54 protein-coding genes, 2 tRNA genes and 1 pseudogene (2 of these 57 only partly in view) are annotated in these 57,094 nt (G+C 70.5%); 47 read left to right on the top strand and 10 right to left on the bottom strand.

Annotated features, from left to right (window positions below; genetic code table 11):
* The 4 genes from leuS to holA form a co-directional block, all read left to right on the top strand.
* Positions 1-283, top strand: partial view of a leucine--tRNA ligase gene (gene leuS, locus GQQ92_RS05150; RefSeq protein WP_197738074.1) — the 3' end only. Its footprint begins 2,285 nt before the window's first position; 283 of the gene's 2,568 nt are visible here — the last part of the coding sequence; its start codon lies beyond the left edge, outside the window; its stop codon occupies positions 281-283.
* Positions 284-374: 91 nt separating this feature from the next.
* Positions 375-1,133, top strand: coding sequence for a ComEA family DNA-binding protein (locus GQQ92_RS05145; RefSeq protein ID WP_232057497.1), 759 nt, complete (start codon positions 375-377; stop codon positions 1,131-1,133).
* Positions 1,134-3,482 carry a ComEC/Rec2 family competence protein gene (locus tag GQQ92_RS05140; RefSeq protein WP_156998084.1) on the top strand — a complete coding sequence of 783 codons (2,349 nt, stop codon included), beginning with the start codon at positions 1,134-1,136 and terminating at the stop codon, positions 3,480-3,482. It abuts the gene before it with no gap.
* Between the two features lie 23 nt (positions 3,483-3,505).
* A complete protein-coding gene (holA, locus tag GQQ92_RS05135) occupies positions 3,506-4,543 on the top strand; it encodes a DNA polymerase III subunit delta (protein ID WP_156998083.1) in 1,038 nt (345 codons plus the stop codon).
* A 381-nt stretch (positions 4,544-4,924) separates the two neighbouring features.
* Here the strand turns inward: holA and rpsT are convergent, their stop codons facing one another.
* From rpsT to GQQ92_RS05120, 3 genes are all read right to left on the bottom strand, one after another.
* Positions 4,925-5,185: a 30S ribosomal protein S20 gene (gene rpsT, locus GQQ92_RS05130; RefSeq protein ID WP_156998082.1), complete on the bottom strand. Its 261-nt coding sequence runs from the start codon at positions 5,183-5,185 to the stop codon at positions 4,925-4,927.
* Positions 5,186-5,558: 373 nt separating this feature from the next.
* Entirely contained in the window at positions 5,559-6,254 is a 696-nt protein-coding gene (locus tag GQQ92_RS05125) for a response regulator transcription factor (protein ID WP_156998081.1), read from the bottom strand.
* Positions 6,251-7,492, bottom strand: coding sequence for a sensor histidine kinase (locus tag GQQ92_RS05120; protein WP_156998080.1), 1,242 nt, complete (start codon positions 7,490-7,492; stop codon positions 6,251-6,253). Before GQQ92_RS05120 ends, GQQ92_RS05125 begins: the two co-directional genes overlap by 4 nt.
* Positions 7,493-7,573: 81 nt before the next feature.
* On the opposite strand from GQQ92_RS05120, the gene lepA reads away from it, so the two are divergent.
* Genes lepA through hemW form a run of 3 tightly spaced genes read left to right on the top strand, consistent with a single transcriptional unit; the run spans position 7,574 to position 11,317 of the window.
* On the top strand, positions 7,574-9,430 hold the full coding sequence (lepA, locus tag GQQ92_RS05115; RefSeq protein ID WP_156998079.1) for a translation elongation factor 4: 1,857 nt from the start codon (positions 7,574-7,576) through the stop codon (positions 9,428-9,430).
* A 7-nt stretch (positions 9,431-9,437) separates the two neighbouring features.
* The gene (locus GQQ92_RS05110; RefSeq protein ID WP_156998078.1) at positions 9,438-10,088 is read left to right on the top strand and encodes a DUF1990 family protein; all 651 of its coding nucleotides are present in this window, start codon (positions 9,438-9,440) and stop codon (positions 10,086-10,088) included.
* A 2-nt stretch (positions 10,089-10,090) separates the two neighbouring features.
* Entirely contained in the window at positions 10,091-11,317 is a 1,227-nt protein-coding gene (hemW, locus tag GQQ92_RS05105; RefSeq protein WP_156998077.1) for a radical SAM family heme chaperone HemW, read from the top strand.
* Positions 11,318-11,323: 6 nt separating this feature from the next.
* Here hemW and GQQ92_RS05100 read toward each other — a convergent pair whose 3' ends face one another.
* Together GQQ92_RS05100 and GQQ92_RS05095 are read right to left on the bottom strand one after the other, a co-directional pair.
* On the bottom strand, positions 11,324-11,704 hold the full coding sequence (locus GQQ92_RS05100; RefSeq protein WP_156998076.1) for a DUF4870 domain-containing protein: 381 nt from the start codon (positions 11,702-11,704) through the stop codon (positions 11,324-11,326).
* A 118-nt stretch (positions 11,705-11,822) separates the two neighbouring features.
* On the bottom strand, positions 11,823-12,296 hold the full coding sequence (locus tag GQQ92_RS05095) for a DUF4870 domain-containing protein (protein ID WP_156998075.1): 474 nt from the start codon (positions 12,294-12,296) through the stop codon (positions 11,823-11,825).
* Positions 12,297-12,487: 191 nt separating this feature from the next.
* On the opposite strand from GQQ92_RS05095, the gene hrcA reads away from it, so the two are divergent.
* The 13 genes from hrcA to leuA all read left to right on the top strand — a co-directional run bounded on the left by hrcA (position 12,488) and on the right by leuA (position 25,767).
* The gene (hrcA, locus tag GQQ92_RS05090; protein WP_156998074.1) at positions 12,488-13,510 is read left to right on the top strand and encodes a heat-inducible transcriptional repressor HrcA; all 1,023 of its coding nucleotides are present in this window, start codon (positions 12,488-12,490) and stop codon (positions 13,508-13,510) included.
* Between the two features lie 49 nt (positions 13,511-13,559).
* On the top strand, positions 13,560-14,660 hold the full coding sequence (gene dnaJ / locus GQQ92_RS05085) for a molecular chaperone DnaJ (RefSeq protein ID WP_156998073.1): 1,101 nt from the start codon (positions 13,560-13,562) through the stop codon (positions 14,658-14,660).
* A 16-nt stretch (positions 14,661-14,676) separates the two neighbouring features.
* Positions 14,677-15,411: a 16S rRNA (uracil(1498)-N(3))-methyltransferase gene (locus GQQ92_RS05080; protein ID WP_156998072.1), complete on the top strand. Its 735-nt coding sequence runs from the start codon at positions 14,677-14,679 to the stop codon at positions 15,409-15,411.
* A gap of 24 nt (positions 15,412-15,435) precedes the next feature.
* A complete protein-coding gene (locus GQQ92_RS05075) occupies positions 15,436-15,795 on the top strand; it encodes an HIT domain-containing protein (RefSeq protein ID WP_156998071.1) in 360 nt (119 codons plus the stop codon).
* A complete protein-coding gene (locus GQQ92_RS05070; RefSeq protein ID WP_372493400.1) occupies positions 15,785-16,888 on the top strand; it encodes a PhoH family protein in 1,104 nt (367 codons plus the stop codon). Before GQQ92_RS05075 ends, GQQ92_RS05070 begins: the two co-directional genes overlap by 11 nt.
* Entirely contained in the window at positions 16,885-17,346 is a 462-nt protein-coding gene (ybeY, locus tag GQQ92_RS05065) for an rRNA maturation RNase YbeY (protein WP_156998070.1), read from the top strand. The genes GQQ92_RS05070 and ybeY overlap by 4 nt, the downstream gene beginning before the upstream one ends.
* 1 nt (position 17,347) lies before the next feature.
* Positions 17,348-18,664, top strand: a complete 1,317-nt coding sequence (locus GQQ92_RS05060) for a hemolysin family protein (protein WP_156998069.1) — start codon at positions 17,348-17,350, stop codon at positions 18,662-18,664.
* Entirely contained in the window at positions 18,642-19,550 is a 909-nt protein-coding gene (gene era / locus GQQ92_RS05055) for a GTPase Era (protein WP_156998068.1), read from the top strand. The genes GQQ92_RS05060 and era overlap by 23 nt, the downstream gene beginning before the upstream one ends.
* Before the next feature lie 106 nt (positions 19,551-19,656).
* The gene (locus GQQ92_RS05050) at positions 19,657-20,886 is read left to right on the top strand and encodes a sensor histidine kinase (protein WP_232057495.1); all 1,230 of its coding nucleotides are present in this window, start codon (positions 19,657-19,659) and stop codon (positions 20,884-20,886) included.
* Complete coding sequence (locus tag GQQ92_RS05045; protein ID WP_156998067.1) at positions 20,883-21,554, top strand: response regulator; 672 nt, start codon at positions 20,883-20,885, stop codon at positions 21,552-21,554. Before GQQ92_RS05050 ends, GQQ92_RS05045 begins: the two co-directional genes overlap by 4 nt.
* A 125-nt stretch (positions 21,555-21,679) precedes the next feature.
* Positions 21,680-22,441, top strand: a complete 762-nt coding sequence (locus GQQ92_RS05040; RefSeq protein ID WP_156998066.1) for an ABC transporter ATP-binding protein — start codon at positions 21,680-21,682, stop codon at positions 22,439-22,441.
* Positions 22,438-23,841 carry an ABC transporter permease gene (locus GQQ92_RS05035; RefSeq protein ID WP_156998065.1) on the top strand — a complete coding sequence of 468 codons (1,404 nt, stop codon included), beginning with the start codon at positions 22,438-22,440 and terminating at the stop codon, positions 23,839-23,841. The genes GQQ92_RS05040 and GQQ92_RS05035 overlap by 4 nt, the downstream gene beginning before the upstream one ends.
* Positions 23,842-23,994: 153 nt before the next feature.
* Positions 23,995-25,767, top strand: coding sequence for a 2-isopropylmalate synthase (gene leuA, locus GQQ92_RS05030; protein WP_156998064.1), 1,773 nt, complete (start codon positions 23,995-23,997; stop codon positions 25,765-25,767).
* A 114-nt stretch (positions 25,768-25,881) separates the two neighbouring features.
* Here leuA and GQQ92_RS05025 read toward each other — a convergent pair whose 3' ends face one another.
* Complete coding sequence (locus GQQ92_RS05025) at positions 25,882-26,586, bottom strand: trimeric intracellular cation channel family protein (RefSeq protein WP_232057494.1); 705 nt, start codon at positions 26,584-26,586, stop codon at positions 25,882-25,884.
* Positions 26,587-26,675: 89 nt separating this feature from the next.
* Here GQQ92_RS05025 and recO point away from each other — a divergent pair, with 89 nt between their 5' ends.
* Positions 26,676-27,416 (top strand): DNA repair protein RecO, encoded by a 741-nt coding sequence (recO, locus tag GQQ92_RS05020; RefSeq protein WP_156998062.1) that lies wholly within the window; start codon positions 26,676-26,678, stop codon positions 27,414-27,416.
* On the top strand, positions 27,413-28,216 hold the full coding sequence (locus tag GQQ92_RS05015) for an isoprenyl transferase (protein ID WP_156998061.1): 804 nt from the start codon (positions 27,413-27,415) through the stop codon (positions 28,214-28,216). Before recO ends, GQQ92_RS05015 begins: the two co-directional genes overlap by 4 nt.
* Before the next feature lie 158 nt (positions 28,217-28,374).
* Here the strand turns inward: GQQ92_RS05015 and GQQ92_RS05010 are convergent, their stop codons facing one another.
* Entirely contained in the window at positions 28,375-29,340 is a 966-nt protein-coding gene (locus GQQ92_RS05010; RefSeq protein WP_197738073.1) for a LysR family transcriptional regulator, read from the bottom strand.
* A 121-nt stretch (positions 29,341-29,461) separates the two neighbouring features.
* Here GQQ92_RS05010 and GQQ92_RS05005 point away from each other — a divergent pair, with 121 nt between their 5' ends.
* Positions 29,462-30,118, top strand: a complete 657-nt coding sequence (locus GQQ92_RS05005; protein ID WP_156998059.1) for a DsbA family oxidoreductase — start codon at positions 29,462-29,464, stop codon at positions 30,116-30,118.
* Positions 30,115-30,249, top strand: coding sequence for a hypothetical protein (locus GQQ92_RS16915; RefSeq protein WP_269149151.1), 135 nt, complete (start codon positions 30,115-30,117; stop codon positions 30,247-30,249). Before GQQ92_RS05005 ends, GQQ92_RS16915 begins: the two co-directional genes overlap by 4 nt.
* A gap of 138 nt (positions 30,250-30,387) precedes the next feature.
* On the opposite strand, the gene GQQ92_RS05000 is transcribed toward GQQ92_RS16915, so the two are convergent.
* Positions 30,388-30,867 carry an aminoacyl-tRNA deacylase gene (locus GQQ92_RS05000; RefSeq protein WP_156998058.1) on the bottom strand — a complete coding sequence of 160 codons (480 nt, stop codon included), beginning with the start codon at positions 30,865-30,867 and terminating at the stop codon, positions 30,388-30,390.
* A gap of 91 nt (positions 30,868-30,958) precedes the next feature.
* Between GQQ92_RS05000 and dusB the strand changes: the two genes are divergently transcribed.
* From dusB to GQQ92_RS04940, 12 genes are all read left to right on the top strand, one after another.
* On the top strand, positions 30,959-32,116 hold the full coding sequence (gene dusB, locus GQQ92_RS04995; protein ID WP_156998057.1) for a tRNA dihydrouridine synthase DusB: 1,158 nt from the start codon (positions 30,959-30,961) through the stop codon (positions 32,114-32,116).
* A 1-nt stretch (position 32,117) separates the two neighbouring features.
* On the top strand, positions 32,118-33,377 hold the full coding sequence (locus tag GQQ92_RS04990) for a deoxyguanosinetriphosphate triphosphohydrolase (protein WP_197738072.1): 1,260 nt from the start codon (positions 32,118-32,120) through the stop codon (positions 33,375-33,377).
* 87 nt (positions 33,378-33,464) lie between these two features.
* Complete coding sequence (gene dnaG, locus GQQ92_RS04985) at positions 33,465-35,366, top strand: DNA primase (RefSeq protein ID WP_156998056.1); 1,902 nt, start codon at positions 33,465-33,467, stop codon at positions 35,364-35,366.
* Between the two features lie 214 nt (positions 35,367-35,580).
* Positions 35,581-37,209: an ABC transporter substrate-binding protein gene (locus tag GQQ92_RS04980; RefSeq protein WP_156998055.1), complete on the top strand. Its 1,629-nt coding sequence runs from the start codon at positions 35,581-35,583 to the stop codon at positions 37,207-37,209.
* Positions 37,210-37,300: 91 nt separating this feature from the next.
* The gene (locus GQQ92_RS04975; RefSeq protein WP_156998054.1) at positions 37,301-38,389 is read left to right on the top strand and encodes an ABC transporter permease; all 1,089 of its coding nucleotides are present in this window, start codon (positions 37,301-37,303) and stop codon (positions 38,387-38,389) included.
* Position 38,390: 1 nt separating this feature from the next.
* Entirely contained in the window at positions 38,391-39,467 is a 1,077-nt protein-coding gene (locus tag GQQ92_RS04970) for an ABC transporter permease (RefSeq protein WP_156998053.1), read from the top strand.
* The gene (locus GQQ92_RS04965; protein ID WP_156998052.1) at positions 39,464-41,152 is read left to right on the top strand and encodes a dipeptide ABC transporter ATP-binding protein; all 1,689 of its coding nucleotides are present in this window, start codon (positions 39,464-39,466) and stop codon (positions 41,150-41,152) included. Before GQQ92_RS04970 ends, GQQ92_RS04965 begins: the two co-directional genes overlap by 4 nt.
* Positions 41,152-42,009: an ATP-binding cassette domain-containing protein gene (locus GQQ92_RS04960; RefSeq protein WP_156998051.1), complete on the top strand. Its 858-nt coding sequence runs from the start codon at positions 41,152-41,154 to the stop codon at positions 42,007-42,009. Before GQQ92_RS04965 ends, GQQ92_RS04960 begins: the two co-directional genes overlap by 1 nt.
* Positions 42,006-42,956, top strand: a complete 951-nt coding sequence (locus GQQ92_RS04955; RefSeq protein ID WP_232057493.1) for an NAD(P)-dependent oxidoreductase — start codon at positions 42,006-42,008, stop codon at positions 42,954-42,956. The genes GQQ92_RS04960 and GQQ92_RS04955 overlap by 4 nt, the downstream gene beginning before the upstream one ends.
* Before the next feature lie 89 nt (positions 42,957-43,045).
* Positions 43,046-43,121: transfer RNA gene (locus GQQ92_RS04950), tRNA-Asn, on the top strand.
* Between the two features lie 105 nt (positions 43,122-43,226).
* Positions 43,227-43,934, top strand: coding sequence for an AzlC family ABC transporter permease (locus GQQ92_RS04945; RefSeq protein WP_156998050.1), 708 nt, complete (start codon positions 43,227-43,229; stop codon positions 43,932-43,934).
* A complete protein-coding gene (locus tag GQQ92_RS04940) occupies positions 43,931-44,236 on the top strand; it encodes an AzlD domain-containing protein (RefSeq protein WP_156998049.1) in 306 nt (101 codons plus the stop codon). The genes GQQ92_RS04945 and GQQ92_RS04940 overlap by 4 nt, the downstream gene beginning before the upstream one ends.
* 42 nt (positions 44,237-44,278) lie before the next feature.
* On the opposite strand, the gene def is transcribed toward GQQ92_RS04940, so the two are convergent.
* On the bottom strand, positions 44,279-44,845 hold the full coding sequence (gene def, locus GQQ92_RS04935; protein ID WP_156998048.1) for a peptide deformylase: 567 nt from the start codon (positions 44,843-44,845) through the stop codon (positions 44,279-44,281).
* Positions 44,846-44,884: 39 nt separating this feature from the next.
* On the opposite strand from def, the gene GQQ92_RS04930 reads away from it, so the two are divergent.
* From GQQ92_RS04930 to GQQ92_RS04890, 8 genes and pseudogenes are all read left to right on the top strand, one after another.
* A complete protein-coding gene (locus tag GQQ92_RS04930; RefSeq protein WP_156998047.1) occupies positions 44,885-45,802 on the top strand; it encodes a DMT family transporter in 918 nt (305 codons plus the stop codon).
* A gap of 138 nt (positions 45,803-45,940) precedes the next feature.
* Positions 45,941-47,197: a glycosyltransferase gene (locus GQQ92_RS04925; protein WP_232057492.1), complete on the top strand. Its 1,257-nt coding sequence runs from the start codon at positions 45,941-45,943 to the stop codon at positions 47,195-47,197.
* Positions 47,198-47,207: 10 nt separating this feature from the next.
* Positions 47,208-47,284, top strand: a tRNA-Ile gene (locus GQQ92_RS04920).
* Positions 47,285-47,372: 88 nt separating this feature from the next.
* Positions 47,373-48,197: a hypothetical protein gene (locus GQQ92_RS04915; RefSeq protein ID WP_232057491.1), complete on the top strand. Its 825-nt coding sequence runs from the start codon at positions 47,373-47,375 to the stop codon at positions 48,195-48,197.
* Between the two features lie 308 nt (positions 48,198-48,505).
* Positions 48,506-48,775 (top strand): hypothetical protein, encoded by a 270-nt coding sequence (locus GQQ92_RS04910; protein ID WP_156998045.1) that lies wholly within the window; start codon positions 48,506-48,508, stop codon positions 48,773-48,775.
* 99 nt (positions 48,776-48,874) lie between these two features.
* Positions 48,875-49,736, top strand: a pseudogene (locus GQQ92_RS04905) (IS5 family transposase).
* 25 nt (positions 49,737-49,761) lie between these two features.
* A complete protein-coding gene (locus GQQ92_RS04900; RefSeq protein ID WP_156998044.1) occupies positions 49,762-50,136 on the top strand; it encodes a hypothetical protein in 375 nt (124 codons plus the stop codon).
* Between the two features lie 622 nt (positions 50,137-50,758).
* A complete protein-coding gene (locus GQQ92_RS04890; RefSeq protein WP_156998043.1) occupies positions 50,759-51,385 on the top strand; it encodes a Fic family protein in 627 nt (208 codons plus the stop codon).
* Positions 51,386-51,957: 572 nt separating this feature from the next.
* On the opposite strand, the gene GQQ92_RS04885 is transcribed toward GQQ92_RS04890, so the two are convergent.
* Entirely contained in the window at positions 51,958-52,641 is a 684-nt protein-coding gene (locus GQQ92_RS04885; protein WP_156998042.1) for a TetR/AcrR family transcriptional regulator, read from the bottom strand.
* A 178-nt stretch (positions 52,642-52,819) separates the two neighbouring features.
* Here GQQ92_RS04885 and GQQ92_RS04880 point away from each other — a divergent pair, with 178 nt between their 5' ends.
* The 3 genes in view from GQQ92_RS04880 to GQQ92_RS04870 are tightly spaced (at most 52 nt apart) and all read left to right on the top strand, a layout consistent with a single transcriptional unit that may run on beyond the window.
* A complete protein-coding gene (locus GQQ92_RS04880) occupies positions 52,820-54,163 on the top strand; it encodes an MFS transporter (protein WP_156998180.1) in 1,344 nt (447 codons plus the stop codon).
* 52 nt (positions 54,164-54,215) lie between these two features.
* Positions 54,216-56,915: a family 78 glycoside hydrolase catalytic domain gene (locus tag GQQ92_RS04875; protein ID WP_156998041.1), complete on the top strand. Its 2,700-nt coding sequence runs from the start codon at positions 54,216-54,218 to the stop codon at positions 56,913-56,915.
* On the top strand, positions 56,912-57,094 hold the 5' portion of the coding sequence (locus GQQ92_RS04870) for a glycoside hydrolase family 1 protein (RefSeq protein ID WP_156998040.1). 1,056 nt of this gene lie beyond the right edge of the window; only the first 183 of its 1,239 coding nucleotides appear in the window; it begins with the start codon at positions 56,912-56,914; its stop codon lies beyond the right edge, outside the window. The genes GQQ92_RS04875 and GQQ92_RS04870 overlap by 4 nt, the downstream gene beginning before the upstream one ends.

The following is a 57,094-nucleotide window of genomic DNA, read 5'->3' as shown; positions in this document are numbered from 1 at the left end:
CGCCGAGGACATGTGGGAGCGTCTCGGCTACGAGCCCACCGTCGCCCTCGTGCCGTGGCGCAAGGCCGACCCGGCGCTGCTCGTCGAAGAATCCGTGACCGCCGTGGTGCAGGTCGACGGCAAGGTCCGCGACCGGCTCGAGGTGTCCCCGAAGATCTCCGGCGAAGAGCTCGAGTCGATGGCGCGCGCCTCGGCCGCGGTCGCGCGCTCGATCGGCGACCGCGAGATCGTGAACGTCATCGTGCGCGCACCGCGCCTCGTGAACATCGCCACGAGGGGCTGAGCGCTCCTCCACAGCGCTGCCTTCGCAACGGCCGTCCGGGGCTCGCACCCGGGCGGCCGTCGTGCGTTCCCGGCGGTCGTAGCGTGCGGGCATGCCCGCACGTGCCGAAGCCGATCCTCCGTCGCGAACCCCTGACGTCCCGACCGACCCCTTCGACGCGCTCGATCCCTCGGCCCGGCGCTCCGGTCCGCGCGTGCGCATCGCCGTCGGGGCGGCGGTCGTGCTGTTCGTCGGGGCCGTCGCGGTCGCCGCGGTCATGTCCTTCTTCGCGGGCGGCGGCGGCGAGCAGGCGGCGATCGCGCCGTCCTCCTCCGAGCACGGTGCCGCGGGCGGAACCGGTGCGGCCGAGGACGCCCGTGCGGGTCGGGGGCCCGGAGAGGCCGGCGAGCCCGGTGCCGACGTCGGCACGACCCCGCTCCTCGTGCACGTGCTCGGCGCCGTCGCCCGGCCGGGGCTCGTCGAGCTCGCCCCGGGCGCCAGAGTGGTCGACGCCGTCGCCTCCGCCGGAGGGTTCACGGCCGAGGCCGATCCGGCGGGCGTCAACCTCGCGCGTCCGGTGGTCGACGGCGAGCAGCTCGTGGTGTTCGCGGTCGGCGAGGTTCCGCCTGCGGCGGCCTCCGGCGGCGGCGCCGCGGCATCGCCGGGCGCGGCATCCGACGGCCTCGTGCACCTGAACACGGCAGGGCTCGCCGAACTCGACACGCTCCCGCGCATCGGCCCCGCGCTCGCGCAGCGCATCCTCGACTACCGGGAGGCGAACGGGCCCTTCACGAGCATCGACCAACTGCTCGACGTCGCGGGCATCGGCGACGCCGTCTTCGCCGGACTCGCCGAACTCGTGGCGCTCTGAGTGCGCGATCTCAGGCTGCTGGCGCCCGCGTGCGCCGCATGGGCCGCCGCGTGGATCGCGGTGGCCGGGCCCGACCTCGGGGCCGGCCCGGCGCTCGTGCCCGGGGTGATCTGGGGCGCGGCATCCGTCATCCTCGTCATCCTCGGGGTGCTCGTGCTGCGTTCGGGGCGCCGGCGATCCCTCGTCGCGATCGCGGCGACGCTGCTCGTCGTGCTCGCGGCCGCGGCGCTCGTCTCGACCGCGGCGGCGGTCGCGCTCGCGAACCGAACCGCCTCGCCGCTCGCCGCGATCGCGTCGGACCGCGGCGCGGCCGAGGTCGTGCTCGAGGTGACGAGTCCGCCGCGGCCGATGCAGGCCGCCGTCTGGGAGGACGAGACGCCGCGCATCCGGGTCGACGGCACGGTCGTCGCCGTCGACGGCCGCACCTCGAGCCCCGTTCCGGTGACGGTCGGGCTCGCCGCCTCCGAGGGCGTCGAGTGGGGTGCGCGCATCGCATTCAGGGCCCGGGCGCAGCCGCTGCCCGCGGCCGAGCCGAACGCCTTCCGCCTCACCGGCCCCGCGGAGGTTGAGATCCTCGCCGCACCGCCGCTCTGGCTCAGCTGGGCCGGCGACCTCCGCCGAGGATTCAACGTCGCCGCAGCCCGGCTCGGCGGCGACGGCGGCGCGCTCGTGCCCGGGCTCGCGATCGGCGACACCTCCGCGGTCGGGCCGGCGCTCGACGCCGCGATGAAGACGAGCTCGCTCAGCCATCTGACCGCGGTCTCCGGCGCCAACTGCGCCATCGTCACCGCCGCCGCCTTCGGCCTCGCCGCCCTCTGCGGGCTCGGGCGGGGCGCGCGTGTGGCGCTCGCCCTGACGGCGCTCGCGGGCTTCGTCGTGCTCGTGACGCCCCAGGCGAGCGTGATCCGGGCAGCGGTGATGGCCGTCGTGATCCTGATCGGCCTCGCGCTGGCGCGGGGCGGAGGCGGCGTCTCAGCACTCTCGCTCGCCGTCGTGGTCCTCCTCGCGCAGAACCCCTGGCTCGCACGGGACTACGGCTTCGCGCTCTCCGCTGCGGCCACGGCCGGTCTGCTGCTGCTCGCGGCCCCGCTGGCGCGCAGGCTCTCCGACGTCATGCCGACGTCCCTCGCGGTCGTGCTCGCGGTCCCGATCGCGGCACAGCTCGCGTGCCAGCCGGTGCTCGTGCTGCTCGACCCGTCGATCGCCCTCTACGGAGTGCCCGCGAACCTGCTCGCCGCACCGGCCGCACCCGTCGGCACGGTCGTCGGCATGATCGGATGCCTCGTGCTGCCGGTCCTGCCCTCGGTCGGGTACGCGCTCATGCAGGTCGCGTGGGTGCCCGCGACATGGATCGCGCTCCTCGCGCACGGCGCGTCCGCCCTGCCCGCAGCTCGTCTTGCGTGGCCGGCCGACGCGGTCGGCGCGCTCCTGCTCGTGGTCGCGACGGCCGCCGGGCTCTGGCTCGCGCTCGCCCGTGCGGGGCCCGGCCCCGCACGTCGTCTCGTCGCGGGGCTGCTCGTGCTGCTCGTCGCGGTTCCCCTCGGCGTCGCCGTCGGGCCGGGCCTCGTCGCGAGGGCGCAGCATCCGCCCGACTGGGATGTCGCCGACTGCGACGTCGGGCAGGGCGACGCCGTGCTCGTGCGGTCCGAGGGCGCGACCGCGCTCATCGACACCGGGCCCGATCCGGAGGCCCTCACGCGATGCCTCACGCTGCTCGGCGTCGAGCGCATCGACCTGCTCGTGCTCACGCACTGGGACGCGGACCACGTCGGCGGCAGCGACGCGGTGCTCGGCCTCGTCGACACCGTGATCCACGGACCGCCCGACGGGCACCGCTCGGCGAAAGTGCTCGACGCCCTCGACGCGTCCGGAGTCGATTCCGTCGAGGTGACGTCCGGCATGCGCGGCACGCTCGGCGAGTCCCGCTGGCGGGTGCTCTGGCCGCCCACTGGGGCGCAGCCCGGCAACGACGCGAGCGTCGTCCTCCAGCTCGACGGCGCTTCCGGCCGGGCGATCTTCCTCGGCGACCTCGGCGAGCAGGCGCAGGCCCGCATGTCGGCCTCGGCCGAGCCCGGCCCGGTCGACCTCGTGAAGGTCGCCCACCACGGCTCCGCGGATCAGAGCGCACGGCTCTACGAGCGGCTGCACGCCACGGTGGGCATCATCGGCGTGGGTGCCGACAACGGCTACGGGCATCCCGCCGGCGACCTGCTCGACCTGCTGGACCGCGTCGGCACGGCCGTCGTCAGGAGCGACCGCACGGGCACCTCGCTCCTGACGGCGGACGGCAGCGGCGGGTACCGGCTGTGGGTCGAGCGCGGCTCCGGTGATGTCGCACCCCGACCGTAGACTGGACGCGAAGAGGAGGTGCCGTGGCGGCTCGAACCGGTGCACGTGGCGCGTCGCGTGCGAGCGCGGCGGCGATTCCGCAGCTCCCATGGAACCAGGTGCGCCCCGCGCCCGTGGTGCTCATCTCGGGCCCCGAAGACGTCCTCGCCGATCGAGCGTCGAGCCTGCTGCGCGATCTCCTCCGCAGCGAAGATCCCGACCTCGAGGTCAGCGAGATCTCGGGCGACGCCTATCAGCGCGGCGAGCTCATCACCCTCGCGAGCCCGTCGCTCTTCGGCGAGGCGCGGCTCATCCGCGTCGACGGCGCCGAGAAGGCCACCGACGACCTCATCCTCGACGTGCTCGATTACCTTCCGCAGACCGCCGAGGCGACGACCGTGGTCATCCGCCACCGCAGCGGGGTCCGCGGCAAGAAGATGCTCGACGCGATCCGATCCGGCCAGGGCGGCGCGATCGAGATCGTGTGCGCCGAGCTCAAGCGAGAGTCCGACAAGCAGGAGTTCGTGCAGGCCGAGATCCGCGCCGCGGGGCGCAAGATCGCCCCCAAGGCCCTCCGCTCGCTCGTCGCCGCCTTCAGCGACGACCTCGGTGAGCTCTCCGCCGCCTGTCGGCAGCTGCTCGCCGACACCCCCGGAGACATCACCGAGGCGGTCGTCGCGAAGTACTACGGCGGTCGGGTCGAGACGAACGCGTTCGAGGTGGCCGACGCGGCCATCGCCGGTCGCCACGGCGACGCGCTCGTGGCGCTTCGACACGCCCTCGACAGCGGCGCCGATCCGGTGCCCATGGTCGCGGCGTTCGCGATGAAGATCCGAACCATGGCCAAGGTGTCGGGCGTCCGCGGGGGCGGTCAGGCCGCCTCGTCGCTCGGGCTCGCACCCTGGCAGGTCGATCGCGCGCGACGCGATCTCGCCGGATGGAGCGACGAGGGACTGCAGCGCGCGATCGTCGCGCTCGCGCGCACCGACGCCGCGGTGAAGGGCGCCGAACGCGACCCGGTCTTCGCGCTCGAGCGGCTCATCGGCGTCATCTCCGCACGCGGCCGCGACCTCGCCTCCTAGGCGCTCTCGGCCGCGTCGCTACGCGACGTGTCCGTGTCGCGTCGCGTCGCGTCGAGACGCGACGTCGCGAGTGCCCGACGGTGCGCCCGCGCGCATGTGCCCGACGGTGCGCCCGCGCGCATGTGCCCGACGGTGCGCCCGCGCGCATGTGCCCGACGGTGCGCCCGCGCGCGCGTGATGCGCGGCACCTGCCCTCTGCGCTCTCGCGTGGTGACGGGATGCAGGAGAACGGGACCCATCCCCGCTGTGGGCGGGGGATCGGGCCGAGTCTCCTGTACGACGAGGAGCGGAGGTCGATCGCGTGGGCGTCGCGCTGGTGATGCGCCCCTGAAACGACGAACGCCCCGCACGAGTGCGGGGCGTTCGGTCGAGCGGCGTGCGTCAGAGCGCAGCAGCCTGCTTCGCGATGGCCGACTTGCGGTTCGCGGCCTGGTTCTTGTGGATGACGCCCTTGCTGGCGGCCTTGTCGAGCTTGCGGCCGGCGACCTGGACGGCCGAGGCGGCCTTGTCCTTGTCACCGGTGGCGATGGCCTCGCGAGCGGCGCGGACGGCGCTCTTGACCTCGCTCTTGACGGCCTTGTTGCGCTCCTGCGCCTTGAGGTTGGTCTTGATGCGCTTCATCTGCGACTTGATGTTTGCCACGTGGTTCGTCTTTCGTTCTTGTGCGGGTACCGGATGTGCCGAGCGAAGGTAGAGGGGCCTCGCGCGGCGAATCGTGCGGGGTGGGACCCACACGCAAGCCAACAGGCAACGATACCAGCATCGCGCGCGCGGCACCAATGCGTGGGTCTCGGGGCGGTGTGCTCCGGCGCGCTCTGCCACTGATGCCAGGGTGGCATCAGTGGCAGAGCGATGAGAAGGGTCCGCCCTCGTCGATCGGACGACGGGGTGTCCGCGACCGGCTTCGCCGGGCGGGTCTCGGCGGGTGGTCCGTGCGGGTGGGGCGTCGTTCGGGGGCGCGCGGATGGGCGCGCGGGCGGCCGCGGGCGTCGCAGCGTCCGTCAGCTCGAGCGCGTCAGGTCGAGCGGATCAGCCCGAGCGTGCGTGCGCGCGCCACCGCGGCCGTGCGCGAGCCGACCTCGAGCTTGGCGAAGATGTGCACGAGGTGCGACTTCACGGTCGCCTCGCTGAGGAAGAGCGTCTTGCCGATGTCGCGGTTGGAGTTTCCGCCGGCGACGAGCTGGAGCACCTCGACCTCGCGACCCGTGAGGCGTTCGACGCCGGAGTTCGCCTCGAGGCGGGAGGACACGCCCGGCGCGAAGGCCGGTTCGCCGCCGGCGGCGGTGCGGATCGCCTCGACGAGCTCGGCGGGCGGGGCGTCCTTCAGGAGGTAGCCGCTCGCGCCGGCCTCGATCGCGCCGAGGATGTCGGCGTCGGTGTCGTAGTTCGTGAGCACGAGCACGCGGGGTGCGCCTGGCGCCGACCGGATGTGCCGGGTGGCCTCAGCGCCCTGCATGCGCGTGGGGAACTGCAGGTCCATGAGCACGACGTCCACGTCGCCGTGGCTCGCGCGCTGCACCGCGGCATCCGCCGTGTCGACGTCGGCGACGACCACGAGGTCGGACTCGGACTCGAGCATGGCCCGTACGCCGGCCCGCACGACCGGGTGGTCGTCGGCCAGCACGAGCCGGATGTGGCTGCCCGCGCTGCCCGCGGCGCCCGCGCCGGGCGTTCCGCCGGTGCCGGCCGCGGAGCCCGCTGCGCCGCTCATTCCGCCGCCACCGGGATGCGCACCGAGATCGCGGTGCCGTCGCCCGGACCCGACTCGAGCTCGATGGTGCCGCCCTCGCGTTCGGCGCGTTCGCGCATGGCCCGCAGGCCGAAGCGGATGCCGGCGTCGGCGGCGGCGACCTCGGCGGGGTCGAATCCGATGCCGTCGTCGACGATGTCGAGCGCCACCTCGTCGCCCAGGTAGCTGAGCGTGAGCTCGGCGCGGGTCGCACGCGCGTGGCGCAGCACGTTCGCCAGGGCGCCCTGCGCGATGCGGAGGAGCGTCGCGTCGATCGCCATCGGCAGCGTGACGGGCGTGCCGCTCGTGGAGTACGAGACCCGCGTGGCCGAACCGGCCTGCGACGCCTGCTCGTCGACCGTCGCCGCGAGTCGTCGGAGCGCGGCGGGCAGCGTCTGCTCGTCGAGCGACGGCGGGCTGAGCTCGCGGATGAAGCGCCGGGTCTCGGCGAGGTTGTCGGACGCGGTGGCCCGTGCGAGTTCGAGCTTCTCGCGCGTGGCCCGGTCGTCGATGTCGCGCTCGGCGGCGTGCAGCAGCATCTGGATGCTCGACAGGCCCTGTGCGACGGTGTCGTGGATCTCGCGCGCGATGCGCTGCCGCTCGGCGAGGGTTCCGGCCTCGCGGCTCGCGGCGGCGAGCTCCTCTCGCGTGGCGATGAGGTCGAGGATGAGCGCCTGGCGGTCCTTCGTCTCCTGCGCCATCGCGCGGTAGCCGAGGCCGATGACGATCGCGACGCCCGCGCTGATGAGCGGCCCGAGCACGGTGCCGACGGCGAAGCCGAGATGCGTGGCGGTGCCCCAGACCGAGAGGCCGAAGGTGAGCACCACGAGCGGCACGGCGAGCGGTGCGGCGAGCACGTGCAGCTCGAGGAAGAAGAGCGGGAACGCGAGGAACGCCGCGTCGGGGGTGATGGCCGACATGCCCACCCAGAGGGCGAGCAGCGCCGTGAGCCAGACGACGCGCGCCCACTGCGGGAGGTTGCGGTGCGCGGCGGCGACGCCGGCGCCGTAGCAGGCGAGGAACGCGACGGTGAGCACCGTGACCGGCACCTCGGAGGCCTCGTCGGCGAGCAGGGCGCGGATCATCACGAACAGGGCGAGCCCGACGACGAGCACGTGCAGGCCGAACCGCAGCGTCACGAAGACGGGTCGGAGGGCGAACGGCGCCACGCGCCCGAGCTCGAATGCGGGCGCTGGCGATGGGGCTGCGGACACGGTCATGGTGCGAGCCAGCGTAGCCGCACGCCCCTCGGCGAGGCATCCGTCGAAAGTGCGAACCCAAGTCATGGGAGAATCGACGGGATGTCTCCGAGAGCCCAGACCCCGCCGGTGCCCGCCGCCACCGACCCCGCGCTGATCCGCAACTTCTGCATCATCGCGCACATCGACCACGGCAAGTCGACGCTCGCCGACCGCATGCTCGGCATCACGGGGGTGGTGAGCGACCGCGACATGCGCGCGCAGTACCTCGACCGCATGGACATCGAGCGCGAGCGCGGCATCACGATCAAGAGCCAGGCCGTGCGCATGCCGTGGCAGGTCGGCGACACGTCGTACGCGCTGAACATGATCGACACCCCCGGGCACGTCGACTTCAGCTACGAGGTCTCGCGCTCGCTCGCGGCCTGCGAGGGCGCGATCCTGCTCGTCGACGCGGCGCAGGGCATCGAGGCGCAGACCCTCGCCAACCTCTACCTCGCGCTCGAGAACGACCTCGAGATCATCCCGGTGCTGAACAAGATCGACCTGCCGGCGGCCGAGCCCGAGAAGTACGCACGCGAGCTCGCCGAGCTCATCGGCGGCGACCCCGACGATGTGCTGAAGGTGTCGGGCAAGACGGGCCTCGGCGTGGAGGACCTGCTCGATCGCGTGGTCGAGCGCATCCCGGCACCGGTCGGCGACGCGGATGCCCCGCCGCGGGCCATGATCTTCGACTCCGTCTACGACAGCTACCGCGGCGTGGTGACGTACGTGCGCATGGTCGACGGCAAGCTGAACCCGCGCGAGCGCATCCAGATGATGTCGACGAGGGCGACGCACGAGATCCTCGAGATCGGCGTGAGCGCGCCCGAGCCGACCCCGACGAAGGGCCTCGGCGTCGGCGAGGTGGGTTACCTCATCACCGGCGTGAAGGACGTGCGCCAGTCGAAGGTCGGCGACACGGTCACGACGGCGGCGAAGTCGGCGACCGAGGCGCTCGCGGGCTACACCGAGCCGCTGCCGATGGTGTTCTCGGGTCTCTACCCGATCGACGGCAGCGACTACCCCGAGCTCCGCGAGGCACTCGACAAGCTCAAGCTGTCGGATGCCGCGCTCGTGTACGAGCCCGAGACCTCGGTCGCGCTCGGCTTCGGGTTCCGCGCGGGGTTCCTCGGCCTGCTGCACCTCGAGATCATCACCGAGCGCCTCCAGCGCGAGTTCGGCCTCGACATCATCGCGACGGCCCCGAGCGTCGTCTACGAGGTCACCACCGAGGACCGCAAGACCGTGACGGTGACGAACCCGAGCGAGTTCCCCACGGGGGCGAAGATCTCGGAGGTGCGCGAGCCGATGGTGCGTGCGGCTATCCTCGCGCCGAAGGACTACGTGGGCACCATCATGGAGCTCTGCCAGTCGCGCCGCGGCGCCCTGCTCGGCATGGACTACCTCGGCGAGGACCGCGTCGAGATCCGCTACACGATCCCGCTCGGCGAGATCGTGTTCGACTTCTTCGACCAGTTGAAGTCGAAGACCGCGGGGTACGCCTCGCTCGACTACGAGCCCGTGGGCGACCAGGCCGCCGACCTCGTGAAGGTCGACATCCTCCTCCAGGGCGAGCAGGTCGACGCCTTCAGCGCGATCGTGCACCGCGACAAGGCCTACGCCTACGGCGTGCTCATGACGGGGCGCCTGCGCAAGCTCATCCCGCGCCAGCAGTTCGAGGTGCCGATCCAGGCCGCCATCGGCGCGCGCATCATCGCGCGCGAGTCGATCCGCGCGATGCGCAAGGACGTGCTCGCCAAGTGCTACGGAGGTGACATCAGCCGCAAGCGCAAGCTTCTCGAGAAGCAGAAGGAGGGCAAGAAGCGCATGAAGATGGTGGGCCGGGTCGAGGTTCCCCAAGAGGCGTTCATCGCCGCCCTGAGCGGGGACGTCGAGACGAAGGACGCGAAGAAGTAGGCCGAACATGACCCGTCGAAGCACGTTCACCGACCAGTCCGTGACCTACGGGTCCATCGGCGCGACGCTCGACCCCGATCTGCTGCGCTATCCGCCGCAGGGCTACCTGCCGGCCGAGGACTCGGTGCGCATCGGCAGCGGGGCCGAGCGCTTCGAGCGCACGGTCGAGGCGCTCATGACCTGGGGCGTCCAGCGCGGCGCCGGGTACGAGGTGACGGATGTCTCCGCCGGGACCGGCGCGCAGTATCCCGGCATCGTCTACGACGTCGAGGGTTCGCCGCTCGCCGAGCAGCCGGGGCCGCGCACCGAGGACCGCTTCGGGGCCGACGGCACGCCCTACATCGCCCCCGGCATGCAGGCCACCCTCGTGCGCCACGATCGTCTCGGTTCGAAGCGCACGCCGGTGCTCGTCGTCTACGTGATCGACGAGCCGGGCCGGGTGGGCTACGCCTACGGCACGACGGGCGACGGGCTCGAGGGCGGCGAGGAGTCGTTCGTGCTCGAGCACCGCGACGACGACACGGTGTGGCTGACGATCCGTTCGTTCCGCGAGATCCCGACGGGTGTGAAGCGTTCGATCGCGCCCGTGATCCGTCGCCGTCGGCGCGAGCTGACGCGTCGGCAGTTGCGCGCGCTGCATCCCGCCGGCGGCGTGTAGGCGTGGGTTCGGCGCTCCCGCTCGGCGAGCCCGCACCGCTCGACGGCCTGCTCCCGGGCTCGGCGTCCGTCGGTTCCGACGCGCGCGCGTTCGGCGTCTACATCCACGTGCCGTTCTGCCGGGTGCGGTGCGGCTACTGCGACTTCAACACGTACACGGCGAGCGAGCTGCGCGGTGCCCGTCAGGCCGACTACGCCGACCATGCGATCGACGAGGTGCGGATGTCGCGGCGCGTGCTCGCGGCATCCGGAGTCCCCGCGCGGGAGGCGTCGACCGTGTTCTTCGGCGGTGGCACGCCCACGCTGCTGCCGGCCGACGACCTGGTGCGCATGCTCGGCGCGGTGCGCGACGAGTTCGGGCTGGCCGCCGGCGCCGAGGTCACGACCGAGGCGAATCCCGACTCGGTCGGCCCCGAAGACCTGCTGCGGCTCGCCGAGGGCGGGTTCACGCGCGTCTCGTTCGGCATGCAGTCGGCGGTGCCGCACGTGCTCGCCGCGCTCGATCGCACGCACGATCCGGCGCGCGTGCCGCTCGTGGTGCGGTGGGCGCGCGACGCCGGGCTCGACGTGAGCCTCGACCTCATCTACGGGACGCCGGGGGAGTCGCTCGACGACTGGCGTCGCAGCGTCGACGCGGTGGTCGCCGAGCGGCCCGATCACGTGAGCGCGTACGCCCTCATCGTCGAGGAGGGCACGAAGCTCGCCAGGCAGATCCGCCGCGGTGAGCTCGCGCGGCCCGACGACGATCTCGAGGCCGACATGTACGAACTCGCCGACGACGCCTTCGGCTCGGCGGGGTTCGAGTGGTACGAGGTGAGCAACTGGGCGAGCGATGCCGCCCATCGCTCGCGCCACAACCTCGGGTACTGGCGGGGCGACGACTGGTGGGGCGTCGGGCCCGGGGCCCACAGCCACGTCGGCGGCGTGCGCTGGTGGAATGCGAAGCATCCGGCCGCCTATGCCGAGCGGCTCTCGGCGGGGCACTCGCCCGCGGTGGGCCGGGAGGTGCTCGACGCGCCGACGCGAGAGGCCGAGCGCGTGCTGCTGCTGACCCGCATCCGCGAGGGCATCGAGATCGCCTCGCTGCATGTTGCGGGGCGGCACGCCGTCGCGGGCCTCATCGCCGACGGGCTGGTGGACGCGAAAGCCGCCCTCGCCGGTGTGCTGACGCTCACCAGGCGAGGACGGCTGCTCGCCGACGCCGTGGTGCGGCGCCTGCTCGAGGAGTGACCCCGATCAGCTCACGAACTTGATCGAGAGCGGGTAGGTGTACGGCTGGCCCTGGTTGGCCTTGACCGCGGCGATGATGCTGAACACGACCACGATGACCGCGACGGCGATGACGATGACGATGCCGATGAGCACGAAGATCAGGATGGTGCCGACGATCATCGCGATCGTCATGGTGATCTGGAAGTTCAGGGCGGTCGCGGTGTGGGCGCGCACGAACGGGCCGCGGTCCTTCAGGACCAGGTAGCCGATGAGGGCCGGGATGAAGCCGAAGAAGATGCCGCCGATGTGCACCAGGGTCGCCCAGAGCTTCTCGTCGCTCGGGCTGAGCTGGGGGCTCGGCTGGTAGGGGCTCTGCGGCGGGGGAGGAGGGGGCAGGTCGGACATTCGTGAACTCCTGTTCGGGGCGCTGTGCCGCGGGACTGCGGACGCCACCATGCTGGCACAGCGACGCCCGCCGCGGGAGGGGACGCTCCCGCGGCGGACGAATCGCGAGTCGGATCCGCTACTTGATCAGGCGAATGGCGAAGGGGTAGCGGTAGTGGTTGCCGTCCTTCGCCTGGAGGAAGGCGATGATCGAGAAGACCACGCCGACGATCCAGACGGCCCAGGAGAGCAGGCCGAGCACGCTGCCGAGGCCGAACGTCACGAAGGTGATGATCGTGGTCAGGATGAAGAGGGCGATCTGGGCGAAGACCAGGGTGATCTGGAAGTTCAGCGCCTCCTTCGCCTCGGTGTTCGTGAACTGGCCGCGGTCCTTGAAGACGAGCCAGATGATGAGCGACGGGAGGAACCCGAGGATACCGCCGAGGTGGGCGAACGAGCCCCACTGCACGTCCTGCTCGCGCGAGAGCGGGGCGGCGGGCGCGACCGGCTGGGCGGCGGCGGGCTGACCGGCGGCGGGCTGGCCGGCGGCCGGCTGCTGCGGCGGCGTCGGCGGCACGTTCGGATCGGACGGGCCTGCGGTGGGATCTGACATGATGCGTGCCTTTCGGGGTTCGGGGAGTGAGCCGCTGCTGCGAGGAACGGGCGATCGCAGCCTTGATGACTCGCGGATCACGCCAACGGTAGCGCCGGGGCGGAGTGTCGGCAATGGGGATTACCCTGAGATTGCCGGTATGATTGGCACTCGCACCGAACGAGTGCTAAAGGTCGGCGAAAGCGAGGAACATGGTCTCCGAACGCAGCCTCGCCGTCCTCCGCGCGATCGTGCAGGACTACGTCGCCTCCCGGGAGCCCGTGGGGTCGAAGGCGATCGTCGAGCGCCACGCGTTCGGGGTCTCCGCCGCGACGATCCGCAACGACATGGCCCTCCTCGAAGAGGAGGAGCTCATCGCGGCCCCGCACACCTCCTCGGGTCGCATCCCCACCGACAAGGGCTATCGGGTCTTCGTCGACCAACTCACCGAGGTGCGCCCCATGACGCGCGCGCAGCGGCACGCGATCGAGACGTTCCTCGGCGAGTCGAGCGACCTCGACGAGCTCCTCGCCCGCACGGTGCGACTCGTCGCCCAGCTGACCAGGCAGCTCGCGGTCGTGCAGTACCCGAGCTTCGGCAGCGCCCGCGTGCGCCACATCGAGCTCGTCTCGCTCGCGCCCGACCGCGTCCTCTGCATCCTCATCACCGACTCCGGCCAGGTCGAGCAGCGGGTCGCCGAGCTCGCCCGGCGCATCGACGACGAGACGCTGGCCGCGTTGCGCGCGCGCCTGAACGAGGTCGTCGGCGGCAAGGCGATGGCGGATGCCGCGGACGCGCTGTCCGGTCCGTTCGACGACGTCGCCCCGGTCGACGCCGAGGCGCTGCGCACGCTCGCGACCACGCTCGCCGAGCAGGCGCGGGCGCAGCGGCAGGACCGCCTCGTCGTCGCGGGCGCCGCGAACCTCGTGCGCACCGAACAGGACTTCGCGGGGTCGATCCTCGGCGTCATCGAGGCCATCGAGGAGCAGGTCGTGCTGTTGCGCCTCTTCGGCGAGATGGCCGGCGACGAGCACCCGGTGGCCGTGCGCATCGGGCGCGAGAACGCGTCGTTCGGGCTCGGCGAGGCGTCGGTGCTCTCGAGCGCGTTCGAGATCCCCGGGCGCGACGTCTCGCGGCTCGGGGTGGTCGGCCCGACCCGCATGGACTACTCGCACAGCATCGCCGCGGTTCGCGCGGTCGCCAGATACCTCTCCCGCACGCTCGGCGAGAACTGAGCCGGCCGTCCCCCCTCGGCCCTCCCGCAATCGAAAGGACACGCCCTCCGTGGCAGATCACTACGAAGTCCTCGGCGTCTCCCGCGAGGCCACGCCCGACGAGATCAAGAAGGCCTATCGGCGCCTCGCCAGAGAGCTGCACCCCGACGTCAACCCGGGCGCGGAGGCATCCGAGCGCTTCAAGTCGGTCACGCACGCGTACGACGTGCTCTCCGATCCCAAGCAGCGCCAGCAGTACGACCTCGGCGACCAGGGCGGATTCGGGGGAGCGCAGGGCTTCGGCGGATTCGGCGACATCTTCGAGACGTTCTTCGGAGCCGGTCAGCAGACCCGCGGGCCGCGGTCTCGTCGCGAGCGGGGCCAGGACGCCCTGATCCGCGTCGAGGTCGGCCTCGACGAGGTCGTCTTCGGCACGCACCGCGAGATCGAGGTCGACACGGCCGTCGTCTGCCAGACCTGCAACGGGTCGTGCTGCCAGCCGGGCACCTCGCCGGTCACGTGCGACATGTGCCACGGCACCGGCTCGATCCAGCGCGCCGTGCGCTCGCTCCTCGGCAACGTCATGACCTCGAGCCCGTGCGGCACGTGCCGCGGCTACGGCACGGTCATCGCGACCCCGTGCGTGACCTGCCAGGGGCAGGGTCGCGTGCGCGCACGCCGCACGGTCCCGGTCGACATCCCGGCCGGCGTCGACACGGGCGTCCGCCTGCAGATGCCCGGCTCGGGCGAGGCCGGCCCCGCGGGCGGGCCGAACGGCGACCTGTACCTCGAGATCAAGGTCAAGAACCACGACGTCTTCAGCCGCAACGGCGACGACCTGCTCGCGACGCTCGAGATCTCGATGACCGACGCGATCCTCGGCACGACGGCGAAGATCGAGGCCCTCGACGGCGACGTCGACGTCGAGATCAAGGCGGGTCTGCAGAGCGGCGAGATCCTGACCGTCAAGGACCGCGGCGTGACCAAGCTCCGCGGCAACGGCCGGGGCGACCTCAAGGTCGGCGTGCAGGTGGTCACCCCGACGAAGCTGTCGTCGAAGGAGCGCGATCTCATGCAGCAGTTCGCCGCGTCGAAGAAGGCGCCCGCACCGGCGCTCAGCCACTTCCAGCAGGGCCTCTTCGCGCGCCTGCGCGACCGGTTCCTCGGCTGAGAGCCGAGATCGCGCGATGAGCCACCTCTACCTCGACGAATCCCTCGACCTCGCCGGCGCGTCGGCGGGCGACGAGGCGCGGCTCACCGGCGACGAGGCGCGCCACGCCGTGACCGTGTCGAGGCTGAGACCGGGCGAGCAGGTGGCGATCGGCGACGCCCGCGGCACGCTCGCGCAGTGCGCCGTCGTCGCGACCGCGCCGCGCGAGCTCGTCGTCGAGGTCGTCTCGGTCGAGACGGTGCCGGCTCCGAGTCCCCGCATCACCCTCGTGCAGGCGCTCGCGAAGGGCGACCGCGACGAGCTCGCGGTGCAGGCCGCCACCGAACTGGGCGTCGACGCGATCGTGCCGTGGTCGGCGAGCCGGTCGGTCTCGCGCTGGGAGGGCGCGAAGGCCGAGAAGGGCCGCGCGCGCTGGGCGAGCATCGTGCGCGAGGCGACCAAGCAGTCCATGCGGGCGTGGATGCCCGAGGTCGCCGCCCTCACCGCGACCGCGGGCGTCGCCGCCCTGTGCGGCGGGGCGCGGGTACTGCTGCTCGAGCCCACGGCCGAGGCGCGCATCACCGACCTCCGCGACGACGGCCGCGACCTCGTGCTCGTGGTCGGGCCGGAGGGCGGCATCGCGCCCGGCGAGCTCGAACGGCTCGTGGCCGCGGGCGCCGAGACCGTGCGGCTCGGCTCCTCGGTCCTGCGCACCTCGACGGCGGGCCCCGCGGCGATCGCCGTGCTGAGCGCCGAACTCGGGCGGTGGTGAGGCATCCGTCGGTACGATGGGGGGATGACCGCAGCCGAGGCCGAGCCCACCGTCTTCGAGCGCATCGCCGCGCGTGAGATCCCCGCGACCATCGTCGCCGAGACCCCGCGCGTCATCGCGTTCCACGACATCGCGCCCAAGGCGCCGGTGCACGTGGTCGTCACGACGAAGACCGGCGCGTACCGCGACGTCGTCGAGCTCGCGGCCGGCGACCCCGGCCTGCTCGCCGAACTCGTGGAGGTCGCACGGGGCGTCGCGTCAGACCTCGCCGACGGCGAGTTCCGGCTCGTCTTCAACACGGGCGCCGGCGCCGGCCAGACCGTGTTCCACGTGCACGCCCACGTGCTCGCCGGCGGCCTCGAGGAGGCCTCGCTTGGCGGATGACCCGCAGCACGAGCCCGTGACCGACCCGGCGCACGACGACGAGGAGCGGCTGCGCATCGACGGCATCGCGATGGTGCGCCTCCTCGGCCCGCAGGACCGCCTGCTCTCCACGGTGCAGCGCGAGTACCCGGGCGTCGAGGTGCATGTTCGCGGCAACGAGATCGGCATCCGCGGCGAAGCCGAAGACCGACGCAGGGTCCGCCGCCTCATCGAGGAGCTCCTCGAGCTCGTCCGAGGCGGGCAGGACCCGACACCCACCGAAGTGAGGAGCTCGGCCCGCATGATCGACGCCGATCCCGATTCCCGTCCGTCCGAGCTGCTCGCGCAGGTCATCGTCTCGTCCAGGGGCAAGACCATCCGCCCGAAGACCGAGGGGCAGCGCGCCTACGTCGACGCCATCGACGAGCACACCATCGTCTTCGGCATCGGCCCTGCGGGCACGGGCAAGACCTACCTCGCCATGGCGAAGGCCGTGCAGGCGCTGCAGCGCAAAGAGGTCAGCCGCATCATCCTCACGCGTCCGGCCGTCGAGGCCGGCGAGCGGCTCGGGTTCCTGCCCGGCACGCTGACCGACAAGATCGACCCGTACCTCCGGCCGCTCTACGACGCGCTGAACGAGATGATGGACCCCGAGATGGTGCCGAAGCTGCTCGCCTCGGGCACGGTCGAGGTCGCCCCGCTCGCCTACATGCGCGGCCGCACCCTCAACGACTCCTTCGTCGTGCTCGACGAGGCGCAGAACACCACGCCCGAGCAGATGAAGATGTTCCTCACCCGGCTCGGCTTCGGGTCGAAGATGGTGGTCACCGGCGACATCACCCAGATCGACCTGCCGGGCGGCGCGAGCGGCCTGCGCACCGTGACGCGCATCCTCGACCACGTCGACGACATCCACTTCTCACGGCTCACGAGCGAAGACGTCGTGCGCCACACGCTCGTCGGCCGCATCGTCGACGCCTACACCGAGTACGACCAGCGCGCGCAGGCGCAGCGGTTCGAACGCGACCAGGCGCGCGAGTTCGCGAACCGTGCCGAACGACGCGGGCACGCCGCCCCGCGCGACCACCTCCCTCGAAGGGGCAGCAACTCGTGAGCATCGAGGTCAACAACGAATCAGCGGTCGAGATCGACGAGACCGTGCTGCAGCGGCTCGCCGTCTACGTGCTCGACGCGCTGCACGTGCACCGCGACGCCGAACTGGCGATCGTGCTCGTCGACGAGGGCGCGATGGAGCAGCTGCACGTGCAGTGGATGGACGAGCCGGGCCCCACCGACGTGCTCAGCTTCCCGATGGACGAGCTGCGCCCGGGCAGCGACGAGAACCCGACGCCGCCGGGCCTGCTCGGCGACATCGTGCTGTGCCCGCAGGTCGCCGAGACGCAGGCGCGCGCCGCGGGGCATCCGCTCGTCGACGAGCTGACCCTCCTGACGACCCACGGACTCCTGCACCTGCTCGGGTTCGACCACGCCGAGCCCGAAGACGAGCGGGAGATGTTCGGACTGCAGCGCGACCTCCTGGTGGGCTTCACGATGCAGGAGCGGCGCCGCTGACATGCAACCCTGGCTCTTCCTCGGTGCGGCCCTGATCCTCGTCGCATTCGGCGGGCTCATGGCCGCCGTCGACTCCGCGCTCGCGGCCACGAGCCGGGCGGATGTCTCCGACCTGTCGGTCGGCTCGCGCGCCCGTCGGTCGTTGCTCGCGATCGCCGACGACACCGGCGCGCACGTGAACGCCGTGAACTTCATGCGCATCATCGCCGAGACGACCGCGGCGGTGCTCGTGACCCTCGCGTTCGCGTCCTTCCTCGACAACGTGTGGTGGGTGCTGCTCTGGTCGGCCCTGCTCATGACGGCCGTCTCGTTCGTGCTGGTCGGGGCGAGCCCGCGCAGCGTGGGGCGCGCGCACGCCGGCACGGTGCTTCGGCTCACGGCACCGCTCGTGCACTTCCTCCGCGTGCTGCTCGGCCCGCTCGCGAACGCGCTCGTCTCCCTCGGCAACCGGGTGACGCCCGGGCGCATCCGCTTCGCCGGCGTCTCGAGCGAGGAGCAACTGCTCAGCATGGTCGACGAGGCGACCGAGCTCGAGGTGCTCGACGAGGGCGACCGCGAGCTCATCCACTCCATCTTCGAGTTCAACGACACGGTCGCCCGCGAGGTCATGATCCCGCGCACCGACATGGTGACGATCGACTCGACGGCGCATCTCGCCCAGGCGATGGCGCTGTTCCTGAACGCCGGGTACTCGCGAATCCCGGTCATCGAGCAGGATGCCGACGACGTCGCCGGCATCCTGTACCTGCGCGACCTGGCCAGGCTCGGCTTCGAGCGGCCGCTCGACGCGGGCGACCTGACCGTCGGCGAGCTCGTGCGGCCGGCCGTGTTCGTGCCCGACTCGATGAAGGCCGACGCGCTGCTGCGCCAGATGCAGCTCGACAAGAACCACCTGGCCATGGTCGTCGACGAGTACGGCGGCATCGCCGGGCTCGTCACGCTCGAAGACGTCATCGAAGAGCTCGTCGGCGACATCTCCGACGAGTACGACCGCGAGGCCGTGCAGGTCGAGGACCTGGGCGACGGCCGCTACCGGGTGAGCGCGCGGCTTCCGGTCGACGAGCTCGGCGAGGTGTTCGGGCTCGAGCTCGAAGACGAAGACGTCGACTCCGCGGGCGGTCTGCTCGCGAAAGGCCTCGGGCGCCTCGCGCAGCCCGGCGAGCGGGCCATGGTCTCGGGGCTCGTCCTCGAGGCCGAGCGCACCGAAGGACGCAGGAAGCGCATCTCGACGATCCTCGTCGAACGCGATCAGGCCCTCATCGACGCGCAGACCGCGTTCGAGCCGGTCGACCCCGATGGAAGGAAGCACCGTGGCTGAGTACCGCGCAGGATTCGTCTCGTTCGTGGGGCGGCCCAACGTCGGCAAGTCGACGCTCACCAACGCGCTGGTCGGCGAGAAGGTGGCGATCACGAGCTCGAAGCCGCAGACCACGCGGCGCGCGATCCGCGGCATCGTGCACCGCGACCACGGCCAGCTGATCCTCGTCGACACGCCGGGCCTGCACCGCCCGCGCACGCTGCTCGGCGAGCGCCTCAACTCGCTCGTGCAGTCCACCCTCGGCGACGTCGACGTGATCGCGTTCTGCGTGCCCGCGAACGAGCCCATCGGCCCGGGCGACCGGTTCATCAACGAGCAGCTCGACCAGTATCCGCGGGCGAAGAAGGTCGCCGTGGTCACGAAGACCGACGCCACGTCGAAGTCGAAGATCGCCGAGCAGCTCCTCGCCGTGTCGGAGCTGCGCGAGTGGGCGGCGATCGTGCCCGTCTCGGCCCCCGAGGGCGACCAGCTCGAGGTGCTCGTCGACGAGTTGCTGACCCTCCTGCCCGAGTCGAGCCAGCCGCTGTACCCGGCCGAGACGACCACCGACGAAGACACGTCCGAACGCATCGCCGAGTTCATCCGCGAGGCGGCCCTCGAGGGCGTGACCGACGAGCTGCCGCACTCGATCGCCGTGGTCGTCGACGACATGGTCGAGCGCGAAGACAAGGACCTGCTCGAGATCTACGCGAACCTCTACGTCGAGCGCGACAGCCAGAAGGGCATCATCATCGGCAAGGGCGGCGCGCGGCTGCGCGAGGTCGGCGCGACGGCGCGCGCACAGATCGAGGGCCTGCTCGGCCGCAAGGTCTACCTGGCGTTGCACATCAAGGTCGCGAAGGACTGGCAGCGCGACCCGAAGCAGCTGGGGCGCCTCGGGTTCTGATCGGTCGAGGTCCCCGCCATCGGGCCGACGGATGCCGCGTACGACTCGAGGATGATTCGGCCCGGGCCGCGCGGCATCCGGAGCATGCAGCGCGTACGGTGGAGCGGTGCCCGAGTCCCGCATCAGCCGCGCGAAGCTGAGGACCGACATCATCCTCGCGGTGGTGTTCGGCCTGATGGCGCTGCCCTTCGCGCTGCTCGGCAACTGGGCCGACCTGGTCGCCCTGCTGGCGTTCCTCACCGCGCTCTCGGTGCGGCGACTCGACCCGGCGTGGTCCCTCGGCATCGCGTGGGGCGCCGCGGTCGTGCAGATGGCGGCGCTTCGCGACCTGCAGTTCTACGACTTCGCGGTGCTCGGCGTGCTCTACTCCACGTCGGCGCACGGCGGCCGGCTGCTGAAGTGGCTCGGGTTGGCCTCGGCCGTCGTGGGGGCGCTGATCGCGACGGTGTACCTGCAGGTGCTGATGCCGTTGTTCGAGGGCTTCGACGTCGCCGGGCCGCACGCCTGGGTCATCGCCGCGTTCCTCTTCGTCGCCTCGTCGGCGCTGCTGGTGCTCGCGTGGACCGCCGGCCTGCTCGCCCGCTCGGTGCGCGACGGGCGCGAGGTGCGCCGCCGCGAGGAGGCGGCCAATCGCGAGCGCGAGCTCGTCGAGTACCGCTACGGCGTCGAGCAGGAGCGCAACCGCATCGCGCGCGACATGCACGATGTCGTGGCGCACTCGCTCGCCGTCGTCATCGCCCAGGCCGACGGTGCGCGGTTCGCGGCGAAGACCCGGCCTGATGCGGCATCCGAGGCGCTCTCGACGATCTCCGGCGTCGCCCGCGGCGCGCTCGGCGACGTCCGCGTGCTCCTGGCCGAGCTGCGCCACCGCGAGGGAGCGGCGCCGCAGCCGGTGCTCGACGACCTCGACGGGCTCATCGAGGGCGTGGTCGATGCCGGACTCGATGTGCGCCTCGTCGAGACGGGGGAGCGTCGCGAGCTCGGCACCGGCCACCAGATCGCCGTCTACCGCATCGTCCAGGAGGCGCTGACGAACGCGCTGCGACACGGCGACACGGCGGCGCCGGTGGACGTGCGCATCGCCTGGGCCGACGAGGCCGTCGCGCTCGAGATCTCGAACCGCGTCGCTGCGGATGCCGCGGGCGCGGGCGGGGGCTCCGCGGCGGGCGCCGTGGCGGTTGCCGCCGGCTCGGCACCGACCGCGGCGCGGCACGGCATCACCGGCATGCACGAGCGCGCCCAACTCGTCGGTGGCTCGCTGAGCGCGGGGCCCGGCACCGACGGCGGGTTCCGCGTCGTCGCGAACATCCCGGCGCAACCGAGGAGCGACGTATGACCGGCATCCGCGTGGCGCTCGTCGACGACCAGGCGCTGTTCCGGGGCGGCGTTCGCATGCTCGTCGAGTCGCAGCCCGACCTCTCGGTGGTCGGCGAGGCCGGCGACGGCATCGCCGCGGTCGACCTCGCCGCCGCGACCCGGCCCGACGTCATGCTCATGGACGTCCGGATGCCGCTGCTCGACGGCATCCAGGCGACCGAGCGCATCCTCGCCGGAGCCGAACGCGACGGGCGACGTGCGCCGCGGGTCCTCGTGCTCACGACGTTCGACCTCGACGAGAACGCGGCGAGCGCGATCCGGGCCGGCGCGAGCGGATTCGTGCTGAAGGACGCCGACCCCGAGTTCCTGCTCGCGGCGATCCGCACCGTGCATCAGGGCAATCAGGTCATCGCGGCCAGCGCGACCCGCGAGCTCTTCGCGCAGGTGACGCGCGGGAGCGGTCGACGCCCCGCCCCGGAGTCGTGGCGCACCCTGACGCCGCGCGAGCGCGAGATCTTCGCGCTCGCGGCGCGCGGCCTCTCGAACGGCGAGATCGCGGCATCCGAGTTCCTCTCGGAGGCGACGGTGAAGACGCATGTGAGCCGCATCCTCGCGAAGCTCGGCCTGCGCGACCGGGTGCAGCTCGTCGTGTTCGCGTACGAACACGACCTCGGCGCGATCGAGTAGGCGCGATCGAGTAGGCGCGGTCGCGGAAGCGCGGTCGCGGCGCCGCGGCGTCATCCGCTGGGATGACGCAGGACCATCCCCTCGCCGGATGACCGCGGGCGGGGCCGATCCGTAGCGTCGACGTCATGCAGATCCAACCCTCAGACCTCGGGCTCATCGCACGCGTCACCACCCTCGCCAAGCGCTACGGCAGCGGCTCCGGGGCGGTCAGCGCGCTCGAAGACGTCTCCATCGGCCTCCGACGCGGCGAGTTCACGGCGATCATGGGCCCGTCGGGCTCGGGCAAGTCGACGCTCATGCACATCATGGCGGGACTCGATTCGCCCTCGTCGGGCCGGGTCTGGCTCGGCGACACCGAGATCACCGACCTCGGCGACCGCGAGCTCACCCTGCTGCGCCGCCGACGCATCGGGTTCGTCTTCCAGTCGTTCAACCTCGTGCCCACCCTCGACGTGCGGGCCAACGTGATGCTGCCGTTCGACCTCGACGGGCGCCGGCCGACCGCGCAGGAGCGTGCGTGGATCGACGAGCTGCTCGACACGCTCGGGCTCACCGCGCGCGTCACCCACCGTCCGCACGAGCTCTCGGGCGGGCAGCAGCAGCGCGTGGCCATCGCCCGCGCGCTCGCGACCCGGCCGGATCTCGTCTTCGCCGACGAGCCGACCGGAAACCTCGACTCCCGCACCGGCCGCGAGGTGCTCGCGCTCCTCGCCTCGGCCGCCGCGAAGTACGGGCAGTCGATCGTCATGGTGACCCACGACCCGATCGCCGCGAGCCACGCCGACCGGGTCGTGTTCCTCGCCGACGGCCGGATCGTGCGCGACGCCGGGCGCTCCGGCGCCGAGCAGATCAGCACGTACATGCTCGCCATGGAGGCGGCGGCATGAGCCGGCTCCGCGATCAGGCGCCGACGCTGCTCGTCGCCGGCCTCGCCGCCGCGTTCGGCGTCGCCCTGCTGCAGATCACGGGCATCCTCACCGCGATCATCACGTCGCAGAACGGGTTCTCCGAGAGCGCCACGGTGCAGCTCATGCTGGGCCTCGTCGCCGCCGTCTTCATCGTCATCGCCGTCTACGTCAGCGCGATCGTGACCTCGAACACCGTCGCGACGGTCGTCGCGGGGCGCACCCGCCTCATCGCGCTCCTGCGGCTCATCGGGGCGAGCGCGCGCACGCAGCGCGTCGCGATCGCACGCGAGGGACTGCTCGTGGGCGCGGCCGGCTCGGTGCTCGGCGCGCTCGTCGGCACCGCCGCGGCGTGGGGCATCGCCGAGATCGGCATGGCGCAGGGGAGCATCCCGCGCGCGGAGTACTCGCTGCTCTCGCCGATGCTGCTCCTGCCAGTCGCGGCCGTCGTGCTGACGACCTGGCTCGCGGCGTGGACCGGCTCGCGACGGGTGCTCGCGGTGCGGCCCGCGCAGGCGCTCGGCGATGCGAACGAGGCCGACTTCGACGAGGTCTCCGCGCGGCGCGGACGGGCCGTCGCGGCCTGGGTCCTCGCGGTGCTCGGGGTCGGCCTGCTCGCGCTCGGCGTGCTCGTGGGGCTCGTGCGACCCGAGGGCGTGCTGCTCGGCCTCCTCGGCGGCATCCTCTCGTTCACCGCCGTCGTGCTCGCCGCGCACCGGGTGATGCCGCCGGTGCTGCGGCTCGTCGGCCGCATGTTCGGCGAGCGGCCCCCCGCCCGGCTCGCGGCCGAGAACGCGGTGCGCCACCCCGAGCGTTCGGCGCGCATGACGATCGGGCTCGTCATCGGCGTCACCCTCGTGACCACGTTCGCCGTCACGATGGAGACGTACCGGTCGATGCTCCTCGACGCGACCGACGACCGCGCGGACCTGCAGGCCTCCATCGGCCCCGTCATCGACGCGACCGTCGCCGTCTTCTCGACGCTCATCGGGTTCAGCGCCGTGATCGCGGCCGTCGGGCTCGTGAACACGCTCTCGATCAGCGTGATGCAGCGCACCCGCGAACTCGGCCTGCTGCGCGCGCTCGGCTTCGACCGCACGCAGGTGCGCGTCATGGTGCTCGTGGAGGCCGCGGCGCTCACGGTCGCCGCGACGCTCACCGGGCTCGCGCTCGGCATCGCCTACGGATGGGCGGGCGCGCAGTCGATGCTCGGATCGGTCGGCGCCGGGGGAACGGGCGTGGGCCTCGTCGCACCCGTGATCCCGTGGCCGGTGGTCGGCGTCGTCGTGGCGGCCGCGGCGGTGCTCACCCTGGCGGCATCCGTCGCCCCGATGCGGCGCGCGGTGCGCGTGGCCCCGGTGCGCGCGCTCGCGATCGACTGAGCGTCGTGCGTGCCGCCGCGGCAGGTGTTAGCCTAGATGCGTGTCTTACGGCCTGCTTCTCCTTAGCTGCCGCAGCGAGTCCTAGTTCTCAGGCCTCCCTCGCTGCGGAGTTCGTCGTCGGCTGAATCATCCGCGAAGCGAGAGAAGCACCCCATGAAGAACACTCAGAAGCCGTCTGCGATGCCCGTCCACCGGTATCGACCGTTCCACGAGCAGATCGTCGTCGACCTGCCCGACCGCACCTGGCCGTCCAAGCGCATCGAGGTCGCCCCGCGCTGGTGCGCCGTCGACCTGCGCGACGGCAACCAGGCGCTCATCGACCCGATGAGCCCCGAGCGCAAGCGCATCATGTTCGACCTCCTCGTGAAGATGGGCTACAAGGAGATCGAGGTCGGGTTCCCGAGCGCGAGCCAGACCGACTTCGACTTCGTGCGCAGCCTCATCGAAGAGGGCGCCATCCCCGATGACGTCACCATCCAGGTGCTGACGCAGGCCCGCGACCACCTCATCGAGCGCACCTACGAGTCGATTGTCGGAGCCAAGCAGGCCATCGTGCACCTCTACAACTCGACGAGCGTCCTGCAGCGCGAGGTCGTCTTCCGCACCGACCGACAGGGCATCATCGACATCGCCCTGCACGGTGCGCGCAAGTGCCGCGAGATGGAGGCATCCGTTCCCGGCACCACGGTGTACTACGAGTACTCGCCCGAGAGCTACACGGGCACCGAGCTCGAGTTCGCCGTCGACGTGTGCAACCAGGTCATCGAGATCTTCGAGCCGACGCCCGAGCGCAAGGTCATCGTCAACCTGCCGGCCACGGTCGAGATGACGACCCCCAACGTCTACGCCGACTCGATCGAGTGGATGAGCCGCCACCTCGCGCACCGCGAGAACGTCATCCTCTCGCTGCACCCCCACAACGACCGCGGCACCGCCATCGCGGCGGCCGAGCTCGGCTACCTCGCCGGCGCCGACCGCATCGAGGGATGCCTGTTCGGCAACGGCGAGCGCACCGGCAACGTCGACCTCGTCGCGCTGGGCGTCAACCTGTTCACGCAGGGCATCGACCCGCAGATCGACTTCTCCGACATCGACGAGGTCAAGCGCACGGTCGAGTACTGCAACCAGCTGCCCGTGCCCGAGCGTCATCCGTGGGCCGGCGACCTCGTGTACACCGCGTTCTCCGGTTCGCATCAGGACGCGATCAAGAAGGGCTTCGAGGCGATGGCGGCCGACGCCGAGGCCCGCGGCATCCACGTCGACGAGCTCGAGTGGGCCGTGCCGTACCTCCCGGTCGACCCGCGCGACCTCGGTCGCAGCTACGAGGCGGTCATCCGCGTCAACTCGCAGTCGGGCAAGGGCGGCGTCGCCTACCTGCTGAAGAACGACCACGCGCTCGACCTGCCGCGCCGCCTCCAGATCGAGTTCTCGGGCGTCGTGCAGGCCAAGACCGACGAAGAGGGCGGCGAGGTCTCGAGCGACGAGATCTGGCGCGTCTTCAATGACGAGTACCTCCCGGCGCCTGCCGAGCGTCCCGACGGGAAGTGGGGCCGGTTCGAGCTGCTGTCGCTGCGCACCGAGAGCGCGCTCGACGGCGTCGTCGCCGTCCGCGTCGGGCTGCGCGACGGCGACGAGCGGCTCGAGGCCGACGCCAGCGGCAACGGCCCGATCTCCGCGTTCCTGTCGGTGCTCCAGGCCGAGGGCGTCGCCGTCACGCTTCGCGACTACGTCGAGCACGCGCTCACGGCCAGCGGCGACGCGCTCGCGGCCGCCTACGTCGAGCTCGAGGTCGAGGGCCGCGTGCTGTGGGGCGTCGGCATCGACGCCGACATCTCGACCGCCTCGCTGAAGGCCGTGGTGTCCGCGGTCAACCGCGCGATCCGCACCCGCGTCGAGACCGAGCAGCTCGAGGCCGTCGGCGTTTGACCGATCCGAACCTCGAACGGGGATGCGTGCCGAGCACGCATCCCCGTTCGCATTCCAGGACGCCCGCGAACGCGCGGACGACCGCGCCGCGAACGCTCGGCCGCCCGCGAACGCTCAGATGCTCGGCGACGGGTCGTCGGGCCGGACGATCGGGATCAGCCCGGTCTCGGTCGCGACCTTGCGCCGGTAGAGCATCCGCTGCTCGGGCAGCGAGACGTCGAAGATGACCGCGAGCCACCGGATGACGGCGGTGACGGCGACGCACACGATGCCCGCGATGAGCAGGTCGACGTCGAACAGGTGCAGCAGGGCGAGCACGAGGCATCCGGCGCCCGCGGCGACCGCGTAGAGCGAGCCGACGTGCATGATCGCGATGGGCAGGCCCATCATCACGTCTCGGGCGACGCCGCCGCCGACGGCCGCGGCCACGCCGACGAACACGGCGGGCAGGAGCGGCAGCCCGAGCGAGAGCGCCTTCGACGTGCCCAGCGCACCGAACATGCCGATGACGATCGCATCGAGGCCGACGATGACGCCGTTCAACCGTGCGAGCGGGCCGGCGAGCAGCATGCCGACGAGCGCGGCCGCGATCGCGACGATGAGGTACCAGTTGCTCTGCAGCGCGCGCACCGGCTCGTTGAGCAGCAGATCGCGGATCATGCCGCCGCCGAAGCCCATCATGATGCCGACGACGGCGACCCCGAGCAGGTCGAGGCGACGCTGGCCCTGGAAACCCGAGGCGAACAGGGCGCCCTGGACGCCGCCGAGTCCGACCGCGGTGAGGTCGAGCCACAGGGGGATGAAGAACTGGCTTTCCACGAAGGCAAGTGAACCAGACCGGATGCCGCGTGCACGCGACATCCGCCCGGTTCGACCGTTCGCGTCGGCGGCGGGTGGGACAATGAAGGGTGCCCGTCTACCGAGATGAAGCCGTCGTGCTGCGCACCCACAAGCTGGGTGAGGCCGACCGCATCCTCACCCTGCTCACGCGGCGGCACGGCAAGGTGCGCGCGGTCGCGAAGGGCGTTCGGCGCACCGGTTCGAAGTTCGGCGCGCGGCTCGAGCCGTTCATGGTCGCCGATCTGCAGCTCTACGAGGGGCGAACCCTCGACGTCGTGACGCAGGCGGAGTCGCTCGGGTCGTACGGCGCCGAGATCACCGCCGACTACGCCGCGTACACGGCGGCCAGCGCCATGGTCGAGGCCGCCGACAAGCTCACGGAGTCCGAGGGGTCGCTGCAGCAGTACCTGCTGCTCGTCGGCGCCCTGCGCTCGCTCGCCCGACGCGAGCACGGGGCCACGCTCACGCTCGACTCGTACCTGCTGCGCGCGCTCGCCCTCGCGGGGTGGGCGCCCAGCTTCGACGACTGCTCGCGCTGCGGCCGGCCCGGGGAGCACACCGCGGTCGTGGTGCAGCTCGGCGGCGTGGTCTGCGACGAGGAGTGCGCGCCGCCGGGCACGCCCCGCATCGCCCGTTCCTCGGTGGCGCTGCTCGGCGCCCTCCTCGCGGGCGACTGGGCGTTCGTCGACGCGTCGGCGGCGGGCGACCGCAATCAGGCCAGCGGCATCGTGGCCGCCTACACCCAGTGGCACCTCGAGCGGGGTCTGCGCTCGCTGCCGCACGTCTCGAGAGAAACCACCGCCCCGTGAGTCCCAAGCCGTACACGCACCGCGACGCCGTGCCCTTCCGCCCCCTCGACTGGACGGGCGTGCACCCGCCGGCCTTCGCCCGAGGCTCCGTGCCCAACCACGTCGCCGTCGTCATGGACGGCAACGGGCGCTGGGCCAACCGACGCGGGCTCACCCGCATCGAGGGTCACAAGGCGGGCGAGGCGGCGCTGCTCGACGTCGTCGCGGGGGCGATCCAGGCGGGTGTGAAGCACCTGTCGGTGTACGCGTTCTCGACCGAGAACTGGAAGCGCAGCCCCGACGAGGTGCGCTTCCTCATGGGGTACAACCGCGACGTGCTGCATCGCCGGCGCGACCAGCTCAACGAGTGGGGCGTGCGCATCCGCTGGGCGGGGCGCAAGCCGCGGCTGTGGGGATCGGTCATCAAAGAGCTGCAGTTCGCCGAGCAGCTCACCGCCGGCAACGACACGCTGACCCTCACGATGTGCGTGAACTACGGCGGACGCAACGAGATCACCGATGCCGTGCGTTCGATCGCCGACGATGTGGCATCCGGTGCTCTGAAGCCGTCGGCGGTGTCCGAACGGCTCATCTCGAAGCGCCTCTACGTGCCCGAGCTGCCCGACGTCGACCTGTTCGTGCGCTCCTCGGGCGAGCAGCGCACCTCGAACTTCCTGCTCTGGCAGTCGGCGTACGCCGAGATGGTGTTCCTCGACCGGCTCTGGCCCGACTTCTCGCGCACCGACCTGTGGCAGGCGATCGAGCTCTACGCGTCGCGCAACCGCCGGTTCGGCGGCGCGGTCGACGCGCCGACCGCCTGACCCGGTTCGGCTCGCTGCCGAGATGCAGGAACTTCTGTGCAGAACGCGGCGTGTCGCGGCCGTGCCGCCGGCGTGGCGGTGAGTTCTTCCTGCAACTCGGCGCCTTCGACGCGAGCCGGCCTGTGAACGCCTCCGGAAGGTCCTAACGGCCCATCCGGTCAGCGGGCATCGACGATCCGCTGCTGGGGCGCGCCGAGCAGCGCGGGCAGGCGCGAGCCGGCCGCCTCGAGGAAGCGAGCGGCGAGATCCGCGTCGCGGTGCACGAGGGTGTAGCCGCGCGACAGGTCGAGATCGGCGAGCGGATGCCACGCGAGGTCGGCCTCGCCCGCCTCGGCGCGCGTGCAGAGCACGAGGTCGCCGTCGGCGATGGCGTGGGCGATCGCCGTCACGAGCGAGGTCGCGAGGCGGAGCCGCCCTGCGGCGAGCCCCGCCCCGTTGCGCACGAGCTCGAGGCGGTCGCGCACGTTCGGCACGTCGTCCTCGGGGGCGAGCCAGAGGCGGCGGCGTTCCGGCGTGCCGCGCCTGGGTCGAAGCTCGGCGAGCGAGAACGGCTCCTCGCCGTCGCGTTCGCCGTCGGTGCTACTGCCGGCTCGGCCAGCGCCCCCGTCGTCGCCGTGGCTGTTGCCGCCGCCGGCGAAGCCGACCCCGAGCGGGGTCGACCAGTCGGCCCGATCGGACTCGACGTGCGCCAGTGCGAGCTGCACGCGACCGCTGCTCATCCACTCGGTGCGCTCGCGGGGCGCGCCCTCGAGCAGTTCGACGCTGAGCGAGCGGTCGGCCGCGGCGGCGCACACGCGTGCCGCCGCGGCGGGGGAGAGGTGGTGCGGCACGGCCAGCGTGATCGGCAGCGCCCTGGCGTGATCGGCATCGTCGGCGAAGGCCTGCGAGGCGTCGACGAGCCGGATCGCGGCCGGCAGCACGCCGCGCCCGAACGGGGTGAGTGCGACCCGCCGCGAGGTGCGCTCGAACAGGCGGGAGCCGAGGTGCTCCTCGAGCGCGGCGATGCGCCGGCTCGCGACCGATTGGGTGACGCCGGCCCCGCGGCCGCCCACAGTGAAGCTCTCGCGTTCGGCGACGGAGACGAAGGCCTCGCAGGCCGAGAGCAGGTCGAAGTTGCGCGCCACGCATGCGATCTTGGCATGGATGCCGAGGGTCGGTGCGCCGACCGCATCGATGCGGGAGCGCGGCTCGCGCCCGTGGGATGTCCGGGGAATACCCATGCGCTCGCATGCGTTCCATCCCACCGTGACTTCCCCCATCAAGATCGACATCTGGTCCGACATCGCCTGCCCCTGGTGCTACATCGGCAAGCGCCACCTCGAAGCGGGCATCGATGCCCTCGGCGCGGATGCGCCCGACGTAGAGATCGAGTACCACTCGTTCGAGCTCTCGCCAGACACCCCGCTCGACTTCGAGGGCTCGACCGTCGAGTACCTCGCCGACCGCAAGGGCATGCCCGTCGAGCGCGTCGAGCAGATGCTCCAGCACGTGACGGGCGTCGCCGCGAACGCGGGCCTCGACTACCACTTCGAGAAGGTCGCGCACACGAAGACGCTGAAGGCCCATGAACTGCTGCACTTCGCGAAGGCGAACGGCAAGCAGCTCGAGTTGAAGGAGCGCCTGCTGAAGGCGTACTTCGTCGAGGGTGGGCGGGTGAACCGCATCGACGAGCTCGTCGGCTACGCGGCCGAGGTCGGTCTCGACGCCGACGAGGCCCGTGCGGCCCTCGAATCCGGCAGCTTCGCGAGCGAGGTGCAGGCCGACATCGCGCAGGCGGGCGCCTACGGCATCAACGGCGTGCCGTTCTTCGTCATCGACGGCAAGTACGGCATCTCGGGCGCTCAGCCGGCCGAGGTCTTCTCGCAGGCGATCTCGCAGGTCGCCGGGGAGCGCGCGGCGTGACCGGGCAGAGGGCGGATGCCGCGGCGCCGACGCCGACGGATGCCGCGGCGTCGCCCTTCACGATGGTGACGGGCGACCCGTCGGCCATGGTGTGCGAGGGCGACGTCTGCTTCGTGCCTGCCGCCGAGTAGCGCCGCCGGTCGACGGCGGGGTCTCGAGACGCTCGTGCCTCGCTCCTCGACCGGCGATCGGCCGTGCTCGCCGCTCGCCGGTCGAGGAGGCGCGCCGGCGCCGTCTCGAGACCAGCCCTCGACCGGCGGCGACCCCGCCTACTCGGGGTCGCTGAGGTCGGCGACCGTCGCGCCGAACGCCTCGATGAGGCGGTCGGCGTCGACGAAGAGACTGCGGCCGTGCTCGCCCGCGCCCATCGACACGCGTCGTCCGACGACGGACTCGTCGACGTACACCGGCCACGCGGTGGTGGAGCCGAGCGGGGTGATGGTGCCGCGTTCGTAGCCGGTCGCGGCGAGCGCGAGCGCGGCCTCCGGCAGCCGCAGCTTGTTGACGCCGACGAGCGCGCGCAGCTTCGGCCAGGAGATCTTGCGGCCGCCGGGCACGAGGGCGAAGAGGTAGGTGTCGTCGCTGCGCTTGACGACGAGCGACTTGAGAATGTCGCCGGGTGCGATGCCGAGCAGGGCGGCGGCCTCCTCGAGGCTGTCGGCCGCGGGCCGTTCGATGATCTCGACGTCGAGACCGCGTGCCGCGGCATCCGCTCGCACGCGTTCCGAGCCGGTCGGAGCCTCGTCCATGTCGTCCTCCCCAGGTCGCCTGTGGGAGATCCTAGGCGCGCGAATCGCGTCGTGGGCCGGATGCCGCAGGATTCTGGGAGAATCGAACGTGATGCCACTCACCACCACGACGCCCACCGGCCCGCTGACCATCGGCGGCCTCGAACTCGACGTCCCCGTCGTGCTCGCCCCCATGGCGGGCATCACGAACACGGCGTTCCGCCGGCTGTGCCGCGAGTTCGGCGCCGGCCTCTACGTCTCCGAGATGATCACCTCGCGGGCGCTCGTCGAACGAACGCCCGAGTCGATGCGCCTCATCACGCATCACGAGTCCGAGACGCCGCGCTCGATCCAGCTCTACGGGGTCGATCCGAAGACCGTCTCCGAGGCGGTGACGATGCTCGTCGCCGAAGACCGGGCCGATCACATCGACCTGAACTTCGGATGCCCCGTGCCGAAGGTCACCCGCAAGGGCGGCGGTGCGGCGCTGCCGTGGAAGAGCGGGCTGTTCCGCGACATCGTCGAGGGCGCGGTCGCGGCCGCGGGCGACATCCCGCTCACGATCAAGATGCGCAAGGGCATCGACGCCGACCATCTCACGTACCTCGAGGCGGGCCGCATCGCCGAGGGCGCGGGCGTCGCCTCGATCGCCCTGCACGCGCGCACGGCGGCGGAGTTCTACTCGGGCCACGCCGACTGGTCGGCCATCGGCAGGCTCAAAGAGACGGTCACCGGCGTTCCGGTGCTCGGCAACGGCGACATCTGGTCGGCCGAAGACGCGCTGCGCATGGTGGCCGAGACGGGCTGCGACGGCGTGGTCGTGGGTCGCGGATGCCTCGGGCGGCCGTGGCTCTTCGGCGATCTCGCGGCGGCGTTCCGCGGGCAGACGCAGAACTTCCACCCCTCGCTCGGGCAGGTTGCGCAGACGTTCCGCCGCCACGCCGAACTGCTGACGGAGTTCTTCGACTCCGAAGAGCGCGGCTGCCGCGACATCCGCAAGCACGTCGCCTGGTACTTCAAGGGCTACCCGGTCGGCGGCGACCTCCGCGCCCGGCTCGCGACGGTCGAGTCGCTCGCGATGCTCGATGACCTGCTCGGCACGCTCGACTGGTCGATGCCGTACCCCGGCGAGGGCGCCGAGGGGCCGCGCGGGCGGGCGGGCACCCCCAAGAACCCGGCGCTGCCCGACGGCTGGCTCGACTCGCAAGAACTCGCCGGCCACGATCGCAGCACGCTCGTCGACGCCGAACTCGACACGAGCGGCGGCTGAGGTGGCGTCCGAACGACTCTTCGGCGGGTACCACGACGCCGACACCGAGCGGCTGCTGCCCGAAGAGCACACCAATCGTCGAAGCGACTTCGCACGCGATCGCGCCCGGCTGCTGCACTCGAGCGCGCTGCGGCGGCTCGCGGCGAAGACCCAGGTGCTGAGCCCCACCGCGGGGCTCGACTTCGCGCGCAACCGGCTGACGCATTCCCTCGAGGTCGCGCAGGTCGGGCGCGAGCTCGCCGAGTCGCTCGGGCTCGACCCCGATGTCGTCGACACGGCGTGCCTCGCGCACGATCTCGGTCACCCGCCGTTCGGCCACAACGGCGAGAAGGCGCTCAACGTCTGGGCGGCCGAGATCGGCGGGTTCGAGGGCAACGCGCAGACGCTCCGCATCCTCACCCGGCTCGAGCCCAAGATGTTCGGGGCCGACGGGCGCGGCTACGGGCTCAACCTCACGAGGGCGAGCCTCGACGCGAGCTGCAAGTACCCCTGGGCCGAGGCGACGTCGGTCGCCGATCCGAGCGGGCGGGCGAAGTTCGGCTTCTACCGCGACGACCTCGACGTGTTCACCTGGCTGCGCCGGGGCGCTCCCGAACGGCGGCTCTGCATCGAGGCGCAGGTCATGGACCTCTCCGACGACATCGCCTACTCGGTGCACGACTTCGAAGACGCCGTCGTCAACGGCTACATCGACGTCGGGAGCCTCGGCGCCCGCGTCGACCACGACGCGCTCGTCTCCTCGATGTACGAGTGGATCGGCGGCGCCTTCACGCACGACGAGCTCATCGCCGCGTTCGACCGCCTCGATTCCCTCGAGCTCTGGATGGATTCGTACGACGCCGGTCGTCGCGACCAGGCGCGGTTGAAGAACCTCACGAGCCAGCTCATCGGCAGGTTCGCGCGCGCCGCCACCGAGGCGACGCGTTCGGCATTCCCCCTCGCGAGCCTCATCCGCTTCGACGCCGATGTGGTCGTGCCGCGCGAGGTGCAGGCCGAGATCGCGGTGCTCAAGGGCATCGTCGCCGCGTTCGTCATGTCGCGCAACAGCCGGCAGCCGATCTACGCGCAGCAGCGCGAGGTCCTCGTCGAACTCGCCGATGCGCTGCTCGCGAGCGAGGGGCGCGACCTCGATCCCGGTTTCGCGGCCGATTGGGCCGACGCCGCCGACGATGCCGGCCGAACACGGGCCGTGGTCGACCAGGTCGCGAGCCTCACCGACCAATCCGCGCTGGCCTGGCACGAGCGGATCCTCCGCGGCTGACGCATCCCGCGCACCGCGCCCCGATTCCCGAGTCCCGAGTCCGGCCGACGGGCCGAGACACCCGACCCTCGATCTAGGATGAGAGCCATGGCCGGACGGATTCGACAGAGCGACGTCGATGAGGTGAAGGCCCGCACGAACATCGCCGACATCGTGGGCGATCACGTGAGCCTCAAGTCGGCCGGCGTGGGCTCCATGAAGGGGCTCTGCCCGTTCCACGACGAGCGCAGCCCGAGCTTCCACGTGCGACCCGCGCTCGGCTACTACCACTGCTTCGGCTGCGGCGAATCGGGCGACGCGTACACGTTCCTGCAGCGCATGGACCACGTCTCGTTCACCGAGGCCGTCGAGCGGCTCGCGGGCCGGCTCGGCTACGAACTGCACTACGAAGACGGCGGCCAGGCGAGCGATCACGGCAATCGTGCGCGCCTGCTCGCGGCGAACCAGGCGGCCTCGGAGTTCTTCCTCGAGCGGCTCGGGTCGCCCGAGGCCGAGGTGGGCCGGCGCTTCCTCGGCGAGCGCGGCTTCGACGCCGAGGCCGCGAGGCGGTTCGGGGTCGGCTTCGCGCCGAAGAGCTGGGACGCGCTCACGAACCACCTCAAGGGCCGCGGATTCAGCACCGAGGAGCTCACGGCCTCGGGGCTCGTGTCGCAGGGCGATCGCGGCGTGTACGACCGGTTCCGCGGGCGCCTCGTCTGGCCGATCCGCGACGTCACGGGGCAGACCGTCGGCTTCGGCGCACGCCGGCTGCTCGACGACGACAAGGGCCCCAAGTACCTCAACACCCCCGAGACGGCGGTGTACCACAAGGCGCAGGTGCTCTACGGGCTCGATCTCGCCAAGCGCGACATCTCGAAGTCGCATCGGGTCGTCGTCGTCGAGGGCTACACCGACGTCATGGCCTGCCACCTCGCGGGCGTCACGACGGCGATCGCCACGTGCGGCACCTCGTTCGGGGTCGACCACATCAAGGTGCTGCGGCGGGTGCTCGGCGACGACTCCGGCGGGGGCGAGGTGGTGTTCACGTTCGACGGCGACGCCGCGGGCCAGCAGGCCGCGATGCGCGCGTTCGGCGAGGAGCAGCGCTTCGCCGCGCAGACGTTCGTCGCGGTCGCGCCCGACGGGCTCGATCCGTGCGATCTGCGCCTCGCGAAGGGCGATGCGGCGGTGCGCACGCTCGTCGAGTCGCGCACGCCCCTGTTCGAGTTCGTGCTGCGGCACACCATCGAGCGATACGACCTGGAGACCGTCGAGGGCCGGGTGGGCGCCCTGCGCGCGGCGGCGCCGGTGATCGCCGAGATCCGCGACCCCGCGCTCCGGCCGGGGTACACGCGCGAGCTCGCGCGCATGCTCGGGGTCGAGCTGGGCGAGGCGACGCGTGCGGTGCGGCAGGCGGGTTCGCAGGGGCGTGGCGGCGGTTCGTCGCCGCGTTCCGAGGCGGCGTCCTCGCGCACCGTCGCGGGGGAGCGCACGTCGGGTCAGGGCGATGCCACGGCAGCGGATGCCGCGACCCGGCCGTTCTCGATCGCCGACCTGCCGAACGACCCGGCGACCCGCCTCGAGCGCGACGCGCTGCAGGCGATGCTGCAGTACCCCGACGAGGTCGGGATCGACCTGCTCCGCCACGCCGTCGACTGCCGGTTCACGAACCCGTCGCTGTCGGTCGTGCGCGACGGCGTCGCATCGGTCCTCGCGGCCGGCGCCGAGGCCGTCCGCGTCGACCTCGTCGTCGACGAGGTGCCGCAGCCGTTCGCCGGGGTCGTGCGGCAGCTGGCCGTCGCGCCGATCCCGCAGCGCGGCAACGCCGAGCTGTCGGTGTACCTCCGCGGGGTGGTCGGCGCGCTCGTCGACCGCGAGCTGCTTCGGCAGAAGAGCGAGCTGCTCGGCCGACTCCAGCGCACCGACCGATCCGACACCGAGACGTACGCGGCCCTGCAGCGCGGGCTCGTCGAGCTCGAGCGCGAGCGCCGCGACCTGCGCGGCGACTGAGGCCGGCGCCGAGGCATCCGCTCGCCGTTTCGCGCGTTCGGCTCTCGCGCGCCGCGTTCAGCGCAGTCACGGTCACGTTGCAGAACGATAAACATTCAGGCACGAATCCTGCAGTCCCTGCGACGCACGCGCACGTCTGTGCTAGTTCTTGGGGAATACGCACACGCGTCGCGGTTCTCTGCGCGCGTTTCCTGACAGGAAGAGGTAGACGGATATGACATCCGCATCCACGAACCGGCGCCGCATGCTCACCGCGGCCGCCGGCGTTTCGGTCGCCGCGCTCGCGCTGGCCGGTTGCACCGCGTCGGGCGGCGACGACGCCGCGTCGGGCACGCTGACGATCGGCACGACCGAGCAGGTCACGTCGCTCGACCCGGCCGGATCGTACGACAACGGCTCCTTCGCCGTGATGAACCAGGTGTACCCGTTCCTCATGAACACGCCGTACGGCAGCCCCGACGTCGAACCCGACATCGCGGAGTCCGCCGAGTTCACGGCACCGACCGAGTACACGGTCAAGCTCAAGTCGGGTCTCACGTTCGCCAACGGCAACGAGCTCACGGCATCCGACGTGAAGTTCACGTTCGACCGCCAGAAGGCGATCGCCGACGAGAACGGCCCGTCGTCGCTGCTCTACAACCTCGATTCGACCGAGGCCGTCGACGACACCACCGTCGTCTTCCACCTGCTGAGCGAGAACGACCAGATCTTCCCGCAGATCCTCTCGAGCCCGGTGGGCCCGATCGTCGATGAAGAGGTCTTCTCGGCCGACGCGCTCACGAGCGACGACGACATCGTCGCCGGCAACGCGTTCGCCGGCCAGTACGTCATCACGAGCTACGACTTCAACAACCTCATCTCGTACAAGGCGAACCCCGACTACGACGGGCTGCTGGGCGAGGCGAAGACCGACACGGTCAACGTGAAGTACTACACGGATGCCTCGAACCTGAAGCTCGACGTCCAGGAGGGCAACATCGACGTCGCGAACCGCACGCTGAGCGCGACCGACATCGAGGACCTCCGCGGCAACGACAAGGTCAAGGTCGTCGACGGCCCCGGCGGCGAGATCCGCTACCTCGTCTTCAACTTCGACACGATGCCGTTCGGCGCGACGACCGCGGAGGCCGACCCGGCCAAGGCGCTCGCCGTCCGCCAGGCGATCGCCGACCTCATCGACCGCGACGCGATCTCCGAGGACGTGTACAAGGGCACCTTCACCCCGCTGTACTCGTACGTCCCCGAGGGCCTGACCGGCGCCAATGAGGCGCTCAAGGGCCTCTACGGCGACGGCAACGGCGCGCCCGACGCCGACAAGGCGGCCGAGCGTCTCTCGGCGGCCGGCGTCACGACGCCGCTCGACATCTCGATCCAGTACGTGGCCGAGCGCTACGGACCGAGCTCGAGCGACGAGTACGCGATCATCAAGGAGAACCTCGAGGACAGCGGCCTGTTCACGGTCAACCTCCAGTCGACCGAGTGGGTGCAGTACTCGAAGGACCGCGTCGCGGACCTCTACCCGGCGTACCAGCTGGGTTGGTTCCCCGACTACTCCGACGCCGACAACTACCTCACCCCGTTCTTCCTCACGGAGAACTTCCTGGCGAACCACTACGACAACCCCGAGGTGAACGACCTGGTGCTCGAGCAGGCCGTCACCGCGGACCCCGCCGCGCGCGAGGCGCTCATCGGCGAGATCCAGGACAAGGTCGCGGCCGACCTGTCGACGATCCCGTACATGCAGGGCGCGCAGGTCGCGGTCGTCGGTGCCGACGTCGAGGGTGCCGACGAGACGCTCGACGCGTCGTTCAAGTTCCGCTACGCGGCGCTCTCCAAGGGCTAGTCACTCCGGCTAGAGTCGATCCAGTTCGACCGACGGGGGCGACCCGCATCCTGCGGGTCGCCCCCGTTCCATGTTTCACAGTGAGGAATCCATGTCCGCTGTCGACCTGACGCCGAGCCCAGGCGTCTCGACCCCCGGCGTCAAGCCCAAGTCCCAGGGCGGAGGATTCGCGCGCTACCTGCTCGTGCGGTTCCTGCTGATCTTCCCGACCATCTTCATCCTCGTCACGCTCGTGTTCTTCCTGATGCGCACGACGGGCGACCCGATCACCGCCGCCCAGGGCGGGCGCCTGAGCCCCGAGGCCCTCGCAGCGCTGCGAGAGGCCGCGGGCTACGACCGGCCGCTCCTCGTGCAGTACCTCGAGTACCTCGGCCGCATCGTCGTCTTCGACTTCGGCACGACGATCACGACGAACCGCCCGGTGATCGACGTGCTCGCCACCTACGGCCCCGCGACGTTCGAGCTCGTGTTCTACTCGCTCATCATCGCGTTCGCGGTCGGCATCCCGCTCGGCCTCCTCGCGGCGTACTTCCGCGACAAGGCGCCCGACGCGTTCTTCCGCGTGCTCGCGATCTTCTGGTACGCGGTGCCGATCTTCTTCGCCGGCCTGCTCCTCAAGCTCGTGTTCGCGGTCTGGCTGAAGTGGCTCCCCGTGGCGGGGCGCGCGAGCGTTGGCGCCGAACTGCAGCTGCAGACGCTGCCGAACAAGACCGGCTTCTACACGATCGACGCGCTGATGACCGGCAACCCGGCCGTGCTCGGCGACGTGCTCGCCCACGCGGTGCTGCCGTCGATCGCGCTCGGCCTGCTCACGGCCGGCATCTTCCTCCGACTGGTGCGCACGAACGTGATCGGCACCCTGTCGACCGACTACGTCGACGCGGCCCGCTCCCGGGGCGTCGCCGAGTCGCGGCTGCTGCGCAAGCACGCGTACCGTCCGGCGCTCATCCCGATCGTCACGGTCATCGGCCTGCAGATCGCCCTGCTGCTCGCGGGCGCCGTGCTCACCGAGACGACGTTCGAGTGGAAGGGCCTCGGGTTCATCCTCGCGGAGTTCCTCGAGTCGCGAGACTTCGTCGCGGTGCAGGGCATCGTGGTGCTCCTCGCGATCATCGTCGCCCTCACCAACTTCATCGTGGACATCATCGCCGCGTTCATCGACCCGCGAGTGAGGTACTGACATGACCGCGGCATCCGCCACCGTCGCCCCGCCGAAGCGGCGCCTGCGCGACCGGCTCCCCGTCGTGCACCAGGTGCGCCAGAGCGTCGGCCTGCAGCGCGGCATGCTCGTCGCCGGACTCGTCATGGTCGGCGTGTTCATCCTGACGTCGCTGCTCGCCCCGGTGCTCGCCCCCTACGGGTTCGCCCAGCGCAAAGACGCGTCGGGCGCGTTCGGCACGCAGCAGCCCCCGTCGCTCGAGCACCCGTTCGGCACGACCGTGGGCGGCTACGACGTGCTCTCGAGGGTCATCTGGGGCACGCAGACCGCGATCGTGGTCATCATCGTCGCGGTGCTGCTCTCGATCTTCATCGGCGTCGCCCTCGGCCTGTACTCGGGCTACTTCGGCGGATGGCTCGACCGCGTGCTCGTCGTCGTGTGCGACGCGATCTACGCGTTCCCCTCGCTGCTGCTCGCGATCGTGCTCTCGATCGTGATCTCGGGCGGGCAGTCGGGGCTCTGGGCGGGCGTGCTCGCGGCCGCGGGGTCGATCACGGTCGTGTTCATCCCGCAGTACTTCCGCGTGATCCGGGCCGAGACGGTGCGCATCAAGGCCGAGGCCTACGTCGAGTCGGCCAAGGTGCTCGGCGCGTCGAACTCGCGCGTCGTGTTCAAGCACGTGCTGCGCAACGCGACCCGCACGCTCCCGCTCATCATCACGCTGAACTCGTCGGAGGCGATCCTCACGATGGCCGCCCTCGGCTTCCTCGGCTTCGGCATCGAGCCGACCGCCGCAGCAGAGTGGGGCTACGACCTCAACAAGGCCCAGTCCGACGTCACGAGCGGCATCTGGTGGACCGCGCTCTTCCCCGGTCTCGCGATCGTGTTCACGGTGCTCGGCATCACGCTCGTCGGCGAGAGCCTGAACGACCTGGCCGACCCGCGACTGCGCGGCCGGCGCCGGGTGGCGAAGGCCGCGGGCCAGGTGGCCGAGACCTCCGTCGTGCCCGGCGGCACGCTCGAGGCGGGGCCCGGTGGCCTCAGGGGCCTCGAAGACGGGGAATCCTTCGACGAGCACGGAATCGAGGTCAAGCCATGAGCACGGTGGTCGACATCAGGAACCTCGGCGTCTCGTTCGCGACCGACGCCGGAGCGGTGAAGGCGGTCGACGACGTGTCGCTCTCGGTGCAGCGCGGCGAGGTGCTCGCGATCGTCGGCGAGTCCGGCAGCGGCAAGACCGTCACGGCGAAGACGATCCTCGGGCTGCTGCCCGAAACCGCCACCGCGAGCGGTGCGGTCGTGCTGTCGAACCGGGCGGGCACCCATGAGAACGACGTCGTCACGCTGTCCAGGCAGCGGCTCCGCGACATCCGCGGCACCGATGTCGCGATGGTCTTCCAGGAGCCGTCGACCGCGCTGAACCCGGTCTACACGGTCGGGTGGCAGATCATGGAGGGCCTGCGCGCCCACGGCGAGATCTCGAAGAAGGAGGCTCGGGCGAAGGCGATCGAGATGCTCGGCCGCGTCGGGATCCCCGAGCCCGAGCAACGGGTCGACCACTTCCCGCACCAGTTCTCGGGCGGGCAGAAGCAGCGCATCGTCATCGCGATGGCGCTCGTGCTCGAGCCCGGCCTCATCGTCGCCGACGAGCCCACCACGGCGCTGGACGTCACCGTGCAGGCCGAGATCCTCGACCTGCTGCGCCGGTGCCGCGACGAATTCGGCGCCGCGATCGTGCTCATCACCCACAACATGGGCGTCGTGGCCGATCTCGCCGACCGCGTCGCCGTGATGTACCAGGGCAACCTCGTCGAGCAGGCCGACGTCGACGACCTCTTCTCCAGCCCGCAGCACGAGTACACGAAGGCGCTGCTCGCGGCCGTGCCGTTCGTCGGCCACGGCACCGTGCACGCCGAGGCGCGCGCGGCCGCCCGGCCCGAGGGCTGGGCCGAGCAGACGCCCGTGGTGCGCGCGCAGGGCCTCGAGATCGAGTACCCGGGCCGGTTCGGCAGTTCGGGGTTCCGCGCCGTGCGCGGCGTCGACCTCGTGATCCGCCCCGGCGAGGTGCTCGGCCTCGTGGGCGAGTCGGGGTCGGGCAAGACCACCATCGGCCGCGCCATCGCGGGCCTGACGAAGGTCACCGGCGGTTCGCTCGACGTGCTCGGCGCCGAGATGAACGGCATCCGCGAGCGCGAGTTCCGGCCGCTGCGCAGCCGCATCGGCTTCGTCTTCCAAGATCCCGCGTCGAGCTTCAACCCGTTGCTCACGATCGCCGAGTGCGTGGCCGAGCCGCTCATCATCCACGGCCGTGCACGCGACGCACGATCCGCGCGTGCGCGGGTCGACGAACTGCTCGAGGCCGTGCAGCTCCCGAAGGCGTACGGCGATCGGTACCCGCACGAGCTGAGCGGCGGTCAGCGCCAGCGCGCGAGCCTCGCGCGTTCGCTCGCCCTCGAGCCCGAACTGCTCATCGCCGACGAGCCGACCTCCGCGCTCGACGTGTCGGTGCAGGCCCGCGTGCTCGAGCTGTTCGCCGAGCTGCAGCGCGAGTTCGGGTTCGCGTCGCTGTTCATCAGCCACGACCTCGCCGTCGTCGACATCCTCGCCGACCGCATCGCGGTGCTGTACCACGGCGAACTCGTCGAAGAGGGCACGGGTGCCGAGGTGCTCGGTTCGCCGCAGCAGGCCTACACGCAGCGGCTGCTCGCGTCGCTGCCGGTGCCCGACCCGGCGCTCCAGGCCGAGCGCCGCGAACAGCTCCGACGTCTGCGAGAGGGCGACTGATGGCCCCGACCGAGCACGGGTACCCGATCGCGCTCAGCGACCTGACCCTCGAGTACCCCGCCAAGGGCCCGAGCCCCGCCCACGTCGCACTGCACGGCCTGAGCCTCACCATCGCCCCCGGCGAGGTCGTCGGGCTCCTCGGCAGCGCGGGCAGCGGCAAGAGCACGCTCGCCCGGGTGCTCTCGGGGGTCGCCCTCGACCCGCGCTCGAGCGACGCGCGGCCGGTCATCACGGGCGGCGAGGCATCCGTGCTCGGCCACCGGCTCCGCGGCCTGCCGAAGCGGCGCATCCCCGAGCTGCAGTTCCACGTCGGATACCTCGCGCAAGACGCCGGCTCCCGGCTGCCGGCCGACCGGAGCGTCGCCGAGATCATCGGCGAGCCGATCCTCGAACGCGACCGCCGCTACAACCAGCGTGCGCTCGCGACCCGGGTCGCGACGATGCTCGACAGCGTGCGCCTCCCGCTCGGCCACCTCGAGAAGTACCCCTACGAGCTGAGCGGCGGGCAGCGGCAGCGGGTCGCCCTCGCCCGGGCGCTCGTGCTCGGGCCGTCGGTGCTCATCGCCGACGAGCCGACGGCCGGCATCGACCTCACGGTGCGCGACGCCGTCGCCCAGCTCATCGGCGAACTGCGCGAACGCCAGCGGTTCTCGGCGCTGCTCATCAGCCACGACCTTCCCGTGCTGCGGCGCACCGCCGACCGCATCGCCGTGCTCGACCGCGGAAACCTGGCGGCGCTCGGCACCATCGAAGAGGTGTTCCACGATCCGAGCCATCCGTACGTCGCGGCGTTGGCCGGCGCGCTCGACGACGGCCACGCCGTGATCGACGAGGTCGACGAGGGCATCGGCGCGTGACGGTCGACGCGCGGTCCGCGGCATCCGGCGCCGTCTCGGTGCTCCCGGGCGATGACGCGTCCGTGGTCGAGGCCGTGCGGCGCGCGGGGGGCACGGTCGTGCCGCTGGGCGCGGCGACGCGCGGCATCGTGTGGGTCGCGAACTCGGGCGCGGCAAAGCTGGCCGACGCGTTGGAGCGGCATCCGGATGTCTCGTGGGTGCAGTTGCCGTGGGCCGGCGTCGACTCGTTCGCGGCCACGCTCGAGCGCTTCCGCGACGACGGACGGGTCTGGACGAGCGCGAAGGGCTCGTACGCGCGGCCCGTCGCCGAGCACGCCCTCATGCTCGCGCTGGGCGTTCTGCGCGAGTCGCCGCGTCGAGCGCGCGCCCGCGAGTGGGAGGCCGACGAGCGCGGCCGGTCGCTCTTCGGCGCCCGCGTGGTCGTGGTCGGGGGCGGCGGCATCACCGAGGAGCTGCTGCGCCTGCTGGAGCCGTTCGGCGTCGAGGCGACGGTCGTGCGGCGCAGCGAGGTCGCGGTCGCGGGCGCGGCCCGCACGGTGACGGATGCCGCGCTGCGCGACGTGCTCGGCGACGCCGAGGTGCTGTTCCTCGCGGCGGCGCTCACCGAGCGCACGAGGGGCATGGTCGGCGCCCGCGAGCTCGCGCTCCTGCCCGACGGCGCGGTGCTCGTCAACGTCGCCCGCGGTGCGCTCGTCGACACCGACGCGCTCGTCGCGGAGCTCGCGAGCGGCCGCCTCGGCGGTGCCGGCCTTGACGTGACCGAACCCGAACCGCTGCCCGCGGGGCATCCGCTCTGGCAGCTCGACAACGCGCTCGTCACGCCGCATGTCGCCGACACCGAGGCGATGACGGTTCCGCTCTTCGCGGCGCGCGTGCAGGCCAACGTCGCGGCGTTCCTCGGTCGCGGCGAGTGGGTGGGCCGCATCGACCTGCACGCCGGATACTGAGGGTGCGCGCGCGTCGGGTTCCGAGGGTCGCTCGAATTGGTGTGACGCGCGCGTTTTGCTAGAGTGAATCCGCTGCAGAACATGCACGATCCTCCATAGCTCAATTGGCAGAGCAATCGGCTGTTAACCGATAGGTTCTTGGTTCGAGTCCAAGTGGGGGAGCCATCGAAACCCCGCATCCTCACGGATGCGGGGTTTTCTGCACCGCCTCGGCCACGAACCCGTGGTGCTTCCGCGGTGCGAGGGCAGTGTCGATCCGAGGGTGCGCAGATGGGCGAGGTGACCGCGGCCGATCCGGCCCGCCGTGCCGTCATCCGCGACTCGCTCTCGGTCGGGCTCGCGACGGCCGCGTACGGCATCTCGTTCGGGGCGCTCTCGGTGGCCTCGGGCCTCGACGTCTGGCAGACGATGTTCCTCAGCCTCGTGATGTTCACGGGCGGTTCGCAGTTCGCGCTCATCGGCGTGCTCGCCGGCGGCGGCCCGGCCTCGGCCGGCCCCGCCATCGCGGCGGCCGCGCTGCTCGGGGTGCGCAACGTCGTCTACGGCATGCGCATGAAGCCGGTCGTCGACGACGGCGGTCCGATGCGGCGCGTCGGCGCGGCCTGGCTCACGATCGACGAGTCCACCGCGGTCGCGCTCGCCCAGTCCGACGAGCGGTCGGCGCGTCTCGGCTTCTGGTTGACCGGCACGATCGTCTTCGTCGGCTGGAACCTCACGACCCTGCTCGGCGCGCTCATCGGCGACGCGCTCGGCGACACGAGGGCGTGGGGGCTGGATGCCGCGGCCGCGGCCGCGTTCCTCGGGCTCCTCTGGCCGCGACTGAAACGGCGGCAGGCCGGTGCGGTGGCCGTGGGCGCGGCGATCGTCGCGGCGGCGACCACGCCCGTGCTCGTGCCCGGGCTGCCCGTGCTCGTCGCGGCATCCGTCGCCCTCGTCGTCGGGTGGTTCGACTGGTTCGGCCGCAGGGGGTCCGCGTGACGACCTGGCATGTGATCCTCATCGCGACCGCGGCGACGCTCGCGCTGAAGCTCGGCGGCTACGTGGTGCCCGCCGGGTTCCTCGAGCGGGAACGCCCGGCGCGCATCGCCGACCTGCTGACCGTGGCGCTGCTGGCGGCGCTCATCGTGGTGCAGACCCTCGGCGCCGGGCAGGCGATCGTGCTCGACGCCCGCGTGCCGGCGGTCATCGTGGCCGCGGCCCTCTACGCGCTGCGGGTGCCGTTCGTGGTCGTGGTGGTGGTCGCGGCGGCCGTCGCCGCGGGCATCCGCGCGTTCACCTGATCCGAACCGCGAGCGGATGCCGCGAGCCCGGAAGGTCGTCGGTCAGGCCTCGAGGTCGTCGACGCCCGGCATCCACGAGACGCCGGGCTCGCCCCAGCCGACCTTGCGGCAGATCTTCGCGACGATGCGCTGCTCGCGGTCGGTGAGCCGGTCGGTGTAGAGCGTGCCCTCGAGGTGGTCGAACTCGTGCTGGAAGATGCGCGCCAGCCACCCCTCGGCCTCGATCTCGAACGCGTTGCCGTCGAGATCGGTGGCGCGCAGCAGGGCGCGCTCGGCACGGCGCAGCGGGAACCGCTCGCCCGGGAACGAGAGACAGCCCTCGGACTCGAGGTCGGGGTCGGGGTGGCCCGGAACGGCGGGCGTGATCCAGAGTTCGGGGTTGATGGCGACCCCGCGCCACTCGCGATCGGACTCGTCGGTCCAGCCGAACGTGAAGAGCCGCAGCGGGACGCCGACCTGCGGCCCCGCGAGCCCCACGCCCGGCGCGGCATCCATCGTCTCGAACATGTCGCGCACCAGTTCGCGGATGCCGTCGTCGATGTCGTCGACGGGGAGAGCGGGGGAGTGGAGCACCGGATCGCCGGTGATGCGGATGGGAAGCACGGCCATTCGCCAAGGATATCGGCGCGGGGGCGGTAGGGTTTTTCCGTGGATCCTGACCTGAGCGACCTCACCGAGCAGATCGCCCTCGACCCCACCCAGTTCATCGGCATCCCGCTCGCCCTGATCGGGGCCGTCTTCCTGTCGCTCGGCGCCCAGTTCCAGCACCGCGGGGTCACCAAGGTCGAGGCCCACACGGCGGACTCGTTCGGCAAGGGCCTGACCGGCGGCCAACTCTGGCTGCTGCTCTCCAGGCCCTCGTGGGTCATCGGCACCGTCATGCTCGGGCTCGCGATCTTCTTCCAGCTCTCGAGCCTGTACTTCGCGCCGATCATCGTCGTGCAGCCGCTCGGGGCCATCGCCCTCGTGATCACGTCGATCCTGAACTCCCGCGTGAACAAGGTGAAGCTCAACTCGAAGTCGATCATCGCGATCGTGATGTGCGTGGGCGGCGTGTTCCTCTTCGTCGGCGTCGCCGCGTTCACGGCGGTCGACAAGCCCGTGACCGACCGGCAGCTCATCACGATCCTCACCCTGCTCGGCTGCGTGCTCGCCGCCGCCGGCATCGCGTTCTGGCTGTTCCGCAGCCGCATCCGCGCCGTGTTCTACGTCATCATGGCGGGCGTGCTCTACGGCTTCGTGGCCACGCTCGCGAAGGTCGTCATCGGCCGGGTGCAGCAGAGCGAGTTCGACTGGCTCACGTTCACGTGCGTGCTGGGGCTGCTCGCCGCCACGGCGCTCGGCGCGTACTTCGTGCAGAACGCCTACGCGTCGGGGCCGCCCGACCTCGTGATCGCCGGACTCACCGTCGTCGACCCGATCGTCGCGGTCGTGATCGGCATCGTCGTGCTCGGCGAGGCATCCCAGGCCGGGGTGTTCGCGAACATCACGTTCGTCATCGCCGGGGCGATCGCCGTGTGGGGCGTGTTCCTACTCGCGCGCAACCACCCGCAGACGAGGCTCTGACCGCCGCGACGACATGCCCGCGCGGCCGCCGGCGCGGCGTCCTGCGTAGACTATCTTCGAACTCATCGCCCGCCGGCATCCCTGCGTCGTGGCGAGATCGGCCGAACGGCCGCCCAGAATTGTGAGGAACATCTCCACGTGTCTGACACTCCCGGTGCGACATCCCCAAATGCCGCCGACCGCGCAGAGCCGGAACGCCCGCTTCGCATCCTGATCGGCGCCGACACCTTCGCCCCCGACGTCAACGGGGCCGCGAGGTTCGCCGAACGACTCGCGGCCGGCCTCGTCGAACGCGGGCACGAGGTGCACGTGGTCGCCCCCGCGGCGAACCGCAAGCACGGCACGTGGCGCGAGGTGCACGAGGGCCAGGAGATCACCGCGCACCGCCTGCGCAGCTGGCGCTGGTACCCCCACGACTGGCTGCGGTTCGCGCTGCCGTGGCGCATCAAGCAGAACAGCGCCCGCGTCATCGACGCCGTCAAGCCCGATGTCGTGCACTTCCAGTCGCACATCATCGTCGGCCGCGGTCTGTCGATCGAGGCCGAGAAGCGCGGCATCCGCATCGTGGGCACCAACCACTTCATGCCCGAGAACATGCTCGAGTTCACCCTGCTGCCCAAGGCGTGGCAGGAGTGGGCGGTAGGCCTCGCCTGGAAGGCGGCCGGGCGCACCTTCGGGCGGGCCGAGTCCGTCACGACGCCCACGCTCAAGGCGGCGCAGTTCCTCGAGAAGCACACCGGCCTCACCGGCGTGCACGCCATCTCGTGCGGCATCGACGCGCACAAGTACTCGCCGAACTGGCAGCCGCGCACCGAGAACCGCATCCTCTTCGTCGGCCGCGTCACGGGCGAGAAGCAGATCGACGTGCTGCTGCGCGCGCTCACGCTCCTGCCCGACTCGCTCGACGCGAAGGTCGAGATCGTCGGCGGCGGCGACCAGAAGCGCAACCTCGAGAACCTCGCGACCGAACTCGGCATCGCCGACCGCGTCACGTTCACCGGCTACGTCACCGACGAAGAGCTGCGCGAGGCGTACCACCGTGCCTCGGTGCTCGCGATGCCCTCCATCGCCGAACTCCAGAGCATCGTGACGATGGAGGCCATGGCCTCGGCCCTGCCCGTGGTCGCCGCGAACGCCATGGCGCTGCCGCACCTCGTGCACGACGGCGAGAACGGCTACCTCTTCGAACCGAGCAACCCGGCCGACCTCGCCGCGAAGCTCCAGGCCGTGCTCGAAGCCTCGCCCGACGAGTACAACGCCATGAAGGCGTCGTCCGCCAAGTACATCAAGGCGCACGACATCACCCGCACCCTCGACACGTTCGAGAGTCTGTATCGTGGTCTTCGCGTGACCGATCCGGTCACCGAGTCGATGCCGGTCATACTGCCCGACTGACGTCGCTCACGGGGCGGTAGCTCAGCCGGTTAGAGCAGTGGACTCATAATCCATCGGTCACGGGTTCAAGTCCCGTCCGCCCTACCATGAAATGGGTCTGATCAGGTCTTCTTGTCCAATTGAAAGGACAGGGACTTGACTGAGTCTCCACTTATTCACCACAAATGCGGAGACCGTGAACACCGTGTACGACAAGAACACGTCACAACCGTCCTGGATGGGCGGCGGCTTCGGATGGGGCGTCTACGTCGCCTCCGCCGGGTACACGTACGACGGCCGGCCCGTGTTCATGGACCTCGGAAACACCTACGGCGGGCGTCGTGTCGTACCTGTACTCGGACGAGTCGGGCCTCTCATGCAGGGCCCAACCGATAGCAGCACGTTCAATCCAAACATCCGCGACAAATCGCGGCAGGTGGTTATGCGCGCCAACTCGAGCAGCTCCAGTGACGCCATAATTGCGGCGAGGACTCTGGCGGGCCGAATTGAGGCGCAGGCCGACGAGGTGGGCGCTGGGCTTTCAGGGCCAATTGCTGAGGGATGTATGCCCGGAGCAAATCCGGGGGTCTGCGGAGCGCTCGATTCGAATCGAGCCGGGTACTCGCAAGCGCTTGCGGAAAGCAACAAGCGCAAGATGCTCGACTTCGCGGGCGCCGCGGGCAATATCGGGGGCTATGCAGGTATCGTTGCCGTAACCTTCAGCGAGGTTCCTCTCGTTGCATCTATCGCTGGCGTAACAGCAGCGGGTGCAGGGCTGGTTTCCGCCGGAGCGAGTTGCATGGCCGATTGGAACACACGAAGCTGCCTGGTTGGTGCGCCGCTTACACTTGCAACCCTCGGGCTCGGAAATAGCTTGGTGTACTCGGGTAAGCATGTCGCGACGGGGCTTGAATCTGTAAGCGGCGTTGCGTTCGCGTGGGTGGGACTCGGAACTGACACGATCGAAATTGCGAACATCCCAGCAATCGACGCATGGTGGGAAACGCGAGTCTTCCCATGATGGTTGAAGTGCGCCCCGAAGCCGTGAGGTCAAGGCACAGAGCAATTGCCATAATCGGGGTCGGATCCATTGCGATCGCCTCGCCGGTCCTAGGAGCATTGTCGTCGACGTTCTCGACAGCGCCCCCGGACTGGGAACCGTTTCTCTCGGTCGTTGTCCGATACAGTCTCTTTGCTGTGCTGTGTGCGGTGGCCCTTGTCTTGTCGGGTGTCGTGACTTCGCATAGGGCGCGGCGTGCGGCACGAAGCCTTCGGCGCGAAGGGTTTACTGGGCCTATACGATTCGCTCGTGTCGGTCCGCTCCATGTGATGACCGCGCTTATCGAACGGGATAGGCAGCTAGAGGCCTGGACCTGTGAAGACGGACAGGCCCGCCTGATCCTCGAGCACGCACTTCCGTGTCCGGTGGCACTTACCACGCAGCGAATCGCCGGTCTCCACTACTATGCGTTGGAAATCGAATCTGGCGAAGACACCGTGATGCTGACTTTGGGGACCTCGTTGAGCTCGGGCATGGCTGTCGCCTCACGGAAAACTCATCTGCGGTTCGCCCAATTCCTTGTCGACCCGCTGGCCTAGAGCGTGTCTCCTAGGCCGTGTTGCTAAACACCTTCGGGTGCCTCGTGGGCGAGTCTTGAACGCGTGTCGCGTGATGTGATCTCGGATGAGGCGTGGGCTATGATTGGCCCGCTGTTCCCGGTTGTGAAGTCGACGGGGCGGCCGCCGGTGGATCGGCGCGCGGTGGTGGAGGCGACGGCGTGGCGGTTCCGGACCGGGGCGCCGTGGCGGGACGTGCCGGAGCGGTTCGGGAACTGGAACACGATCTACAAGAACTTCAACCGGTGGTCCGAGCATGGCGTGTGGGCGCGGGTGCTGGAGAAGACGCAGTCGCTCGCGCAGCAGTCCGGTGATCTGGATTGGGTCGCGTCGATCGACTCCACGATCGTGCGCGTGCACCAGCACGGTGCGACCCTTCCCCGCACCACAGGGGGCTCTATCGAACTACAAGAAGTTCGGTGAGGAACCGCCCGATCATGCGATCGGCCGCTCCCGCGGCGGATTGACGACGAAGAACCACCTGGTCTGCGACGGGAAGGGACGTGCTCTCGCGTTCATCCTCACGCCCGGGCAAGCAGCGGACACCAGCATGCTTGCCGCGACGCTGAGCGAGATCCGCGTCCCCGGCGCGAGAGGCAGGCCACGGACCCGGCCGGACCGTGTGCTCGCAGACAAGGGCTACCCGTCGAAGGCGAACCGTGCCTGGCTGCGGAAGCACGGGATCGCCGCGACAATCCCCGAGCGCGACGACCAGATCGCACATCGCCGCAAACGCCGCGGGCGGCCCATCGACTTCGGCGACCAGCAACGAACCCGCTACCGTGGCCGCAACGTCGTCGAGCGTTGCTTCAACAAGCTCAAGCAATGGCGCGGGATCGCCATGCGCTCCGACAAGACCGCCCGCAACTACCACGCAGGCCTCTGCCTCGCCGCGACCCTGCACTGGATCGCGAGCACCGCCAAGATCCCTAGGGTCGAGTGAGCAGCTGCCCAGATAATCTGGGGGCATGCCTGCCCGGAACTCGTTGAGGATCGAGAATGGGAACCTCATCATCGTTCCCAAAGGAATGGATAAGGTCTGGGGCTTCCGGAAGAAGCTCACCGTCCCGTTGTCCAGCGTTACGAATGTGTCCGTGGAACCCGCCCCCTACCGGATTCCTACCGGATGGCGTGGCCCGGGACTGGACATCTCCGGCAAGCTCGTCGGCACATTTCATCCCAAGGGTGAGCGGCACTACTGGAACTACTCGGGAACCGGCACCGCACTCAGCATCCGGCTCGACGAAGCGGAGCACTTCCGCCAGCTCTACCTATCCGTGGATGATGCTGAGGCTTCGCGGCAGCTGATCCTGCAGGCCGCGCCGTCGCGGTCAACGAAGTAACCAGCTGATCCAGATCGAGCTCTCACACCGGCCAGGCTTTAGCAACACGTCCTAATGGTGAGTGGCGCGCGGGATGATACTCGGGTGCCTCGCGCTGCTGAATTGACGGATGCCCAATGGGACCGAATCCGTCTGCTGTTGCCATCGCCGATTGGCAAGCGTGGTCGCCCGTTTCGGCAAGACCGCCGGGTGATCGAGGGCATCATCGGGCGGTACCGGGTCGGTTCGCCCTGACGTGATGTTCCCGAGTCGTTCGGGCCTTGGCAAACGCTCTGGAAGCGGCACCGCCGTTATTCGGGCGACGGTGCCTGGGATCACATCCTTGATTCGGCCTGGTTTCCGTGCCGGGCGTGCGCCTGGTTTCCCCTGAGCGGCGCGACTTCGCTGGACGGTAGGGGGCGCAGATCGGGCTTTTCGCTTAGAATGGGCGGGACGTTCTTGGGAGGTGTGACGTGGCTGCTGTTCGGAAGGTATCGCCGGTTGCACTTCGGCGTGCGGTCGTTCGTTCGACTGCGGCGTCGGCGAAGCTGGAGAACCGGGTAGTGCCGAGTGGGTACGTGGCGTCGGCAGAGGCTCGTCGTTTCGTCGAGGCTGCGAAGGCGCGCGCGATTCGCGCGGGCAAGTGACGTTCGATCCTGGATACGGCGAGACGCCACTTGATCCGGACGACGCGGACGCGCTCACAGCGGAGGCTCGAGCGGTAGTCGGAGATCCACCACTGAGGGCGGCGATCTTCGAGCTTGAGCAAGCAATCGAGCAGGCTGTCGCTCTGGATCTCATCAATGCAGTGCTGCGCGGCGAACTGGGCGTCGACGATCTGTTGACGCCGGGGTTCGTGTTCGACCTGCATGCCCGCTTGTACGGTGCAGTCTGGACGTGGGCGGGTCGACCTCGTGTTCGGCTGCTCAGTATCGGCGTCGATCCCGCACAGGTGCAGGTCGACTTGCACGCGACGTTGGACAATCTCGCGTACAGATGGGCGAACACGAGTGATTGGGATGCTCGTCAGCTCGGTATCGCCGTGCACGCCGAACTCGTCCGGATTCATCCGTTCGTCGACGGCAATGGGCGCGCGACGCGCTTGATCGGCGACCTTATCTATCTCGCAGCGCAGGGTTCGGAGTCGCCGCCAACTGTGTATGACTGGAGCATTGACAAGCGCACGTACATCGACCTGCTGCGGGTGTTCGATCAGAACCGGGACCCGATCCCGTTGGGGGAGTTCGTCCCGGTCATCGTCATCGAGTAGCGCAAACGATGCGAATGCCGGAGTGCTCGAGTTCGGGGTGAATCCGACGGCGGGGACTTGATCCGTCAACGCGTATCCAACGTTTATTCGAGTCGAGCTCGGTCGAGATGCTCCGAGTCATCCCAGGTATTCTGGAACTCGTAAATTCAGGATCGGCGAGAAATCCCAGGTCATGTCGAGATCGGTCGAGCAGTCGCCGCGATTCGGAGTCTTGCCACCTCGGCCTGGGCGAGTCCATCGGTCACGGATTCAAGTCCCGTCCGCCCTACAAAGTGCCTCTGATCAGGTATTCTCTGCGCCTGAAGTCAGGCCTGCGCGAACATGACAGCCTAAGCTTCTTTGTTGGCAAAAGCGCTCGATTTGCCTCGATGCATCTCGATGGGGCTGCGAATCGGCGCGTCGCGCGGCGCGAACCAGGGCCGCGCCGCCGTGCGCAGACGCCGGTCAGGGACGTGGCATTGCGCTTGTGGGTGCCCGCATGGGCGGTGGCGATGCTGGAAGCCGCGACCAAGCGTGTGTCATCTCACGCGGTAGATCTTGATGCATTGACTTCTGCAACGCATGCGCGGCGTTTAGTCCGCCCGCGACGATGCCTCGAGGGTGCCATGTCGATCGTCATCAGTCGTGATGAGCCGCATGAAGGTCTCGAGCAGCGGGAGGACCTCTCGGGATGGGTCGAGCAGGGCCTGGATGCGCAGGCCGTCGATCATCGCCATGAGCATGGTGACCTTGTCGTCTGCGGTGAGCTCTTCACCGTCGTGTGCGGTGGTGAGTTGGCCGCTCGAGAAGTGCACGCGCATGCGCTCTCGTCGCGCGATGAAGAAGTCGTGTGCCGGGTGATGGGGGTTCGTCGCGGCCACGGTGATCGCCAGCCAGTTGCGCTGGTGTTCGGGATGGGCGAACTCGTCGGAGAGCACGCTGGAGAGCACGCGCTCGGCTGAGACCTTCGACTGCATGATTCGGCGCGCCACCTCCTCGTCGTCGTCGTCGCGCTGTGCGAGGGCGGCGAGGAGGAGATCATCCTTGCTGGCGAAGTGCCGGAGGAGTGCGGCATGCGTGAGGTCGGCCCGTGCGGCGATGTCGCGGAGCGATGCTCGCTCATATCCGTGCTCGGCGAAGCTCGCGAGTGCGGCGCGGACGATCTCGGCACGGCGTGCCGGCGTGCTCGCATACGGTCCGCGGCGTCCTCTGGGGGCAGTTGCCGTCGGCTCGACGTCTGGAGCCTCGGCGATGGCCGACGAATCCGAACCGTGCATGTCATCTCCCTGTCGGCGCATTCATCGAGTCTGGCAGAAGCGCCGTCGAGGCCGACTTGCCAATCGTAACCGCTGTGGTTACTCTTGGCGAAGATGTAACCAAAATGGTTACTTTTGAGGAGTTCCTCAGCACGGCCCGCGTACGATCGCGTGGTCGGCTTCACCGATGAAGGAGTCAATGGTGACGAAGAACGAGCCGGGCGCGGAGCTCGCTGCCGGCCTCGCCGTGTCCGACGCGATCGTTCCCCCGGGCGTCGATGCCGCGGCCGACACCGTCGCGGCCGAACCGCAGCAGCCGATGAGCCGCAGCTACATCTTCTGGCTGATGCTCGCGAGCTTCGGCGTCTCGATGGCCATGATGGTGCCGTTGTCGTACGGTCTCGCCGTTCGCATCAGCGAGCTCGCGCCCGGACATGAAGAGGTGCTCGGCTACATCACGGGCACGGCGCAGGCGGTCTACCTGATCATCAGCCCGCTGATCGGCATCTGGAGCGACCGCACGCGATCGCGTTTCGGTCGGCGAACGCCCTTCATCTACCTCGGCATCGTGATCGGACTCCTCGGCCTGATCGTGATCTCCCTGGCGCCGAACCTGCTGATCGTCGGCGCGGGCTGGGTGCTCGGAATGTCGGGCTGGTCGATCGCGGGCGCGCCGCTGCAGCTCCTCATGGCCGACAAACTCCCCGAGTCGCAGCGCGGCAAGGTGTCGGCGCTGACCGGACTCATGACCCAGATCGCCCCCGTGCTCGGCATCGGCGTCGCCTACGCGGTCTCTTCGAACACGACGCTCGTGTTCCTCGTGCCCGGCGTCATCGGCGCCGTGATGCTCGGCATCTTCCCACTCATCAAGCCGGAGGGCAGCTCGAAGGACCTGCCCCGAACCGGTCACGTCACCGTCAAGTCGGTGGTGACGAGCTACGGCTTCAACGTGCGCAAGTACCCCGACTTCGCGTGGAACTGGCTCGGCCGCTTCGTGTTCTTCGTCGGCCTGTACTTCAACACGACGTTCGGCACGTTCTTCTACGCGCAGCGCCTCGACCTGCCCGTTCGCGAGGTCGCCGGCATCGTCGCGACCGTCGGCATGATCGGCGTCCTCGCCGCGGCCGCGGGCGCGCTGATCGGCGGGTTCCTCTCCGACAAGCTGCAGCGTCGTCGTCTCTTCGTGATGATCGCGGCGGTGCTCTTCGTCGGCGGCGCCATCGCCGAAGCGACCGCATGGGCACTTCCGCAGATCATCGTCGGCGCCGTGCTCATGCAGCTCGCGATCGCCGTGTTCGCCACGGTCGACCAGGCGATCGTCTTCGCGATCATCCCCGAGCGCGACCAGATCGGCCGGTACATGGCGGTTGTGCAGTTCGCGCAGAAGATCCCGAGCGCGCTCGCGCCGCTGATCGCCGGCGTCGTCATCACGATCGGCGCGGTCGGCGACGTCAAGAACTACACGCTGCTCTACCTCACCGGTGCTGTGTTCGCCCTCGTCGGCGGCCTCATCATCCTCCTCAAGGTCAAGTCCATCCGCTGAGCGGACCTCGACCCGACCGACCTGAACCGCATTCCCACGGAAGCGAACCACCATGCGCACTGCACCCTACGACCTCGTCGTGGACGGCGGCGGTGACGGATTCCCCGTCACCGGAGACGCCCCCCGCCTCTCCTGGAAGGACCCGGTCGACCGCGACGTCCGCACGCCCTACCGCGTGGAGGCGGTGATCGACGGTGCTCCGCCGGCGGTCGTCGTCGTCACCGGGCGCCGCCTGGCGGCGTGGCCGTTCGCCGCGCTTCGCAGCGGGCAGCGGGTGAGGTGGCGCGTGGCCGCCGACGAGCCGGGGGCGGATGCCGCGTGGTCGGACTGGTCCGGGTTCGAGGCGGGCCTGCTCGGCGAGGACTGGACCGCGAACTGGATCTCGCCGGTCGAGGCGCCCGTCGGCTCCGAGGGCGATCCCGGGTACGGCAAGCGCCCGGCCCACGTGCTCGCGGGCGGGTTCGCGCTGGCCGGGTCGGTCGTGTCGGCGCGGCTCTACACGACCGCGCTCGGCGTCTACACGGCGACCGTGAACGGCGCACGCGTCGGCACGATCGAGCTCGCGCCCGGCTCGACCTCCTACGACCGCACGCTCTACGCGCAGGCGGCCGACGTCACGTCACTCCTCCAGGACGGCGACAACGCGATCGAGCTCGAGCTCTCCGACGGCTGGTTCCGCGGTCAGGTGGGCGCGTTCCGGCTGCCCGCCGGCTGGGGCACGACGCTCGGCGCTCGGGCCGAACTGCACCTCGAGCTCGCCGACGGCAGCCGTCGCGTCGTGCGCAGCGACGAGACGTGGACGAGCCGCCCGTCGGCGATCACCCGCGCCGACCTCATGGACGGCCAGACGCTCGACCTCGGGGCCAGCGCGCAGCCCGAGACATCCGCGCTCCTCGACGTCGTCGATGCCCCGCCCGCGATCGACTGGTCGCCTGCGCCGCCCGTCCGGGTCGTCGAGACCCGCACGCCCGTCGCGCTGAACCGGCTCGCCGACGGCCGGGTGATCGCCGACTTCGGCCAGAACGCGTCCGGATGGATCCGGCTCACCGACCTCGGCGCGCCGGGCACCCGCACGGTCATCGACTACGGCGAGGCCCTCGGTCGCGACGGCGACCTCGACACCTCCCACCTCGACTCCGAGCGGCCGGAGGGGCGCAAGGCGTTCGTGCAGCGCGACGAGGTCGTGGCGGGGGAGCCGGGCGGCGAGTTCGAGCCCCGGCACACCGTGCACGGCTTCCGCTACGCCCGCATCGCCCGATCCGACGGCGGCGCGCCCGCGGCGGCATCCGTGCAGATGCGCATCGTGCAGACCGACCTCGCGCGAACCGGCGCCTTCGCATGCAGCGACGACGACCTCAACCGCCTCCACGGCATCGCCGACTGGAGCTTCCGCGGCAACGCCGTCGACGTGCCCACGGACTGCCCGACCCGTGAGCGGCTCGCCTGGACGGGCGACTACCAGGTGTTCGCCCCCATGGCGACCCGGCTGTACGACGTGCTCGGATTCAGCCGCAAATGGTTGCGCGCGGTGCGAGACGACCAGCTCGACGACGGCCGCATCGCGAACTTCTCGCCCGACGGGCGGCGCATCAAGCACCACCTCGACGACCAGTTCGCCATGATGACCGGGTCGTCGGGCTGGGGCGACGCGATCGTCGCGGTGCCGTGGGAGCTGTACCTGGCGTACGGCGACGAGCAGGTGCTCGCCGAGAACGTCGACGCGATGATCCGCTGGGTCGAGTGGGCGCTCGAACGCGCACGCACCACGCGCCACTTCGCGCGCATGCAGGCCTCCGCGGAGCCGGAGCCGTTCGAGCAGTACCTCTGGGACGGCACGTTCCACTGGGGCGAGTGGACCGAGCCCAAGCAGCGCGATGCCGACGGCAATCGCATCGACCCGATCAAGCACAACCCGATGGCCTGGTTCATGGCCGACAAGGGCGAGGTCGGCACCGCCTACCTGCACCGCTCGACGGCGACGCTCGCGCGCATCGCGGGCATCCTCGGCCGTGATGAGGATGCCGCCCGCTACGCGGCGACCGCCGAGCGCATCGCCGACGCCTGGCGGCAGGCCTACCTGCGCCCCGACGGCACGACCGTGACCGACACGCAGGCGGCCTACGTGCGCGCGCTCGAGTTCGGGCTCGTTCCCGCCGAGCTCCGTGTGGCCGCCCTCGAACGCCTCGTCGGGCTGATCCGAGAGGCGGGCACGCACGTCGGCACAGGGTTCCTCGCGACCGGCGACCTGCTGCAGGTGCTCGCCGACCACGGGCGCGCGGATGTCGCGTACGAGGTCCTGCAGCAGCGCAGCGCACCGTCATGGCGGTACATGCTCGACCGCGGCGCGACCACGATCTGGGAGGACTGGGAGGGCATCGACGAGCACGGCGACGCCCACGAGTCGCTGAACCACTACAGCAAGGGCGCCGCGATGCGCTTCCTGCACACCCACACGCTCGGGCTCCGCCAGGAGGCCGACTCGATCGGCTGGGAGCGCGTCGTCATCGCCCCGGTGCCCGGCGGCGGCATCACCTGGGCCCGTGGATCCCACGAGAGCCCGCAGGGCACCATCGCCGTCGAGTGGCGGCTCGAGGGCGAACGCCTGCAGCTCACGGCCGACATCCCGTCGGGCACCACCGCCCGGGTCATCCTGCCCGACGGAGCAGAACACCTGATCGGGGCAGGCCGATTCGAGGCATCCGCCACGATCTCCGACACCACCTACGCACTGAACGAGAGGACGAACGCATGACCACCTTCCCCGACGGGTTCCTGTGGGGGGCCGCGACCGCCGGCCACCAGATCGAGGGCAACAACGTCAACAGCGACTGGTGGGCCCGCGAGCAGATGATGCCCGGCATGGAGCTCTCCGGCGACGCTGTCGACAGCTACCACCGGTACCGCGAGGACATCCAGCTGCTCGCCGACGCC

Origin of the sequence: Agromyces terreus, assembly GCF_009749465.1 — a bacterium.
GTDB classification, from domain to species: domain Bacteria; phylum Actinomycetota; class Actinomycetes; order Actinomycetales; family Microbacteriaceae; genus Agromyces; species Agromyces terreus.
Note: the sequence above shows the minus strand (reverse complement) of the source record. Positions and strands in the feature narration are given on the sequence as shown.

Bases quoted from the DNA above. Each gene is read 5' to 3' on its own strand.
- GQQ92_RS05125 (WP_156998081.1), bottom strand. From the start codon at position 6,254: ATGAGCGGCGCAGCGGGCTCCGCGGCCGGCACCGGCGGAACGCCCGGC.
- GQQ92_RS04980 (WP_156998055.1), top strand. From the start codon at position 35,581: ATGACATCCGCATCCACGAACCGGCGCCGCATGCTCACCGCGGCCGCC.
- GQQ92_RS05060 (WP_156998069.1), top strand. From the start codon at position 17,348: ATGCAACCCTGGCTCTTCCTCGGTGCGGCCCTGATCCTCGTCGCATTC.
- GQQ92_RS05080 (WP_156998072.1), top strand. From the start codon at position 14,677: ATGAGCCACCTCTACCTCGACGAATCCCTCGACCTCGCCGGCGCGTCG.
- GQQ92_RS05075 (WP_156998071.1), top strand. From the start codon at position 15,436: ATGACCGCAGCCGAGGCCGAGCCCACCGTCTTCGAGCGCATCGCCGCG.
- lepA (WP_156998079.1), top strand. From the start codon at position 7,574: ATGTCTCCGAGAGCCCAGACCCCGCCGGTGCCCGCCGCCACCGACCCC.
- GQQ92_RS05110 (WP_156998078.1), top strand. From the start codon at position 9,438: ATGACCCGTCGAAGCACGTTCACCGACCAGTCCGTGACCTACGGGTCC.
- GQQ92_RS05095 (WP_156998075.1), bottom strand. From the start codon at position 12,296: ATGTCAGATCCCACCGCAGGCCCGTCCGATCCGAACGTGCCGCCGACG.
- GQQ92_RS04875 (WP_156998041.1), top strand. From the start codon at position 54,216: ATGCGCACTGCACCCTACGACCTCGTCGTGGACGGCGGCGGTGACGGA.
- dusB (WP_156998057.1), top strand. From the start codon at position 30,959: ATGCCACTCACCACCACGACGCCCACCGGCCCGCTGACCATCGGCGGC.
- hrcA (WP_156998074.1), top strand. From the start codon at position 12,488: ATGGTCTCCGAACGCAGCCTCGCCGTCCTCCGCGCGATCGTGCAGGAC.
- GQQ92_RS04975 (WP_156998054.1), top strand. From the start codon at position 37,301: ATGTCCGCTGTCGACCTGACGCCGAGCCCAGGCGTCTCGACCCCCGGC.
- GQQ92_RS04885 (WP_156998042.1), bottom strand. From the start codon at position 52,641: ATGCACGGTTCGGATTCGTCGGCCATCGCCGAGGCTCCAGACGTCGAG.
- GQQ92_RS04900 (WP_156998044.1), top strand. From the start codon at position 49,762: ATGCCTGCCCGGAACTCGTTGAGGATCGAGAATGGGAACCTCATCATC.
- dnaG (WP_156998056.1), top strand. From the start codon at position 33,465: ATGGCCGGACGGATTCGACAGAGCGACGTCGATGAGGTGAAGGCCCGC.
- GQQ92_RS04965 (WP_156998052.1), top strand. From the start codon at position 39,464: ATGAGCACGGTGGTCGACATCAGGAACCTCGGCGTCTCGTTCGCGACC.
- GQQ92_RS04910 (WP_156998045.1), top strand. From the start codon at position 48,506: ATGACCGCGCTTATCGAACGGGATAGGCAGCTAGAGGCCTGGACCTGT.
- GQQ92_RS05040 (WP_156998066.1), top strand. From the start codon at position 21,680: ATGCAGATCCAACCCTCAGACCTCGGGCTCATCGCACGCGTCACCACC.
- GQQ92_RS04970 (WP_156998053.1), top strand. From the start codon at position 38,391: ATGACCGCGGCATCCGCCACCGTCGCCCCGCCGAAGCGGCGCCTGCGC.
- GQQ92_RS04960 (WP_156998051.1), top strand. From the start codon at position 41,152: ATGGCCCCGACCGAGCACGGGTACCCGATCGCGCTCAGCGACCTGACC.
- GQQ92_RS04880 (WP_156998180.1), top strand. From the start codon at position 52,820: ATGGTGACGAAGAACGAGCCGGGCGCGGAGCTCGCTGCCGGCCTCGCC.
- leuA (WP_156998064.1), top strand. From the start codon at position 23,995: ATGAAGAACACTCAGAAGCCGTCTGCGATGCCCGTCCACCGGTATCGA.
- era (WP_156998068.1), top strand. From the start codon at position 18,642: ATGGAAGGAAGCACCGTGGCTGAGTACCGCGCAGGATTCGTCTCGTTC.
- GQQ92_RS05120 (WP_156998080.1), bottom strand. From the start codon at position 7,492: ATGACCGTGTCCGCAGCCCCATCGCCAGCGCCCGCATTCGAGCTCGGG.
- GQQ92_RS04945 (WP_156998050.1), top strand. From the start codon at position 43,227: ATGGGCGAGGTGACCGCGGCCGATCCGGCCCGCCGTGCCGTCATCCGC.
- GQQ92_RS05145 (WP_232057497.1), top strand. From the start codon at position 375: ATGCCCGCACGTGCCGAAGCCGATCCTCCGTCGCGAACCCCTGACGTC.
- GQQ92_RS05100 (WP_156998076.1), bottom strand. From the start codon at position 11,704: ATGTCCGACCTGCCCCCTCCTCCCCCGCCGCAGAGCCCCTACCAGCCG.
- GQQ92_RS05045 (WP_156998067.1), top strand. From the start codon at position 20,883: ATGACCGGCATCCGCGTGGCGCTCGTCGACGACCAGGCGCTGTTCCGG.
- def (WP_156998048.1), bottom strand. From the start codon at position 44,845: ATGGCCGTGCTTCCCATCCGCATCACCGGCGATCCGGTGCTCCACTCC.
- GQQ92_RS05035 (WP_156998065.1), top strand. From the start codon at position 22,438: ATGAGCCGGCTCCGCGATCAGGCGCCGACGCTGCTCGTCGCCGGCCTC.
- GQQ92_RS05000 (WP_156998058.1), bottom strand. From the start codon at position 30,867: ATGGACGAGGCTCCGACCGGCTCGGAACGCGTGCGAGCGGATGCCGCG.